The sequence below is a fragment of the Xenorhabdus doucetiae genome, from assembly GCF_000968195.1.
Lineage (GTDB): Bacteria > Pseudomonadota > Gammaproteobacteria > Enterobacterales > Enterobacteriaceae > Xenorhabdus > Xenorhabdus doucetiae.
This window is the reverse complement of record NZ_FO704550.1, coordinates 1,499,455-1,557,125: the sequence shown is the minus strand read 5'-3', so window position 1 is coordinate 1,557,125 and position 57,671 is coordinate 1,499,455. Positions and strand designations below refer to the sequence as shown.

Here is a 57,671-nt window from a genome sequence, read left to right as displayed (position 1 = left end):
ACTTCCTATCGCAGTATCTTTTATGCGCCAGAATCTCAAGAGACAAAATCTCGCTTAATTAGCTAAATATTTTTCGTAGAAATTGATATGTAAAAAGCGCTGTTTCTAGCGCTTTTTTATTACTATTTAATGACATTGCATGTTGGAATGAAAAGATTAAAGTTGAATAAGATCTATTATTAACATAAGGGAAAAATAATGGATAATAAAAATCTTCCTCCTGATTTAGAAAAACCACATAATAACTCAGTTAATGAGCACACTGTCTTTATTCCTGATGGTCAAGCCATTGGAGCAAGTGCAGCTATTGCCTGGATAAGTGATGCCTGGCATTTTATATCTCCCAAACTTGGTATGTGGATATTAATGGGAATTATCTATGGTGTTATCAGTTTAGGTATTTTACTCATTCCTAAATTTGGTTTTCTCCTGTCTGATGTACTGGAGCCGTTATTGCTTGCCGGAATTATTGCCATTTGCGAAACACAAAGAACGACAGGTAAATTTAAATTAGGAAAGTTATTTCCTGGTTTCCGTTATAAATTTAGCACTTTATTGACGGTGGGTATCATTATTTGTGGCATAAGGACACTGGGAGGGGTTATTTCTGCCTTGCTGGACGGTGATGATCTCTACCCGGTTGTTTTCGATGATCTCTATTCATCTTTCTATTATGCTCTAATGGCCATTGATGATCATTCAGAAACATCATTTTTATCGCTTTGTGTTTCCCTGATTTCCTTGTTTTTCTTTACTGCATACTCTTGGTTTTCGCCTGCATTAATTATATTAAAAGATTTTAATGTAGGAAAAGCGCTTTCAATGAGTCTTAATGCTTTCTGGAAAAACTTCTTAGGTGTAATACTATTTATTATTTTTCTCTATCTTTTGTTCGTTATTTCTATGATCCCTCTGTTTTTAGGGGCTCTATTCATCACTCCATTAACTCTGGTAACCTATTATTCCTCTTATCGTCGTGTTTTTTATAAACAAGAATCTCAAAAAGATGAGATAGCGATAACAAATTAATTCATGATTGTGGCCCGTAAAAAAAGCGCCATATTCGGCGCTTTTTGATTAAGAATAAAATGGCATTAACCAATATATTCCAGTCCATTCATATAAGGACGCAATGCTTCCGGGATTTCAATACGACCATCGGCCTGCTGATAGTTTTCCATCACAGCAACCAGAGTACGACCTACCGCCAGACCAGAACCGTTCAGTGTATGCACCAACTGCGTTTTCTTGTCATCTTTACCACGGAAACGCGCCTGCATACGACGAGCCTGAAAATCCCACATATTGGAACAAGAGGAGATTTCGCGATAAGTATTCTGCGCCGGTAACCAGACTTCCAGATCGTAAGTTTTTCTTGCGCTCGCACCCATATCACCCGTACACAACAGCATCTTACGGTAAGGAAGATTCAGTAACTGCAATACCTTCTCAGCATGCCCTGTCAGTTCTTCCAGTGCTTCCATGGATTTTTCAGGATGAACAACCTGAACCAATTCAACTTTATCAAATTGGTGCATACGGATGAGGCCACGAGTATCACGGCCATAAGAGCCTGCTTCAGAGCGGAAGCACGGAGTATGTGCCGTCATTTTCAGCGGCAACATGCTTTCATCCAGAATTTCATCACGAACTAAGTTGGTAACGGGAACTTCCGCCGTTGGGATCAGGGCATAATGGCTGCCAGTTTCTTCTTCCAATGGCCGGGTGTGGAACAGATCTTCACCAAATTTAGGTAACTGACCCGTACCATACAGAGAGTCATGGTTAACTAAGTAAGGAACATAAGTTTCCAGATAACCATGCTGTTCAGTATGCAGATCCAGCATGAACTGCGCGATGGCACGGTGCAAACGAGCAATCTGACCTTTCATGACGACGAAACGTGAACCCGTCAATTTAACCGCTGCCGCAAAATCAAGGCCGCCGGTCAACTCTCCCAGTGAGACATGATCTTTGATTTCAAAATCATACTGGCGAGGTTCACCCCAACGACTTATTTCCAGATTATCACTGTCATCTTTTCCATCCGGAGAAGCATCGTCTGGGATATTCGGCATGCTTAATGCAATATTACGGATCTCAGCCTGCAAAGTTTCCAGTTCAGCTTTTGCTGAATCCAGTTTTTCTCCCAACTGATTCACTTCCTGACGCAGTGGTTCAATATTTTCACCACGGGCTTTCGCTGCACCAATAGCCTTCGATCGGGAATTACGTTCTGCTTGCAGGGTTTCAGTTTCAACTTGTAAAACTTTGCGGCGCTCTTCGAGTTGGCGCAGCGTCTCCACATCAAGGGTATAACCCCTGCGAGCCAGTTTTTCGGCGACTGCGTCTAGCTCATTACGCAGTATATTTGGATCGAGCATGCTAGTCCTGTGCTTGTTGTTATTGAAAAATGGTTATTGAAAAAGTGTTATTGAAAAAGATTGTTAGGTATATCCCTATAAGCTTCAAGTTTCAGCTCGCAAGATAAACGCGGCTTATTATCCCCCCGCGACGCGGGGGGATAATCAATGCATCTTGAAGTACGACGAGTATAAACCTTACCGTATCAAGAAAATTAACGATAGCGTTTTATCGGGCTATTTTGGTCCTGTTCCATTAACCAGTCTAATTTCTCGCCAATCTTACCTTCCAACCCTCTGGCAGCCGGATAATAATAACGGGTTTGCTGCATTTCTGGTGGAAAATAGACTTCGCCAGCCGCATAGGCATTCGCTTCATCATGAGCGTAACGGTACTCTTCCCCAAACCCAATGTCTTTCATCAGCTTAGTCGGGGCATTACGCAAATGGGCAGGCACGTCATAATCGGGTTTGTTCTGCGCATCCGCCATCGCGGCTTTGAATGCAGTATAAACCGCATTACTTTTCGGTGCACAAGCAAGATAGACAATGGCCTGTGCAATCGCTCTTTCCCCTTCGGCCGCCCCGACGCGCGTAAAACAATCCCACGCCGCAATGGCTATCTGCATTCCGCGTGGATCAGCATTGCCCACATCTTCAGAAGCAATGGCCAGTAACCGGCGGGCAACATAAAGGGGATCACCGCCTGCGGTGATAATTCGGGCATACCAGTAAAGCGCCGCATCAGGCGCTGAACCACGGATCGATTTATGCAGGGCAGAAATTAAATCGTAATATCGATCACCTTGATTATCAAACCGGGCACTGCGTTCCCCGCTCACTTCTTTTAACAATTCCGGTGTCAAAACCCGTTGCCCTTGCGCATTGGTTTCCACCATATCCGACATCATTTCCAGCAAATTCAGTGAGCGACGGGCATCTCCCGCCACCAGCTCTGCTATCATCTGACGAGTATTGTCTGGTAATACAATATCTTGCCCACCAATACCTCGCTCTGCATCGTTCATGGCCTGAATCAGCACCTGTTCAATTTCTGCCGTTGAAAGTGATTTCAATAAATAAACACGCGCTCGTGACAACAAGGCTGAATTTAATTCAAAGGAAGGATTTTCGGTCGTTGCACCAATAAATGTGATCGTACCGTCTTCGATATGGGGTAAGAACGCATCCTGCTGGCTTTTGTTAAATCGGTGAACCTCATCGACAAATAAGATGGTTCTGCGCCCTGCATGACGGTTTTGCCGGGCTTTTTCTATAGATTCACGGATCTCTTTTATGCCAGAAGTGACGGCCGAAATACGTTCAATATCCGCTTGCGCGTAATAACCCATAATTTCGGCCAGTGTTGTTTTTCCGGTTCCGGGCGGTCCCCATAAGATCATGGAGTGGAGGAGGCCCGCTCGGATTGCCCGTGGCAGCGGTTTTCCTTCCGCCAACAAGTGTTGCTGGCCGATATAATTTTCTAATGTGACTGGCCGCATTCTTGCGGCCAGTGGCTGAAATTCATTCTGTGAAAAATCGAGAGAAAGATTGTTCACTTAAGACCTCACTGGCGTTGATCATCCAGCGTGACACCTTCTGGCACGATAAATTTGAATTTCGCCGCATCCACGTGGGTATTTTGCTGCCCTTGCAATTGATAAGCACTTTTTTGCCCATCCTGTTCAACGGCAGTAAATTTTTGGATCGTGCCTTCCGGCGTCACGGTAATTGAAAAATGTTTTAAATTGCCATTAGTATTATGTGGCATGAGTTCAAAGTGATTGCCGTTTTGCACAACCTTGTACTGTTTCCAGTCGGCAGGATCGTTACGCGCAATAAGCATAAATGGCGTATTTCCTGTGGCTTCTTTTAACCAATTTGCAGTCACCTGTTCAACAAAAGGATTATAAAACCACAACGTTTTACCATCAGAAACCAAAACACTTTCATCAGGTGAGGTCATGTGCCAGTTAAACAAATTAGGACGTTTGATCCAAAGTTCCCCTGCTCCTTTTTGGATCGTCGAACCATCATTACTCGTCACTGTTTGCGTAAAACTGGCATGAAAGCTATTCACCTTTCCCAAGCGCCCTTGTAGATCCTGCGTCGCATCAGCCCAGGCAGAACCTATGCTCACACCCATTATCAGACAACCAATCAACATCAGTTTTTTCATGTGCGAGATACCTTCATCATTAATGTTCATGCGGCGGAGGTGCCAAAACTTCACGATTGCCATTATGCCCAGGCGCACTGACTATCTGTTGTGCCTCCATTTGTTCGACAATTCGGGCTGCCCGGTTATATCCAATACGGAATTGACGTTGCACACCCGAAATAGAAACACGGCGTTTTTCGACTACAAATTCAACCGCTTGATCAAACAGGGGGTCCAGCTCTTCATCGCTGTCAAACCCCATGCTGCCTTCACCATCTTCTCCCCCTTTGACAATACTGTCTATGTATTGAGGGCGGCCACGGGCTTTCCAGTCATTCACGACTTCATGAACTTCTTGATCGCGCACAAATGCACCATGAACACGGACAGGAATGGAAGAGTTTGGTGCCAAATAAAGCATATCTCCCATGCCAAGCAATGATTCTGCGCCGCCTTGGTCAAGAATGGTACGGGAATCTATTTTACTGGATACCGTAAATGCAATACGTGTCGGAATATTTGCCTTGATCAACCCGGTGATAATATCAACCGAAGGCCGCTGGGTAGCCAATACTAAGTGGATTCCTGCTGCCCGTGCCTTCTGAGCCAAGCGCGCAATGAGTTCTTCCACCTTTTTGCCGACTGTCATCATTAAGTCGGCAAATTCATCCACCATAACCACAATATAAGGCTCTTTTTTCAACATAGGATGCGTTGCATCCATGCTGTCACCCGGTTTCCAGAACGGATCAGGGATCGGGCGCCCCATATTTTCTGCTTGTTTGATCTTGTCGTTATAGCCTGCAAGGTTACGCACACCCAATGCGGACATCAGTTTATAACGTCGTTCCATTTCATTCACACACCAACGCAATGCGTTGGCTGCATCTTTCATATCGGTGACAACTTCAGTCAATAAGTGAGGAATGCCCTCATAAACCGATAATTCCAGCATTTTCGGGTCAATCATAATAAAGCGAACATCTTCGGGTTTCGCTTTGTACAGGATACTGAGGATCATCGCATTGACCCCGACCGATTTACCCGAACCCGTCGTCCCGGCTACCAGTAAGTGAGGCATTTTACCCAAATCAGCCACAACCGGCTGCCCTGCAATGTCCTTCCCTAACACGATAGTGAGTGGTGAAGGATTATCACGGAATTTCTCACAATCCAGAACTTCCCGCAGATAAACGGTTTGGCGTTTTTTATTGGGTAATTCCAAACCCACATACGGTTTCCCCGGAATCACTTCCACGATACGGACGGCTACCGCTGAAAGCGAGCGAGCGAGGTCACGCGATAAATTAGAAATACGGGAGGCTTTCACCCCCGGCGCTAAGTCCAATTCAAATCGTGTGATGACAGGCCCCGGAGAGAACCCTACCACATCCGCTTTGACGCGATAATCATTTAAACGCGCTTCAATTAAACGAGAAATTTGCTCAAGCGCAAGCATATCAACCGGCTCTTCTTCTGCCGGTGGCGCAGCCAAAAGATCCAGCGAAGGCATCGGCGTCGTTGGTTTTGGCAAGGGTTGATCATTGCGTATCAAAAATGGGTGAAACAGGCTATCTTGCTGCGGCTGCTGCACAGGAATAGCTTGTTGAATCGGTGGTTCTGTTGACACAAATTTAGCAAGATCAGGTTGATTAAGATCACTCGCCTGAGGGAGATGATTAGATGCTGGCTTTTCATCCGGTGCTGAAACGGGTTCCGGAGAGGCAGGTTGATTTATCTGATAACGTTCACGTTGTTGCTGTTCAAATGCTATCCGTAACGCTTCTTCCTGCGCTTTCTGGTCATCTGGCTGTTCATCTACTACGCTATTTTTCGTAAGTTCGGCTATCGTTGGTTGCTTATGTAGCAACGTGCCTTCTCCGTGAGTTCCTCTATTCTCTGCTTCAAAATCAGCACCGTAGCGTTCACGCTGCTGTTCGAGGAATTGCTGACGCAATATATCTTGCTGTTGGACATCCATTTGCTGTTCATTAGCTTCGGCAATCAGCTCATCCTGCCTCTCTTTTTCTTTCCGTTGCATGTGTTCTGCCAAACGGTGAGAAGGCACTTTGATACCATATAATTCACGGCGGGTTGGGATCCTGACAGGATTAGGCCGGGGCATTTCAGGACCTATGCCTTGTTTAACCTGTGGATTCCTCACCACAGCAACAGAGCCAGTGACACCCGCTGCCGCATTTTTCACATTGGCATGATGAGTTTCAGGAGAAGTCATTGTATCTGTTACATCATCATCCCTATTTTCCTCTTCCTGATGCTGTAATTCCGGTTGTTCAAATTCAGGTTGATCAAATGCTGGCGAGGAGGTTGCAGTCGTCGATATGACTGACTGCGGTATATGTTCACGCTCAAGTGGATGTTCGGTGGTTTCGGATGATCCATTTTCTTCCATAACCGGAGAAGCCGGTGCAGGCTGCAACACTGGATCAGTGTTAGCCAACTCAACTACCGTTGGAGTTGTTAGTAATACATCATCCTCATCAGCGTCGGGGGTTTCAATCGTCACCGCGGAGTTAACCATTTCATGCTTATCTGCATGCTCCACGCGTTTCTGTTCACTGACTGGGCTTTCGGAAACTAATGCATCCTCTGAATCTTCTTCGTTATATTCAGCATCATTGCGGCCACGATTAACCACAAAACTCAGTGAATCGAGAATAACTGCACCTATTTTTTCTGCAATCGTGAGCCATGACCATCCGGTAAACAGGGTAAATCCAACAGCCCAAATACCCAGCAGCGCCAATGTCGCTCCGAGGATATTAAACCAAGGCAGAATCGCATTGCTAAATAAATTACCAATGACGCCACCGGCAGCAAAATCATTTAAATCATCAATATTGAGTGCAGCCAAGCCGCATGAAGTCAGCACGAGTGCCAAAGCACCAATGATGCGCAATGCCAGTGTGAAGAAATCAATGTACTCTTGCCTATCTCTCTGACGGAAAGCATTCCAACAACCTAACAACATCAACGGCGGGACTGCATAGGCAAGAATACCAAATGCCGAGAACAGCGTGTCAGATAACCAAGCACCAACACTGCCGCCCCAATTGTGGACAGGTTCATGCCATGACGTCTGTGACCAACTGGGATCAGATGGATTGAAACTGATAAGTGCGACCATCAAGTACACAGCACAAATAGCAATAACCAACAAAATGGCTTCCAGAAGCCGGCGGCTACTGCTTATTTTTTTTAACTTAACACGTTTGTCTTCTGTATATTCCTGGTTCAAGAAAGGCTCTCCAGGTTTTCCTGTTGATTAAACGGAACAACGCTGAGGGTGACTCAGCGTTGAAACTGTATGCATACACAGGAGTGTACCTAAGTTTTTCCTGTTTTGCATCTGTACATTTTAGACAAAAGTTTAACGAGTCTTAATCACCAAACGGTTACTCTGTTTCACTTCTTCCATGACAACATAAGTACGGGTGTCGTTAACACCGGGAAGACGTAACAAGGTTTCACCGAGCAATTTACGATAGGCAGACATATCTGGCACACGTGTTTTCAGCAAATAGTCAAAATCACCCGAAACTAAATGGCATTCTTGGATTTCTTCCAGTTTCTGGACAGCAGTATTGAATTGCTCAAATACATCTGCGGCACCGCGGTTCAGGGTAATTTCAACAAATACCAGCAATGAGGCATCCAAATAATGCGGATTCAACAAAGCTGTGTAGCCAGAAATAAAACCCTGACGCTCTAAGCGACGTACACGTTCCAGACAAGGTGTTGGTGACAAACCAACTCTCTTGGATAACTCCACGTTAGAAATACGGCCGTCTTTTTGCAACTCGTTAAGGATATTACGATCTATACGATCAAGATCTTTTCCTGGACGCTTCTTATTATCTATCATCTTATTGCTCTCTCTTTATATTCCTACACCTATAACATTTTCCCTATCTCTTTCAAGCGGTTGAGCTGGAAAAGATGTCTTCAAAGGTTAAAGCTTAATCTGTAACCAAGGTTTGAGGCCTACTACCATTTCCTAAAATACAATTTGCCTAAAATACAATTTGTCTAAAATACAATCTCCCGGAATTCGATTAATTATCCCTTTTACTTTCCAAATTGCTGCTATGTTAGCCGTGCTTATTCACCTCAATCGCTCAGTCACTCATATATCAGCCACTCATAGGATTTCTATGCGTTTGAGGTTTCGTTTCCCTTGCCACCGCACTGCAACTTGAATCTATTAGGTATATTATACGATTTACCAGAACATCGTTTCAGAACATGATTTCCCAAAACACGCGTTTCCAAAGTACCCGATGTTTCAGAAAACAGCTTAACGGCAATTTTTAATATTCTATGAGAAAATCATCCACACTAATTAGTCTATTTTATAGAAACAATTGATTAGCGAGGTAGATAATTATCTCTTACACAGATGTTTTCGCAAATGCACAGCCGATTGTCAAAGTAAATGAACAAAAATCAGAACAACCTACCAAACAAATTTTCAGTAATTCGCCTTAATAGCTTGTTTGATGGCTGACATGTATAAATGATGTTCAATTCAGAAAGTTAAACAATCTCCTCTTACAATCCGATTACATCATAGTTACTATCTATCGGTAAAATCGTTAATAACATGAATATTTTATCTGATAATCGCTTTTTTTAACTTATTATTTCTCCTACAATCCCTAAATCCGCAATATGCGATAATGGAAATGAGGTATTCATGAGCACAGCCAAACACAGTAAACTTATCATTCTTGGCTCAGGCCCTGCTGGTTATACCGCTGCTGTGTACGCAGCCCGCGCTAATCTAAATCCTGTCCTCATTACGGGGGTTGAAAAAGGCGGCCAATTGACCACCACGACTGAGGTTGAAAACTGGCCCGGTGATCCTGAGGGACTAACTGGCCCTGGTTTGATGGAGCGCATGTTCCAACACGCTGAAAAGTTTCAAACAGAAATTATTTCTGACCATATTCAGAAAGTTGATTTCTCAAACAGACCTTTTCGTTTATTGGGTGATGAGCAGGAATACACCTGTGATGCCTTAATCATTGCGACAGGTGCTTCTGCCCGTTATCTCGGATTGCCTTCCGAGGAAGCTTTCAAAGGCCGTGGTGTATCTGCCTGTGCAACATGTGATGGTTTTTTCTATCGCAAACAAAAGGTTGCAGTCGTTGGTGGTGGGAATACGGCTGTTGAAGAAGCGCTGTATTTGGCAAATATTGCTTCTGAAGTCCATTTGATTCACCGCCGTGATACTTTCCGTTCAGAGAAGATCCTGATTGACCGTTTGATGGAGAAAGTGAAGAACGGCAATATCATTCTGCATACTGATCGTACTCTGGATGAAGTACTGGGTGATGATATGGGTGTTACGGGCGTCCGTATTCGTGATACGAAAAGTGATACTACCGAAGAGTTAGATGTGACTGGCGTTTTCATCGCCATCGGCCACAGTCCGAACACCGGTATCTTCGATGGCCAACTGGAATTGGAAAACGGATATATCAAAGTCCAATCAGGATTGCATGGTAATGCTACCCAAACGTCTATTCCGGGTATCTTTGCCGCTGGAGATGTGATGGATCATGTGTATCGCCAAGCCATTACCTCAGCCGGTACAGGCTGTATGGCGGCCTTGGATGCTGAACGTTTCCTTGACGGGTTGGCAACCCAATAATCCATCTTTCCCCAAAGCGCTATTTCGGTAGCGCTTTTTAACAGGTAACATACAGCTTGTTTTGATATCCCGTATCATCACCCGCTAATCAGAAATTTTTCTTATGGACAAAGCAAGACAATCTGAACTTGTTCGATGGCTGAAACAGCAAACAGCGCCTGCCCGTCGGTGGCTTCGTTTATCAATGCTACTTGGCCTCATCAGTGGATTACTGATCATCTCTCAGGCCTGGCTCCTGGCGACAATCCTGCAAGCCCTGATTATGGATAATGTTCCCCGCGAAAATCTTATCAACCCGTTTTTAATGTTGGCAGCTACTTTTACATTACGGGCGATTGTCAATGCCGTTCGGGAGCGTATCGGGTTTATTTGTGGCAAGGTTGTCCGCCAACAAATCCGCAAGATGGTACTGGATAAACTCGAACAGCTAGGCCCTGTGTGGGTGAAGGGAAAACCCGCCGGAAGCTGGGCAACCATTATCCTAGAGCAGATAGAAGACATGCAGGATTTTTACTCTCGCTATCTGCCTCAAATTGCTCTTGCGGCGATGATCCCTGTCTTAATCCTGGTTGCCGTGTTTCCCGTTAATTGGGCCGCCGGGTTGATTTTATTTGTCACCGCACCATTAATTCCGCTGTTTATGGCTTTGGTTGGATTAGGCGCCGCAGATGCCAACCGACGCAATTTTGTGGCTCTCGGTCGATTAAGCGGTAATTTCCTCGATCGATTACGCGGGTTGGAAACTTTGCGCCTGTTCCATAGAGGGGAAGCAGAAGTTGGACAAATCACGCAGTCAACTGAGAACTTTCGCCGCAGGACGATGGAGGTTCTGCGCATGGCATTTTTATCTTCAGCCGTTTTAGAGTTTTTTGCCGCAATTTCCATTGCCGTTGTTGCGGTCTATTTTGGCTTTTCCTATTTGGGAGAATTGCACTTTGGTAGCTATGGCATCGGTGTTACGCTGTTTGCAGGTTTCCTCGCTTTAATCCTCGCACCTGAATTTTTTCAACCTCTGCGTGATTTAGGGACATTTTATCATGCCAAAGCTCAAGCAGTCGGCGCGGCAGAAACGCTTTTTACCTTACTTGGTAGTGATGGAGAACAGGCCGCAAATAGCGGTGAAAAAAAACTATCCGGTAAAGAACCCGTCACCATTGAGGCTCACGAGCTGGAGATTATGTCCCACGATGGGCATCGCCTTGCCGGTCCCTTGAATTTTACGCTGAATAAGCGCCAGCGAATTGCGTTGGTTGGAAAAAGTGGCGCGGGTAAAAGCTCATTAATCAATGTATTACTGGGATTCCTGCCTTATCATGGCTCCTTAAAAATTAATGGCATTGAGTTGCGAGAACTCAATCTCACGCAATGGCGCGAATGTTTGAGTTGGGTTGGGCAAAACCCACATCTGCCAGAACAAACACTGCTCGATAATATTCGTCTTGGTCAATATGACGCACCGCAAGAGCAAATCAATGATGTGATGGAGCGGGCCTATGTCTGTGAGTTTATTAACGACCTTCCAGATGGCATCAATACGGTGGTCGGTGACAACGCGGCTCGTCTGTCTGTCGGACAGGCTCAACGTATTGCGGTGGCACGAGCGTTATTAAACCCTTGCCAATTATTGCTATTGGATGAACCCGCCGCCAGCCTTGATGCTCATAGCGAACAGCGTGTGATGATGGCCTTAAATCAGGCTTCCCATCAACAAACCACATTACTGGTGACTCACTTGCTGGAAGAAACCCTCGCATATGACCAGATTTGGGTCATGGAAAATGGATTACTCATTGAGCAAGGTGATTATCAAACTCTAAGCCAGTCCCAAGGTGTCTTTTCCCGTTTGTTGTCTCACCGTAGTGTGGAGCTTTAATCATGCGTGTATTACTTCCATTTCTCGCACTTTATCGCCGCCATGGGTTTCTCATTAGTTTAGGCCTAGTACTGGCGATTGTGACGCTACTCGCCAGCATCGGGTTATTAACACTATCGGGTTGGTTCCTTGCCGGCACAGCGCTGGCTGGATTTGCAGGATTATATACTTTCAACTATATGCTGCCTGCCGCGGGTGTCCGTGGCGCTGCTATTTTTCGCACGGCTGGCCGTTATGGTGAACGGCTTGTCAGCCATGATGCCACATTCCGGGTATTGGCCCATTTACGTATTTTTGCCTTTCAAAAAATACTGCCACTCTCTCCTGGAGGCATTGCCCGTTTTCGTCAAGGTGAGTTACTAAACCGGCTTGTTGCGGATGTCGAAACACTGGATCACCTGTATTTACGCGTGATTTCTCCTATCCTCGCCGCACTCGCGGTTATTGTGGTGTTGACGTTTGGCTTAGGGTTCCTTGATATGACCCTCGCCTATACTATTGGCGGCATTATGTTAGGGTTACTGCTGATATTACCTTGCGTGTTTTATCACGCAGGAAAACCTTACGGCAGAGACATCACCCTGCAACGCGGTCAGTATCGTACATTACTGACCAGCACCTTACAGGGGCAAGCGGAATTAAGCGTGTTCGGCGCACTTAAACGCTTTCGTCAATCCATGACAGGGATTGAAAATAATTGGTTGAAAAGCCAGCAAAAACAAGCTAACTTAACCGGGCTCTCACAAGCTATCATGATTTTTTCCACAGGTATGACAGTCACGCTGATACTGTGGTTAGCAGCGGCAGGTGTGGGAGAACATGGCGTAGGTGAACATAGTCAGGCAGGTGCATTGATAGCACTGTTTGTATTCTGTACCCTTGCTGCGTTTGAAGCCCTTGGGCCAGTCACCGTTGCTTTCCAGCATATGGGGCAGGTCATTTCATCTGCGACGCGTGTTTCCCAGTTGATGCACCAAAAACCGGAAGTCACTTTTCCTGCGCATGGGCCTCAGGCAAACGGCAAACTCAGTCTGGAAATAAAAAATGTCGATTTCACCTATCCTGGTCAACCCCTGCCGGTATTGAAAAATATTTCTCTGTCCCTGACATCAGGCGAGCATATTGCCCTATTGGGAAAAACCGGATGTGGTAAGTCAACGCTCTTGCAATTATTAACCCGTGCATGGGATATCAATAGCGGTGAGATCCAATTCAATCAACACCCTATCTCCCACTATGATGAGGCAACCCTGCGTTCAATGATGTCTGTCGTCCCGCAACGGATACATGTATTTAGCCAGACCTTACGTGAAAACCTTTTATTGGCAAAGCCAGATGCGAATGACGATGAATTAACAACCGTACTGCAACAAGTCGGTTTAGGCTACTTGCTAGACACTGAAAAAAAGCTAAACTGTTGGATGGGTGAAGGTGGGCGCCAACTTTCTGGCGGAGAACAACGTCGTTTAGGTATTGCCAGAGCATTGTTACATAATGCCCCTTTGATGCTTCTGGATGAACCCACTGAAGGACTCGATGCAGATACAGAACAGCAAATTCTGTCACTGCTACACCATCGTTGTCAGCATAAGACTCTGGTTATCGTTACCCATCGGCTGACAGGCTTGCAATATATGGATAGAATCTGTGTTATGGATGGTGGACGTATTATCGAGCAAGGCAAGCATACTGCGCTACTCGCTCAACAGGGGCGTTACTATCAATTTTATCAACGACAACAATTTCATCAGCAACAGAGCTATCCTAAGCAAGGGTGATTCAATTTATGTCGATAGCTCAACTGGATAACTCATATGAATTCCCCCACCCCACTAATGCGCTCGCTGAACCGAATGGTTTATTGGCATTTGGCGGAGATCTAAGTGCAGAACGTTTACGAGTAGCGTATCATGAGGGTATTTTTCCGTGGTATTCGCCTGATGAGCCGCCGTTATGGTGGTCTCCCGACCCTCGGGCTGTGTTGATTCCGGGAGAATTACATATTGGCCGGACACTACGTCGTTTTATTCGCAAACATATTTACCAAATTACGGTAAACTATGCTTTTGATGAAGTGATATATCATTGCGCCCAACGACAAGAAGGCACCTGGATTGGGCCAGATGTTCAAAAAGGTTATCAAACCTTGCATAAGGAAGGTTTGGCTCATTCCATTGAAGTCTGGCATGACCATCAACTTGTGGGTGGCTTATACGGCGTTTGTGTCGGTACACTATTTTGTGGTGAATCGATGTTTAGCAAAATGGAGAATGCGTCCAAATGTGCTTTTGTCGCATTCTACCACCATTTTTTACGTCATAGCGGCCAATTGTTTGACTGTCAGGTATTGAATCACCATACAGAATCATTGGGTGCTAAAAATATTCCGAGAGAAAAGTTTCTCCAGCATCTTTATCAATTAAGAAAGCAGTCATTGCAATCAGGCTGCTGGTCTGTACAAAAGCTGGATTTATAATTATCTCGTAGAAATAAATGCTGTTCATGGTGGGAATGTCATTAACTGTCATATTATCGTATTAAAATGATGGCTTAAAATACGACATTCCTTTACATAATGATGGTTTTTCGGCATTATCTTGCCGGTTAAAAACTATGGTTGTTACACTTAGAGGATTAGATGGCCAAAGAAGACACTAATTTTGAAATGCAAGGTACTGTGTTAGAAACACTGCCAAATACTGTGTTTCGCGTTGAATTAGACAACGGGCACGTTGTCACTGCTCACATCTCAGGAAAAATGCGTAAGAACTATATCCGCATCCTGACTGGAGACAAGGTTACAGTTGAGCTAACTACATATGATCCGGAAAAAGGACGCATCACCTTCCGTAGCCGCTGATTAAGATACCTTAGCACCACAGGTGATCGTATTTTTCAGTATTCACCTGTGGTGTGGCTATTTGTTTTTACCACCAGTTTCTATCACAGATACCGTTCACCTATAACACGGCATCTTCTGATCTCTTTTTGTTCGATTTTTGCGCACTCTTAAAATCGTATATCAATGCCAGTTTAGCCTTATCAAGTTTAATTTTGACCGAGCCGCCATGCACCAAGGCGCCAAATAACAATTCATTCGCCAGCGGTTTTTTGAGGTTGTCCTGAATGACACGAGCCATAGGACGTGCCCCCATCGCCTTATCATAACCTTTGTCACATAACCACTGGCGAGCATCTGCACTGACTTCCAGAGAGACGCCTTTTTCATCCAGTTGAGCTTGTAACTCGACGATGAATTTATCAACAACTTGCTGAATAACGTCAGAAGAGAGTGCATCAAACCAGATGATGCCATCAAGACGATTGCGGAATTCAGGGGTGAAAATCCGTTTTATCTCTTCCATTCCATCCGTACTGTTATCCTGTTCAGCGAACCCAATAGATTTGCGCTGTATTTCACGTACTCCGGCATTGGTTGTCATCACCAAAATAACATTACGGAAATCCGCCTTACGGCCATTATTGTCGGTCAATGTACCGTTATCCATCACCTGCAACAAAAGATTGAATACATCGGGATGGGCTTTTTCAATCTCATCCAACAACAGTACAGAATGAGGATGTTTGATGATGGCATCGGTTAACAAACCGCCCTGATCATACCCAATATAACCCGGCGGAGCACCAATTAAGCGACTGACAGTATGGCGTTCCATATATTCTGACATATCGAATCGCAATAACTTGACATTCAATACCTTGGCTAGTTGGACGGTGACTTCGGTTTTCCCTACTCCCGTAGGCCCGGCAAACAAGAAAGATCCTACCGGCTTATGATCTTGCCCCAATCCAGCACGGCTCATCTTGATGGCTTCCGTCAAGGCAGCAATCGCTTTGTCCTGACCAAAAACCAACATCTTCAAACGATCATCCAGTGTCCTCAAAACATCTTTATCACTGGCTGACACGGTTTTTTCTGGAATACGGGCGATACGAGCAACAACGGTCTCAATATCAGCAACATTGATCGTCTTCTTGCGGCGACTCACTGGCACTAACCTTGTCCTCGCACCCGCTTCATCAATGACATCAATCGCCTTATCCGGCAAATGCCGATCGGTAATATACTTCACCGATAACTCAACGGCGGCACGAATCGCCTTCGCGGTATAACGGACATCATGGTGAGCTTCATATTTAGCACGCAACCCATTGATAATCTGTACCGTTTCCTCAGAAGAAGGCTCAAGAATGTCAATTTTTTGGAACCGACGCGCTAGAGCGCGGTCTTTTTCAAAAATATTGCTAAATTCGTGATAAGTCGTTGAACCAATGACCCGTATACGCCCACTGGATAACAGCGGTTTAATGAGATTCGCTGCGTCCACCTGCCCGCCTGAAGCAGCACCGGCACCAATAATTGTATGGATCTCATCAATAAAGAGAATACTTTTACTGTCCTGCTCCAACGTTTTTAACAAAGACTTGAAGCGCTTCTCAAAATCACCACGATACTTTGTACCGGCCAACAATGAACCAATATCCAGAGAATAGATGGTACAATCCTGCATCACTTCGGGCACATTCCTTTGGACAATCCGCCAGGCAAGCCCCTCAGCAATGGCTGTCTTACCCACACCGGATTCCCCAACAAACAGAGGATTATTCTTGCGGCGACGGCACAGTACCTGAATCGTTCTTTCCAATTCATCCTGACGGCCGACAAGTGGATCAATCTGCCCTTTCTGCGCCAATTGATTCAGGTTGGTAGTGAAATTTTCCAATCGATCTTCACCCATGACCTGCTCTTCCGGAACCGGATTGATACTGTGGTGGGAATCAGTGTCTGGCTCATCTTTGCGCGTGCCATGAGAGATAAAATTCACCACATCCAAACGACTGACGTCGTGCTTGCGCAGTAAATAAGCTGCCTGAGATTCCTGTTCACTAAAAATGGCAACTAAGACATTCGCCCCAGAGACTTCTGAACGTCCCGAAGATTGAACGTGAAATACCGCACGTTGCAAAACACGCTGAAAACTTAATGTTGGTTGGGTATCCCTGTCATCATTCTCAGATAACAAGGGGGTGGTTTGTGCAATAAAACTTTCCAATTCCTGGCGTAACATCGCCAAATCGACTTTACAAGCCTCCAGTGCTTCTCGCGCTGATGTATTACTTAACAACGCCAGCAACAGGTGCTCTACAGTCATAAATTCATGCCTGTTATCCCTTGCTTTGGCAAAAGCAATGTTGAGACTAAGCTCCAGTTCTTGATTGAGCATAAGCACCTCCTCCTCATTTTAGTAAGCCAGATCAGACCATTTCCAGCGTGCAAAGTAACGGATGCTCGTGCTCCTTAGCATACATGTTCACTTGCGCAGCTTTAGTTTCTGCGACCTCTGCCGTGTAAATTCCGCAAACTGCCTTCCCTTTGTAATGGACATCCAGCATTAGTTGCGTTGCTTGTTCAACATCATAAGAAAAGAACTTTTGCAATACGTCAACCACAAACTCCATAGGGGTATAATCGTCATTGTTAAGAATAACCTTATACATTGATGGTGGTTGTAGTTTTTGTTTTGCATCATCCTCAATAAATTCTTCAACTTTCAAATTGTTATAAAACTCAGTCATTATTTTTCCGCTGGGTATTCACTTTCCGCTGGATTTTAGTATGAACTAATTCATTGTACTGCTATATATTTTATCACTTCATAAAGCACTCTGCTTACCCTCCTTGATGATTAACGGATCAGGATTTTGCCTAAAAATCAGATACCGTTATCTATATCAAACTTTAGTCATTTGAGACAGCTTGACGTTGTTTATGTGCTTGACGATCTAATGAATTTCACTACAGTATATTTTATGAACACCGCTTCCTATCTGGGCGTTTGTTCATATTTCAACATTTTTAGTGACTCCTAAACCCGAAATCGTGATACGAGGGATAGAGAAGTATGGAAACAGGTACTGTGAAATGGTTCAATAATGCAAAGGGCTTTGGATTTATTTGCCCGGCCAGTGGGGGCGAGGATATATTTGCTCACTATTCAACCATTCAGATGGATGGTTATAGGACGCTGAAAGCGGGGCAAAAGGTGAATTTTAGCGTTAATCAAGGCCCTAAGGGTAACCACGCCAGCCTTATTGTGCCTCTGGAAGATGGCTTAAAATCAAAAAATAGTAACTCGATAAACTCGTAATTTCCACGCCACAAATAGATAATCCGTTTATTTGTGGCGTGTTATTTTATTCTCTTGCCAAAGCCTCTATAGGATCGAGGCGAGCTGCATTTCTCGCGGGCAGGAAACCAAAGATGACTCCTATTGCCGTTGAGCAACCAAACGCGATGATAAATGCAATCGGGCTATAAGCGAAATCCCATTTCGGCAGCATCCACTGTGCCATTAGAGAAAGGCTGGACGACAGGGTAATCCCTAGTATCCCCCCAATCAAACAAACCAAAACGGCTTCGATAAGAAATTGCTGTAAAATGTCACTGGTTCTGGCACCTACTGCCATACGAATACCAATCTCCCGAGTCCGTTCGGTAACGGATACCAGCATGATATTCATGACACCAATTCCCCCAACCACCAAGGATATGACTGCAACTAATGTTAAGAATATTTGCATTGTCTGTGTGGTTTTATCCATTATTTCAATGGTCTTATTAATACTATAAATGTGAAAATTCTTTTTACCATGACGGAATATTAACAAATTGCTCAATTTTTCTTCGGCTTCATTGGAATCATAGCCATCTCTCAGCCTGACAACAATCGAACTCAGGTAGCTTTGTTTTATCAAACGATTATTCATCGTACTGTAGGGCAGCCAAATTTGTAATGAATCACCACCATAAAAACTTTGCCCGTTGGCAATCACACCAATCACGGTCAAAGGAATATTTGCCAACAGCAACTCTTTGCCTATCACATTATTCTGATAAGGAAAGAATTTCTTACGGGTATTATCATCAATGATGACCACTTGAGACTGGCGCTCAACCATTTCTGAAGTAAAAGGAATACCTTGAGCAAATTTCATGGCATATACCTGAAAAAAATCACTGCCAACACCCGATACCTGTGCATTGGCATCTATATTGCCTTGACGCAGACGCCCACTGCCCATGAATTGGGGGGAAACAGCCTGAATATAGGGCTGAGACTGTATTGCCGGAATATCGGCCAGTTTCATTGCCTGCGTATCCAAAGAATTATCACTGCCAAAGTCTTTTCCTGGATAAATTGATATAGAGTTAGTGGCAATAGATTTAATATGTGATAACACCATTGATTTTGCCGCATCACCAATCACGATAATGGTGACGACAGAAGCGATGCCTATGATAATCCCAAGCATTGTCAGCAAGGTGCGCAGCTTATTCACATTCATGGCACGCCATGCCATCAATAAGGCTTCATTAAAACGTCCCCAGGCTTGTTGAACGAAAGACGTTTTTACATTGACAGTTTTTGCATTTACAGAGGAAGTATGAGGCAAAGTGTGATGTTCAGAAGTGCGTGAGTCACTCATAATACGCCCATCTTTAATTTCAATCACTCTTTGAGCCTGTGCCGCAATATGGGGATCATGAGTCACAATAACGACGGTATGCCCCCGCTGACAGAGTTCCTTCAAGATCTCCATCATTTCCTGACCGGAAGTACTATCCAATGCTCCCGTCGGTTCATCCGCAAGAATGACTTGCCCACCATTCATCAGTGCCCTGGCAATGCTGACCCGCTGTTGTTGTCCGCCTGAGAGCTGGCTTGGCCGATAGTTAATCCGGTTTTCCAATCCAAGACGCCCCAGTAATTCAAGCGCCCGCTCACGACGTTGTATTTTGGAAGCACCGGAATAAATTGCCGGGATCTCAACATTTTGTTCGGCGGTTAAATGCGTCAATAAATGATAACGCTGAAAAATGAACCCAAAATACTCTCTGCGCAGCTCGGCCAATTGATCACTATCCAAGTCAGCAATATTTCTCCCTGCAACCCAATACTCTCCACTACTGGGTTTATCCAAACAGCCCAATATATTCATTAAAGTCGATTTACCAGAACCGGAAGCACCAACAATCGCCACCATTTCTCCAGCCTGTATGGATAATGAGATATCTTCCAGAACAGTCACTTGACCTTCCCCGGCCTGATAACAACGACTAACTCCTTTTAATTCCAGTAACGTACTCATTATTCTTCCTCTACGCTACTATCACTGCGACTGGTGACCACACGTTCGTTTTCCTTCAACCCAGAGAGTACCTGAACATTAATATTATCAAAGGCGCCTATCGTGACCTTACGTTTCTCTGCTTTGCCATTACGCAAGACACTGACTTCATATTGCGGTGAAGATGAAGGTGAAATTGAAGTTGAAGACTGAGAAGTTGAAGACTGATTGGAAGATACCTCTAAGGATGAAATCGGGATCATCAATACATTATGCAGGGTCTGAAGCTCTATTTTTACTTGCGCAGTCATCTGTAAACGCAAAATATGTTGGGGATTAGGGACTTCAAAGCGGGCAGAGTAGAAATTAACATTATTCACAACTTGCGGTGTGGGTAGAATATCTTTCAAAATGCTGTGAAATTGTTTCCCTGGTGCCCCTAAGATAGTAAATGAGACTTTCTGCCCGGGTTTTAAACTGACAACATCCGCCTCCGATATTTGGGTGTTAACAATCATGGTATCGAGATTAGCAAGTGTCAGGATAGTGGGCGCTTGCTGTGCCGCAATCACAGTTTGCCCCTGGAATGTTTTAATATCTGCCACAATACCCTCAATTGGGGCAGTAATTCTGGTGTATTGCAAATTCGTTTTTGCCGAATCCAGTTTGGCCTTGTTTTGTTTAATTTGCGCCATTAAGTCATCAATTTTAGCGGTCTTAGCCTGCATATCTGTGATGTCGGAATCCAAGTCTTGATGGGAAATTAAATGTGATTTAAACAAATACTTCTGACGCTTCACTTTAAGCTGCGCAAGTTTTAATTCAGCCTGCGCCCCACGGAGATTGGCCTCCAGTGATTTTGCTGTTTCCTGAATTTCTTCCACCGTATTTTTTGCTGTTTGTGGATCAATCAATGCCAGCAATTGTCCCTGACTAACCTTATCCCCCAATTTCACATAAAGCTCTTTTAACTGACCACTCACCTGAGCGCCCACATCAACTTTACTGACTGCATCCAACTGACCTACCGCTGAGACACTTCTTGCGAAATCCCCTCTTACCACGGGGCTTGTCTGATAGGTAATGGGTTTTGGGCGATAAAAGAAATAGAGCAATGCAGAAGCAATAGCTATGAAAATCATCCCTGTTGCAAGCCAACGATATTTGATAGAAAGAAGATTCATTAATAAATACCCACCATGAATATGCCATCTAAATTACTTCACTCGCACTTTACTGTAGAAGACATAAACAAATCCTATCAACGGGATATTTTTGATAAGAAAACTTTCTGATATATCTTCCTTTTATCCTGAAAAGAACCAAACAGAAGCGAGTAAAATCCCATAGAGATTGAAAATTCTTTGCATTTCAGTATGTTTACTTTTACCCTTTTGTTGTTTTAATGTAAAACCTTTGTTTTTGTGCACTTGTTGCCTATTTGACTGGTTTTTGTTATTGGAACCAGATAAAGAAGACGTTTTTTATTAAATAAGGATATGGATCATGTATTCAGGATTATTAATTATTCTCCTGCCTTTAACTCTGGGCTACCTTATTCATCTGAATAATAAATCGATACTGACCTTCGTGCATCAGCTACTCAGTGTCATGGTTTATATCATTCTCATTTTGATGGGCATCAGCCTCGCCATGCTGGAAAACCTGAGCAATAATTTACTTTCTATCTTGCTGTATGCGACAACGTTTTTTCTGTGCATTTTTGTGGTTAATATTATAGCGCTTTTCCTTTTGGATAAACGAAAACCGTGGATTATTAATGCACATAAACAAGAAAAACCGCCCTCACGATTACATATGGCATTAGACTCTGTCAAATTATGCGGCGCATTAGTATTGGGATTTCTGCTTGGGTTAACAAACTGGTCATGGTTTCAGTTTTCCGGCCGTGCCAGTGAAATTGTCTTGATTTTTTTGCTATTTCTCGTTGGAATTCAACTACGCAATAACGGTATGAGCTTAAAGCAAACACTGTTGAATCGCCGTGGTACGATTATTGCCATCACCGTTGCCATAAGTTCTCTGCTGGGCGGCGTGTTGGCGGCATTTTTGTTGGGATTACCGATCAAAACAGGCCTTGCTATTGCATCAGGATACGGTTGGTATTCCCTTTCCGGCATTTTAATTTCCGACGCTTACGAGCCAGTGCTTGGTAGTGCTGCATTCTTCAATGACTTAGCTCGTGAATTAGTCTCAATCATGCTCATTCCCATGTTAATAAATCGCTACCGTTCAACCGCACTAGGTTTAACAGGTGCAACTTCAATCGACTTTTCTTTACCGATCTTACAACGCTGCGGTGGTGTAAGCATCGTGCCAGTCGCTATCGTTCATGGTTTTATATTGAGTTTACTGACCCCTTTGTTCATCGCCTTTTTTACTCAATAAAAAATAATCTAAAAAATGCCGGCAAATTGATTAGTTAACTGACTAATTTGATTAAAATAATAATTTTATGCAGACAGCATTGCATAGTTATGCTTATGGGATTAATATCGCATCAATCAATTAACTATTCATATTTTTCGCATGAGCATTCAATTAAAAAACATAAATTGTTTCTATGGTTCACAACAAGCTCTGTTCGATATCAATTTTGAATGTACATCGGGCGAAACTGTCGTGTTACTGGGACCCAGCGGGGCCGGCAAGAGTTCTTTGCTGCGTGTCTTGAATTTATTGGAGATGCCGCGTGCTGGGCTACTCAATGTGGCTATGCACCAATTTGATTTCAAACAACAGCCTAACCACAAAGAAATTTTGGCGTTGCGCCAAAACGTTGGCATGGTCTTCCAACAATACAATCTGTGGCCCCACCTAACCGTGATGGATAATTTGATTGAGGCGCCTTGCCGGGTATTGAAGCAATCGAAACAACAAGCGCGAGAAAAAGCAGCAAAACTACTTTCCCGACTCCGCTTAGGCGAATTCGCCAACCGTTTTCCGCTGCATCTTTCCGGTGGGCAGCAACAGCGGGTTGCCATTGCACGTGCATTAATGATGGAGCCTCAGGTTTTATTGTTTGATGAACCCACGGCTGCACTCGATCCTGAAATCACTTCTCAAGTCATTGACATTATCAAAGAACTGGCTGAAACCGGTATCACTCAGGTTATAGTGACGCATGAAGTGGAATTAGCGCGCAAAACAGCAAGCCAGGTTGTATACATGGAACAAGGGCACATTATCGAAAAAGGTGACATCACTCATTTTATGTCTCCTCAAACAGAAGCCTTTGCGCATTATTTGTCACACTGAATCCAAACATTAACGCAGTTATCAAGCATAAAACTCATAAACAACAGGATATTGCTATGAAAAAATTATTGTTTGCAGCCTTGTTAAGTGCCGTGACCTTATCCGCAACCGCAGCAGAGAAAGCCGCTCTCCGTTTCGCGACAGAAGCAACTTATCCGCCATTTGAATTTATTGATGCAAACAATAAGATTCAAGGATTCGACGTCGATTTAGCAGATGCGATATGTGCAAAACTCAACACAGAGTGTACATTTACCAATCAGGCTTTCGACAGCCTCATTCCCAGCCTAAAATTTCGCCGTTTTGATGCCTTGATGGCAGGCATTGACATTACTCCAGACCGCCAAAAACAAGTTGATTTCACCCAAGCCTATTATGATAACTCGGCTATTTTCATTGCCATCAAAGGGAAATTTGCTCACATTGCCGATCTCAAAGGTAAACAAGTGGGTATCCAGAATGGCACAACACACCAGAAGTATTTGATGGAGCAACATAAAGAGCTTAAAACCGTACCTTATGACAGCTACCAAAATGCCATCCTTGATTTAAAAAATGGTCGTATTGATGCGGTGTTTGGTGATACTGCCGTTGTCAATGAATGGCTGAAAAAGAATAAAGAATTAAGCACGGTGGGTGATAAAGTGACAGACAAAAACTACTTTGGCATCGGTTTAGGCATTGCCGTTCGCAAAGGCAATACTGAGTTACTGGATAAATTAAACAAAACACTGGCGGAAATTAAACAAGACGGCACTTACGACACCATCTACAAAAAATGGTTTAAACAATAAATTCAATCCTAATGAATGAACTTCAATCTTTAATCAGTGCCGCCGGAATGACCGTCGGCCTTGCCATCTCTTCGCTTGTCATCGGTTTAGTTTTGGCAATGCTTTTTGCTGCCTGGGAATCTATTCGCTGGAAACCCATCGCTTTTTTAGGCTCCTGCTGGGTTACCTTGATCCGAGGATTACCTGAAATTTTAGTTGTTCTCTTCATCTATTTTGGCAGTTCACAACTGCTGATTACGCTGTCAGAAGGTTTTGATATCAATCTTATCGTCTGGCATCTTAGGATACAGATGGAAATTGACAACTTTGATGTCAGCCCTTTTCTGTGTGGCGTGATTGCCTTGTCTTTGCTCTATTCTGCTTATGCTTCACAAACGCTGCGGGGAGCATTAAAAGCGGTTCCAATCGGGCAGTGGGAAGCGGGTCAGGCGCTGGGGTTAAGTCAACGCCGCATCTTTTTTCGCCTGATCATGCCGCAAATGTGGCGCCATGCCCTGCCGGGGCTGGGTAATCAATGGCTGGTTTTACTGAAAGATACTGCCTTGGTTTCATTAATCAGCGTGAATGATCTGATGTTACAAACAAAAAGTATCGCAACCCGAACTCAGGAACCGTTCACATGGTATATGATTGTTGCTGTAATCTATTTGATCATTACCCTGATCAGCCAGTTTATTCTCAAACAGATTGAAATGCGCACCACCCATTTTGAACGGAGTGCTTCATGATGTTTGAATATATCAAGGAAATTTTACCCGGCTTGCAAACCAGCCTTAGTTTGACTTTCTCAGCACTGCTGATTGCATTCTTACTATCCATTGTCTTGAGCATGATCCTGGCAATGAGATTACCGGTGCTTTCTCAGTTAGTAAGAGGCTATATCACGCTATTTACCGGAACCCCGCTCCTTGTCCAGTTTTTTTTAATTTACTATGGGCCGGGTCAATTTCCGTCGCTCAAAGAATATCCGTGGATTTGGCAACTGATGTCAGAGCCGTGGCTATGTGCAATGGTGACATTGGCATTGAATAGTGCCGCTTACTCAACCCAGCTATTTTTCGGGGCTGTCAAAGCCATTCCGGCGGGGCAATGGCAATCCTGCCAGGCTCTCGGTATGTCCAACGCGCATTCTATGCGCATTCTGTTACCTTACGCTTTTAAGCGAGCACTCTCTTCCTACTCCAATGAAGTTGTGCTGATTTTCAAGAGTACGTCACTGGCCAGTACCATCACCTTATTAGACATCATGGGATATAGCCAACTCCAATTCGGGCGCAGTTATGATGTCACCGTATTTGTTGCCGCGGGTATTATTTATCTCTGCATTAATGGCCTGTTGACACTGCTGATGCGTATAATTGAACGGCGAGCCTTATTATTTGAACATCGCAATTAATGACCTGACTTTATATTACCCAACCCCGTGTTAGCTTATCGTTATCACGGGGTACACAGGATAATTGTATAAAACCGGGTTATTAATTTACGTCAAGAACTAACAGTGCCAATGTTTCATAATGTTCGGTATGAGGGAACATATCGAATAACTGCACTTTTTCTATTCGATATTGTTTAAGCATCGTGATATCTTTCGCCATCGTCTGAGCATTGCAACTCGAATAGAGAACAAATTTAGGCGCCATCCGGCTAAGGTATTCACAAAGCGCTTTACCAATCCCTCTACGAGGAGGATTGACCAGGACTAACTCCGGTATTTGTGATTTATCAAGGGCAAAATGGGTAGAATCCAGCGCCTGAAAGTCTACCTGCTCCAACCCAAGGCTTTTGGCAGAATTTTTCGCACAGCTAATCGCTTCTGCACAGATCTCAATCCCTGTTAATCGGGTCTTTTTATCGGCACAATGCAGACCAAAACCACCCGCACCACAAAACAGATCCCACATACTGCTAATATTCAATTCCCTGACCCAACGCCCTGCGGTTGCATACAACGCTGAGGCAACATTCGGATTCGTCTGGAAAAAACTACGCGGACGAATATACAGTGGAATGCCGTTAAAAATTTCCTTCAACATCAGACGGTCAGTAAAAATGATTTCCTTCTCACCTTCCAGAATCGCCATATGGATTGGTTGAATATTAGCGGAAATCACGGTTGCTTGTGGTAACTGTTCCTTTAACCAAGGCAAAGCCCGCTCCAGTTGAGCCAGTTTTGTTTCTGAACGCAAGACAAAGCGCAGCATGATTTCACCATTAGCACGACTTTCTGTCAGAAGAATATGTTTTAATTCTCCTCTCTTGCGTTCCACGTTGTACGGAACTAAGCCAGCTTTGGCGATAAATGTTTTGATGACGGCAAATACTGCCTGAAAATATTCTGGATACAGCGGACAATCGCAAAGATCCACCGTTCTGCCATCACGATGCAACATACCAAGCAATGGACGCTCAACACTGCCACTGACGACCATCTTGGCTTTATTACGAAACTCACTTGTTTCGCTGGTAACTGGCGACAGCCAATGTACTACTGATTCTTCCTGTAAAAGTTGCTTTAAATGTTGTTGTTTATCAGATAATTGCTGTGAATAGGACTTATCGAGCCACTGACAGGAGTGACAATGCCCCGCGGTATACTGCGCACATTGCATCGTAAAAAAACCGTATCAAAAAATATTAGTGCAAGGTAAATGTTGATGTTTTCGTCGAAGCCAATGATTCTTCATCCTCAACGTCCACTTCCATCTCACTTTCCATATCATGATTGACATAGAGAAGATTATTGCTGTGAATTTCAAAAATCACATTGGCAATTTGTTCTTCACCCTGCTGCATAAAATTGGAAAATTGTTCGAAAGTCATTCCAGCAGCGACAGGGAATGCCTGACAAACAATCAACTTAGGCAAGTTTTCATCCTGAACATCAAGAAATGCCTTCACAGTAAGGGAACAGGCATTAATCTGACTCAAATTAGCAACTAATGGAATTATTGCTGTTGGCCTGACTTCGGCTAAAGCAGAAAACAAGACTACATCACCCAATAGATCAATCTTGGCATCAAACAGGCCATCAATATTCTGCATATGAGGCAAATGCAAGACTGAGCCTGAATCATTCTCAAAATAAGAGATCTTAAGCCGTTCAAGCCACGTGCACAAAATTGACAAATCGGGAATAACCATAGAATCCATCGAATTAACCTCATATGACCGAGAAGTTACACATGCTACCTAAGGGAACTTCCCCAGCGAGTAGCCTAATGTACAATAATTAACCTATTTTGTTTTTTTCATCATCAGTGACAATCTGATGGTTTTTATCCGCTTTCTTATGATCAATACCCAAAAAGGAAAGATTATAGACCGCACGCCAGATAATATGGATAGCTGCCGGTATCAAGCAACCTATGCCCAATAAAATCATAGCAATGTGTGCTTCTGCCGTCATTAGTAAAGGTGATAGAATTATGCTATCGGTTATCGACAGGTAAGCCAGAATCAACAGACCTATTCCCAATATTTCCAATAAAATAACTAACTTAGGCATGTCAGCCAATGAGCGCATCTCTTTTGATGGGTTCATTTTCATTCTTTAACCCGCTCCAGCCTGAAAAACAGGCTTTCCGTTACTGATGGTAGCCTATCATACCTGAATCCCGCTTATTGGCAGGACTAATTACAATAAAAGGTAATTCCTGCTTTTTTTTATTAATACTTACAGGCATAGTAACCCCAGATGACATTCCATGAAGTTCATGATCATTACCACTAAGGAGTTTGTATGTACACTGTCATTTTTGGTCGCCCAGGTTGCCCATACTGCGTTCGCGCCAAAGAACTCGCTGAAAAATTAAAAGCAGAGCGCGACGATTTTGACTATCGTTATGTCGATATCTGGGCTGAAAACATCACCAAAAACGACTTATCAAAAACGGTGGGCAAGCCTGTTGAAACCGTTCCTCAAATCTTCATTGACGAGAAACATATCGGTGGCTGCACAGATTTTGAAGCTTATGCTAAAGAAAATCTGGGACTCTACAAATAATCGAACTCAATAATTAGCCAGAAAATCAGTCGTCAAAAAAATCGCTATCCGGCCAGAAACCTTCTCTTTGCTGGATAGCAGGTGCTTTAACCATACTGCCCTTCGGTAAAAATTCCACCCTCTTGAAAAAATTTTGCAATTTTTTTCCCAAGAATGAGAACTTTCACATCATCATGCAGTCTTAATTATTGCCACTGCTTTTCTTTGATGTCCCCATATTGAGGAGCCCGATAGTCACCCACTTTGGTTAAAGACTATCGGGTTTTTTGTTAGTCATGACACCAGTTACGAATTATTTGCAAGATAGAGGTTATCTTTCATTACTATCACATTGCCTATATTATTTACTCATGCAACATCAACAGGCATTAAATAAAATTATTAATCAATGTAATTCTCTTTTTTATGTGAAATTATTATTGTTAACAACAAGTTGATAAAATAAAATCACCCTGTTTACGTAAATATCTCGCTTGTGAGGCTCACCTTGCTAGAACAACTTAACCACAATCTGTTTACCTTTATCAATGCAACCCCAGATTCCCCGCCAGCAATGATCTCGCTTGCCATCTTTATAGCGAAATATTGCGTATTTATTTACCCTGTTACTCTGGCTATCTGCTGGCTTTGGGGAAGGGAAAAAGCCATCACATCACAACGCAGGGTTGTCAGTAAATCTTGCATTGCTTTTGCCTTTGGCATAGCGACATCCTATATCATCGGCGTCATTGTTCCACATGCCCGACCATTTGTTGAAGGTTTTGGCCATAACTTTCTTTATCACTCTCCCACGGAATCTTTTCCCAGTAACCACGGTACGGCAGTCTTTACTTTCGCTCTGGCATTTATATTTTGGCACCGGATTTGGTCAGGTTTATGCCTAATGGCTATCGCCTGTGCCATTGCCTGGTCCCGTGTCTATGTGGGCGTTCACTGGCCAATCGATATGGTTGGTGCATTTTTAGTCAGCCTGTTAGCATGTGCTTTTTCCCAAATATTTTGGAGCCAATATGGAGAGTATTTGCAAAGCAAACTAACCCGGCTTTACCAATTCTGCTGCGCGTTTTTTATCAAAAAAGGGTGGGTAAAAAATTAACCAAACAACGCCAAATTGCCGCTCGCAAGACGAAATCCACTTATTATCTCCCCGCGCCACGGGGAGATAATAAATGCACCTTGAAGTACGACGAGTATAAATATCGGAGTAAAATCATTCGTTATATTTAACAATACATCACCCTAAAATGATTAGCATTTATTCATAAACACAGCGCTAACGAACAAACTTCACACACACAAATTGACTATCCTTAAAATCCTCATTAATTCATAATCAATACAAAACACATATTCATTCAAAGAATAAATATCACTGCCAATGGAGAAGGATGTTTATTTTTTACAATTTATCAATGCGTTATACTGATTTAACTTATAGGCAAAAATACATCAAGACAAAAATCTTAGCCCTTATAATACAATTTCAAGCTATTCCAATACCAAGTAAGAAAAAATTATTAATATGTAAATATCATTAAGTAATAAACCAGATAGATATTGGAATTTAAAATAAAAATAATGATATATTTTTAACAAAACTCGCATTTTATTTTATTTAATATTTAATTAACATCTCGATAAACATTTGTAACAGTTTTCATTTTCTATATAAATCTTGCAATTGCGAGAGTGATCACGGTACATTTCACTGAAAATAACTATATTTCCCCCATCAAAAATCTGGGGTTAAGTTTTTGGATTTAGACAAAGCAGGTGAGTTGAAGATCCTTTGCTTTAAATGAATGGTTTTAGGTGAATGATTTTAAGTGAACAGCTTTAAGTGAACATATTTCAGGCAACTTATTAATGTAGTAAATAATGTAGCGATAATGTAGTAATAAAAACGTTTAGATAAACACCAACGCAATATCTGACAACTTATTATTCATATAAAAATCCAACTCGCGCATTTAATTAATGTGCGGGTTTAGTAGTCTTTAAATTTTACTTTACCGCGTTATTTCGGAGATACCTATGGACACATCTCAAGCAGGTTCGATCGCATCCTCTGCTTCCAGCAAAAGCGATTACACTACCTGGCGTAAATCAGACACTGTATGGATGCTGGGGTTATACGGCACAGCGATTGGGGCCGGTGTTTTATTTCTTCCCATCAATGCCGGTATTGGTGGTTTAATTCCACTGATTATCATGGCAATCCTTGCTCTTCCGATGACATTTTTTGCCCATCGTGGAATGTGCCGTTTTGTTTTATCCGGTAAAGGCAACGGTGAAGATATCACCGGCGTGGTAGAAGAACATTTTGGTAAATTTGCAGGTTTTCTGATCACCATCCTCTACTTCTTTGCCATTTATCCTATCCTGCTCGTGTACAGCGTTGCGCTGACCAATACGGTAGAGAGTTTTATTGTCCACCAGCTACAAATAGATGCCCCACCACGCGCATTGCTGGCGCTGGTATTGCTGCTTGGTGTGATGAGCATTATCCGTTTCGGCGAGAAAGCCATTGTTAAGGCCATGAGTGTATTGGTGTTCCCATTCGTCACCGTTTTGATGCTGTTGGCTCTGTATTTAATCCCTCACTGGAACACCACCATTTTTGATACCCTGTCGCAGGACAGTACCCTATCTTCTACAAGCAATAGCGGCCTGCTATTTACCCTGTGGCTGGCGATCCCTGTGATGGTTTTCTCTTTTAACCATTCTCCAATCATCTCAGCCTTCGCCGTTGCAAAACGTGAAGAATACGGTGAGCACGCAGAGAAAAAATGTTCACGCATTTTGGCTTATGCCCACATTATGATGGTGCTGACAGTCATGTTCTTTGTTTTCAGTTGCGTACTGAGCTTGTCACCGGAAAACCTGGCAGAAGCCAAAGCGCAGAACATCACTATCCTGTCCTATCTGGCTAACCACTTCCGTGTACCCACTATTGAGTATATTGCTCCCTTCATCGCTTTTATTGCGATTACCAAATCTTTCCTCGGCCACTATCTTGGCGCCCGTGAAGGCTTCAACGGCATTATCAACAAGGCAATGATGAACACCAAGGGAAAAACCATTCAGCATAAAACGCTGAATCGTATCACTAGCCTCTTTATGCTGATCAGTGCCTGGATCGTTGCGACGCTTAACCCAAGTATCCTGAATATCATTGAATCACTGGGTGGACCAATTATTGCGATGATCTTGTTTATCATGCCAATGTACGCCATCAAAAAAGTGCCGGCTATGCGCAAATATGCAGGTAAACCAAGCAATATTTTTGTTGTGATAACCGGATCAATTGCTATTTCAGCGGCGATTTACTCCGTCATGTAATCAGCAGCTTTCTCCGGCAGTAGCCCATAAAAAAATGCCAGTCCCCAAAAGGTCGACTGGCATTTTCTGTTTATAGACTAACCAAAAATCGCGTTAAACCAACCGATAACCGTCTTTACAACGAAATCCCATGTACGCCCAAAGAAACCACTTTCTTCTACTGCCTCTTTAACAACCAACGGGCGCTGATCAATAATTTTATCATTCAGCAGAAAATTCACCGTGCCCACCACTTGGTTCTGAGTCAATGGTGCTTCAAGTGAGGTATTATCCAGCGTAAAGCTCGCTTTCAAATTTCCTGCTTGCCCACGGGGAACGATCACCGCCGCATCTTTTTCTACCCCCAATGCGACTTCTGGACGCGTTCCGTACCAGACTTTTTCCGTCACCAACGTATCACTGGCCTGCAATGGTGTCGCCAATTCATAAAAACGAAATCCCCATGACAACAGTTTTTCACTGTCAGAAAAACGTACACGATCACTGGGAGCGCCCAATACCACGGAAATCAGACGCATTGGCCCCTCAGTTGCTGATGCAACAAGGTTGTAGCCGGCACCACTGGTATGTCCGGTTTTGACACCATCCACATTCATGTTTTGATTCCATAACAAGCGGTTGCGATTAGGCTGGCGGATGTTGTTAAAGGTGAATTCTTTTTCTTTATTCAGCGCATATTCTTCCGGCACATCACGGATCATAGCCTGACTCAAAAGAGCCATATCATAGGCGGTACTGTACTGCCCTGCCGCATCCAAACCATGCACGGTTTTGAAATGAGTGTTGGTTAATTTTAGCGTTTCCGAATACTTGTTCATCAAATCAACGAAGGCATCCTGACTGCCTGCAACATAATCTGCCAGTGCGATACTGGCGTCATTACCGGATTGAATGACAATACCGCGGTTCAGATCAATCACCTTAACTCGGTCACCGGGTTTCAAAAACATCAGAGATGACCCCTTAAGTACGGGATTCCCTGTCGCCCAGGCATCTTTGCCAACGGTGACCATATCTTCTGTGGATATTTTCCCTGACTTGATCGCTTGCCCAATGACATAACTGGTCATCATTTTCGTCAAGCTGGCAGGGTCTAACCGCTCATCTGCGTTATTTGAGGCCAGAATTTTTCCACTGGCATAATCCATCAATACATAGGCTCTTGCATCAATTTCAGGTGCTGCGGGTTGCTCCATTGCATATACACTGACGCTCGCCAACCAGAAAACACTCAAGCCAAAAGTAAAAGATTTAATTATTGCTATCTGCCGTCTGTTTTTCATCTTCGCTCGCCCTTTCTCAATAAAAACTTTATTAATATAGGATGTTATGAGAGAAGACTCCAACCCCATAACGTAAAGATTTTTCTGTTATTCAACCCACTTTATTGTCATATTATCAATGAATAAATTTTCATAATGGTGAACGTTTGTCATCTTGAAACGCTATTTTAGATATGTTCTGAATTAAGGAGAAAATGATGTTAACAATCTGGGGCCGTAAAAACTCATCAAACGTGAAAAAAGTGCTTTGGTGTCTGGAAGAGCTCAATGTGCCCTATCAACAAGTTGATATTGGTGGCAAATTTGGCCAACTCAACGATCCTGAATACCTGCGCATGAACCCCAATGCGGTCATTCCTTGTTTGCAAGAAGACGATTTTATTTTATGGGAATCCAACACCATTGTTCGTTATCTTGCGGCGAAATTTGGCAAAGACAGCCTTTACCCGGCTGATCTCCAAGAAAGAGCCAGCGTTGAAAAGTGGATGGATTGGGTCGGTTGCAACCTCTTCCCGCCGATTAAACAATTTATGATTAGCTTTGTCAGAACACCGGAAGATCAGCGTGACCCTCAAGTTATCACCCAATCTTTAGCAGAGATTGAAAAGTTGCTGAAAATTGTCGATGGCACCCTAACCAATCAACAATATCTCTCCGGCGACAAATTGGGTATGGCAGATATCGCCCTGGCTCCGCTGGCCTATTTATGGTTAGGCGTAGAGATAGAGCGCCCGTCTCTGCCAAACCTGGAGCGCTGGTATCAATTATTGACCGAAAGACCGGCTTTCCAAAAAATTGTTATGATAGAAATAAATTAAGCCCTTGCTGGTGAGTTTATTAACTCATTGGCATTCTGCCGGGATCGGGGAACTGATACTCAAATCCCAGTTCCCGACAGATACGACTGCCATCCACTACTTTGCCGTCAATTTTCAGCTTACTTTCAATTTCTGCGCTTTCTGACAGCAAGAATTCTGGCGGGGTCAGATCAAGCTGGTGACTGGCTGACGGATAAAACTCCGCTCTTTTCGGGTGTACTGGTGCACATAAATTAAAAAGATGCCCCCCTTCCGGTTGTTGAATAAGCAATTTAATGGCAGAAATGACATCATCTTGATGCACCAAATTGACCGCACTTTCTCCCCCTTTAAGTGCTTTTTTTCCTGCAAGAAAACGCCCTGCATGACGCCCATTACCGACCAAGCCAGCCAAACGTAAGACATCAACCGACGTATTAGGCAGTTGATGCAGCCAGTTTTCCAACTCAATTAATGCCTTGGCGGATTCTGTTTCGGGGTACAGTGGATCATCTTCATTAAGACAACCCACGGACGAACCATAAACTGAAGTCGAACTGGTAAAAATAATCCGTGGAACTGAATACGAAAGTGCCGTATCAACAATCAGTTGCACTGCTTTGACATATTCCTTCCCACCGCCAGCAACCCCACTCACAGGCAATGCTAAAACCAGCACATCAACCAACATCAGTTGATCAAGATCATCTGCATCGCAAATAATCTGAGGCACCAGGTTCAATAGGTAACAATCCACCCCGCACAGACAAGCCGCTTCAACACCATCGGATGTTGTTTTACTGCCAACAACCTGCATTCCTGCACGTTGTAGCGCTTGCGCTAATGGCATTCCTAACCAACCCAATCCAATAATGGAAACTTTTTTCACCATGATCCCCTTAAGCACGATGCGACTTAAAAACAATACATTAATATAAAATAAACATCTTTTTTTAAAAAAGAGTTTGCTTTTTATACACAAAATCGTATAGGTTAAACAACAAGCAGCCAATCCTTAGTCATAAATATATCGTTTATTATAAAGTTACGTATAGTCATTATTCAGTACATACATCCTTGTATAAAACAGCCTGAAATACAGATAGAGAACGCGCATATGAACCGTATTCAATTTAACCATCATCATCACCATCATCCTGACTAGTCTTTCAGGCTGCTGTGTGCTGGAAGACATTTAACCCGTCTTCCGGTGGCATGAATACGATAAAAAACCCTCGGAAGATTTTCCGGGGGTTTTTTGTTTCTGATTTCTACGAATGAATTACTGACTGAATCTTAAGATAAGGTAAAACACAACATGCTAGATAAGACACGCTTACGCATCGCTATTCAAAAATCAGGCCGTCTGAGTGATGACTCCAGAACGTTACTGGCCCGTTGCGGTATCAAAATTAATTTACAGCAACAGCGCCTGATCGCATTTGCTGAAAATATGCCTATCGATATTCTGCGTGTCCGCGACGATGATATTCCGGGCCTTGTGATGGATGGTGTGGTCGATCTGGGCATTATTGGGGAAAACGTCCTTGAGGAAGAATTACTGACTCGTCGGGCACAGGGAGAAGATCCTCGCTATCTGGCATTGCGCCGCCTCGATTTTGGTGATTGCCGGCTTTCCCTGGCAACGCCTTTAGATTGCGATTATACCGGCGTGGAATGCCTGCAAGATTCCCGCATCGCAACCTCATATCCGCATTTATTGAAACGTTATTTCGATCAAAAAGGCATCCACTTCAAATCTTGTCTTCTCAATGGATCAGTTGAAGTTGCTCCCCGTGCTGGGCTTGCAGACGCTATCTGTGATTTAGTGTCAACCGGCGCCACGTTGGAAGCCAATGGCTTGCGGGAAGTTGAAGTGATTTATCGCTCAAAGGCCTGTTTAATCCAACGCGATGGCGAAATGCCGGAAGCCAAGCAACAGCTTATTGACAAATTGATGCTCCGCATCCAAGGCGTTATTCAGGCGCGGGAATCCAAATACATCATGCTACATGCTCCCAGCGACAAACTGGAAGAGATTATATCCCTGCTGCCGGGCGCAGAACGCCCCACTATCTTGCCACTGGCGGGGGCACAAAACCGCGTCGCCATGCACATGGTCAGTAGTGAAACCCTGTTCTGGGAAACCATGGAAAAGCTCAAGGTATTAGGTGCCAGTTCCATTCTGGTTCTGCCCATTGAAAAAATGATGGAGTGACCGTAGATGAACCCTAATTTTAAAACCCTCATTCGCTGGCAAGCATGTACGCCGGAACAACAAAAAATATTACTGACACGTCCGGCTATCGCCGCATCCGGCGATATTGCCGCAACGGTTAAACAGATTCTGGAAACCGTAAAAACAGGGGGTGATCAAGCATTACAGGAGTTCTGCCAACGCTTCGACAAAACGACCGTTGAAACCATCCAGCTCTCTGCCGATAAAGTCAACGCAGCGGTCGCCCGCCTAAGTCCAGAAATCAAACAGGCCATGCAACTGGCCATGAACAATATCCGCCGATTCCACGAGGCGCAAAAACCCGCAGAGGTTGATATTGAAACAGTGCCAGGCGTTCGTTGCCAACAGATTACGCGCCCAATCGATTCCGTTGGGCTTTATATCCCCGGCGGCTCTGCTCCCCTGCCTTCCACAGTATTAATGCTGGGTACACCCGCCAATATTGCAGGTTGCCGTAAAGTCATCCTGTGTTCTCCCCCCCCGATTGCTGATGAAATACTCTATGCCGCCCAACTCTGTGGGATCAGCGAGATATTTCAAATCGGCGGGGCTCAAGCCATTGCCGCAATGGCATTCGGGACAGAATCCGTTCCCAAAGTAGACAAAATTTTTGGCCCCGGCAATGCGTGGGTGACCGAAGCCAAACGTCAGGTAAGCCAACAGATCAACGGTGCCGCGATCGATATGCCCGCAGGCCCATCCGAAGTGCTGGTGATCGCTGACAGCGGAGCCAATCCCGCATTTACGGCAGCAGACTTACTTTCACAAGCAGAGCACGGCCCTGATTCCCAAGCCATATTGGTCACTCCTGATGAAAATCTGGCCGGAAAAGTGATCCGTGAAATTGAAACCCAGCTCGCCGTTTTGCCACGCCAGCCCATCGCAATTCAAGCCCTGCAAGCCAGCCGGATTATTGTCACCGAAGATCTCGCCCAGTGTGTGGCGATCAGCAACCAATACGGCCCGGAGCATTTGATTATTCAGACTCGTCAGCCTGAACAACTGGTCGAGCAGATTATCAGCGCCGGTTCTATTTTTCTCGGTGACTGGTCGCCTGAATCCGCCGGCGATTACGCTTCCGGCACCAATCACGTTCTGCCTACCTATGGCTATACTTCAACCTATTCCAGCCTCGGTTTGGCTGATTTCCTGAAAAGAATGACCGTCCAGCGGCTCACTCCCCAAGGATTAAAAAACCTCGCACCCACTATCGAAACACTGGCACAGGCAGAACAACTTATCGCGCATAAAAATGCCGTCACGTTACGTATGACTGCTTTGAACAAGGAACAATCATGAGTACGGTTTTTGATATCAATTTATTGGCAAGAGAAAACGTTCGCAAATTAGTCCCTTATTTGTCTGCCCGCCGTCTGGGCGGTTGTGGTGATGTTTGGTTAAATGCGAATGAATACCCCATCGCACCCGATTTCCAACTCAGCGAAAACACGCTCAATCGCTATCCTGAATGCCAACCCGCCACCGTCATTCAACGTTATGCCGATTACGCGGGCCTGCAACCAGAGCAAGTCCTTGTCAGCCGTGGCGCTGATGAATCTATCGAATTACTGATCCGCGTTTTTTGCGAGCCGGGACGCGACGCTGTGCTGTTTTGCCCACCCACCTATGGGATGTACGGCGTGAGTGCCGAAACCTTTGGTGTAGAGCAGAAAAAAATCCCCGTCAGCGCCGACTGGCAACCCGATATCACCGCCATCAAAAATAATCTAGATCGCGTCAAGCTGATCTATATCTGTAGTCCCAACAACCCGACCGGTAACCTCATTGATCCTGCGGCATTACGCCAGATCCTTGAATTGGCCCGCAACCGCGCCATTGTTGCCATTGATGAAGCCTACATCGAATTTTGCCCACAACATACCGCGACCCATGATACCACCCGTTGGCTGTCAGACTATCCTCACTTAGTGATTTTGCGAACCCTCTCGAAAGCTTTTGCTTTGGCTGGATTGCGTTGTGGATTTACGCTGGCTTCTGCCGATATCATCACGCTGATGCTGAAAGTGATTGCGCCTTATCCACTGGCGACACCAGTTGCGGATATCGCAGCACAAGCGCTCACGGCAACGGGTATTCAAACCGTGCGAAACCGGGTGGCAGAAAACGCTTGCAATCGGGCTTATCTCCAACAAGCACTCAGCCAATTGACGTGGGTTGAAAAGGTGTTTCCAAGTGAAACCAACTATATTTTGGTGAAATTTACCCATGCAGAGCTGGTATTTAAGACGCTATGGCAACAAGGGATCATCCTGCGTGATCAGCGTAAACAGCCGGGATTAGAGAATTGTCTGCGCATTACCATCGGCAGCCGGAATGAATGTGAACAGTTGGTGCGTGCCATTAGCGCTCTTGCCGACCAACCGCAACAAACCAAGGAAACTGAGAACCCATGAGCCAGAAAATGCTTTTCATTGACCGCGATGGCACATTGATCACCGAGCCGCCCAGTGATTATCAAGTTGATCGCCTTGATAAATTGGCGTTTGAGGCAGGTGTTATCCCGGCCTTACTCGCCCTGCAACAAGCCGGCTATAAATTCGTGATGATCACGAATCAGGACGGTTTAGGTACGCCCAGTTTTCCACAAGCGGATTTTGAGCCACCCCATGCCTTGATGATGCAAGTTTTCACCTCACAGGGTATTCATTTTGAAGAAGTGCTGATCTGCCCACACAAACCCGAAGATAACTGCCACTGCCGTAAGCCCAAACTGGGATTGGTACAAAAATATCTGGCAGAAAATATTATCGATATGGAAAACAGTTGCGTCATCGGTGATCGGGAAACCGATCTGCAATTAGCCCAAAACATGGGGATCAAGGGCATTCGCTACCAACCCGAATCACGGGGATGGCCAGCCATTTGTGACCAATTGATCCGCAAGAAGTTGACCCGTAACGATCGCCATGCCCACGTTGAACGAAAAACCAAAGAAACCACAATTGATATTGAAATCTGGCTCGATCGTGAAGGAGAAAGTCGCATCAATACGGGTGTTGGTTTCTTCGACCATATGCTGGATCAAATCGCGACTCACGGTGGCTTCCGCATGAATATACAAGTCAAGGGTGACCTCCATATTGACGATCATCACACCGTTGAAGATACCGGGCTCGCGCTGGGGGAAGCCTTAAAACAGGCCTTGGGGGATAAACGCGGGATTGCCCGGTTTGGCTTTATGCTGCCAATGGATGAATGCCTTGCCCGCTGTGCTCTGGATATTTCCGGTCGTCCACATCTCGAATATAAAGCTGAATTCAAACATCAGCGTGTTGGCGATTTAAGTACTGAGATGATCGAACACTTTTTCCATTCGCTCTCTTACACCATGGGATGCACTTTACACCTGAAAACCAAAGGCAAAAACGATCACCATCGGGCAGAAAGCCTGTTTAAAGTTTTTGGCCGGACATTGCGCCAAGCCATTCGCGTAGAAGGCGATACCTTACCGAGTTCCAAAGGTGTTTTATAAAGGCATAAAGGAAGTCATGATGAACGTTGTTATTTTAGATACAGGCTGCGCCAACCTTGCTTCTGTGACTTATGCCATCCGTCGGTTAGGCTATGAACCCACCGTGAGTTTGGACGCGGAGGTTGTGCAAGCCGCCGATAAACTCTTTCTGCCGGGCGTAGGTACGGCGACCGCCGCAATGAAACAGCTCGAACAACGGCAATTAATTCCCCTGATTCATTCTCTGACACAACCTGTATTGGGTATTTGCCTCGGTATGCAATTACTGGCGCGTGTCAGTGCGGAAGGGGATAACATCCCACTACTGAAATTCATTGACGCGCCTGTCGAAAAAATGGTGACCGCGGGTCTGCCATTGCCCCATATGGGCTGGAATCAAGTGAAAGTGCAGGCAGGCAATCCCCTGTTTCGCCATATTGCAGACAATTCCCGTTTCTATTTCGTCCATAGTTATGCGCTGCCGGTGGGTGAATACACGATTGCCCAAACAGAGTATGGCCATCCATTTAGCAGTGCTATCGCAAAGGGCAATTTCTTTGGTGTGCAATTCCACCCTGAACGCTCAGGTGCCGCAGGTGCACAATTACTCAAAAACTTTCTGGAGATGTAAGCGCATGATTATCCCTGCATTAGATTTAATTGATGGCAATGTGGTGCGTTTGCATCAAGGCGATTATGCCCAGCAGCGGGATTATGGCCGTTCGCCACTTGCTCGCTTGCAGCAATATGAGCAGGCAGGCGCTAAGTTACTGCATTTAGTGGATTTGACCGGGGCAAAAGATCCGGCCAAACGCCAAATTGCCCTTCTGCAAGCGCTACTGGCAAGCGTGACTATTCCCGTTCAGATCGGCGGAGGAATTCGTTCAGAAGCAGATATAAAAGCCTTGCTTGCCGCAGGTGCCAGCCGGGTTGTTATTGGTTCTGCGGCAATTACCCAGCCGGAATTCGTCAAGCAAGGGTTTCAGCGTTACGGGGCAGAGGCCATTGTGCTGGCACTGGACGTCCGCATCAATACAGATGGGGTGAAACACGTCGCGATAAGCGGTTGGCAGGAAAACAGCCGCGCTACCCTTGAAGATATCATCGAACAATACCTCCCCGTTGGGCTAAAACATGTTTTATGTACCGATATTTCCCGTGATGGCACATTAAGCGGCGCTAATATTGCCCTCTATCGGGAAATCAGCCAACGCTATCCGCAAATCCAATTTCAAGCCTCCGGCGGTATTGGCAGCCTTGCCGATATCTCTCCCCTGCCGGCATCCGGTGTGGCTGGTGTCATTGTCGGGCGGGCATTACTGGAAGAAAAATTTACTTTGACGGAGGCCATCCAATGTTGGCAAAACGCATAATCCCCTGTCTGGATGTCCGTGATGGGCAAGTGGTCAAAGGCGTCCAATTCCGTCACCACGAAATTATTGGTGATATCGTTCCTCTCGCGCAGCGCTATGCCCAAGAAGGTGCGGATGAGTTAGTGTTCTATGATATTACTGCCTCTTCCGACGGCCGCGTCGTCGATAAAAGTTGGGTGGCAAAAGTGGCAGAAGTTATCAATATCCCTTTCTGCGTGGCGGGTGGGATTAAAACGGTCGAAGAAGCCGGACAAATTTTAGCCTTCGGGGCAGATAAAATTTCCATCAACTCTCCGGCCTTGGCGGATCCCGATTTGATTAACCGTCTGGCGGATCGCTACGGTGTCCAATGTGTCGTCGTCGGTATTGATACGTGGTTTGATAAAAGCACCAACAGTTATCAGGTTTACCAATTTACCGGGGATGAAAGACGTACAACTGCAACTCATTGGCAAACACTGGATTGGATCGAAGAAGTCCAACAACGCGGCGCGGGTGAGATCGTCCTGAATATGATGAATCAGGATGGCGTGCGTAATGGCTATGATTTGACTCAACTGAAACTAGTGCGTGATGTCTGTTCTGTACCACTGATTGCGTCTGGCGGAGCCGGGGCACCAGAACATTTCTTGGACGCTTTTCAGGTTGCCAATGTTGATGGTGCCTTGGCAGCCTCTGTATTCCACAAACAGATCATTAATATCAGTGAGCTCAAACAATATCTGGTTACACAGGGTGTCGAGGTGAGAACATGTTAACAGCACAGAAATTAACCGCTCAAGAAATTGAGCAACTGGATTGGGAAAAAGTGGCTAACCTGATGCCTGTTATCGTCCAACATGCGACCTCCGGCAGCGTGTTAATGATGGGTTACATGGATCAGGAAGCACTGAATATCACGCTCAATTCCGGCAAAGTGACCTTTTTCTCCCGCACTCAACAGCGGTTATGGACAAAAGGCGAAAGTTCAAGCCACTTCCTGAATCTGGTCGGTCTCTATCCCGACTGTGATAACGATACCCTACTGGCCTTAGTGGAGCCGATTGGCCCAACCTGTCACAAAGGCACCGAGAGCTGTTTTGCCCCTGCACAAACTGAGTGGGGGTTTCTCTATGAATTGGAACAATTACTGGCCAGCCGAAAAAGTGCCTCGCCGGACAGTTCCTATACCGCTCGCTTATATGCCAGCGGAACAAAACGTATTGCCCAAAAAGTGGGTGAAGAAGGCGTAGAAACCGCATTGGCCGCGACAGTCAATGACCGGGAAGAGTTGACCAACGAATCCGCGGATTTGATCTATCACCTGCTGGTTTTACTGCAAGATCAAGACCTCGATTTGAGTCGTATCATCCGGCGGTTGCAGGAAAGGCATTCAACGTGAAAATAATTTTCGCTGCGGGTAAGATTTATTAAAAAAACAGCCACTTCGCTGATTAGTACATAAACGAAGTGGCTTTCTTCACTGGATCTTGCCACAAAAGTAGCAAAATTATTGGATAACTTTACCGTTTGTTACATTGCCTCTTCAAAGATAGCAACGATTTCTTCATGTGACGCCTGAATCGGATTGGTGAATCCACAGGCATCTTTCAACGCATTGGTCGCCAAAGTTGGCAAATCTTCTTCTTTGACCTTCAACTCAGACAACCCTGCCGGAATATTGACATCTTTCGCCAATTTACTGATTGCCTGAATACAGGCTTCCGCACCTTGTACATCGTTCAAAGCACCGACCTCAACGCCCATTGCCGCCGCTATCTCTTTCAGGCGCGCGGCAGCAACTTTTGTATTGAACCGCTGGACATGTGGCAGTAAAACCGCATTGCAGACACCATGTGGCAAATCATAAAACCCACCTAACTGATGTGCCATCGCATGGACATATCCCAAAGATGCGTTATTAAATGCCATCCCTGCCAAGAACTGGGCATAAGCCATATTCTCACGCGCTTCCATGTCATTGCCATCGGCAACGGCACGGCGTAAATAATGGCTAATCATGGTCACGGCTTTCAACGCACAAGCATCAGTGATAGGATTTGCCGCCGTGGAAACATAAGCCTCGATAGCATGAGTCAGTGCATCCATTCCCGTCGCCGCAGTCAATCCTTTTGGCATCCCGGCCATAAATACAGGATCATTGACGGACAAAATAGGCGTCACATTTTTATCCACAATGGCCATTTTGATATGACGTTCAATATCCGTAATAATACAGAAGCGTGTCATTTCAGAAGCGGTTCCCGCCGTAGTATTGATGGCAATCAAAGGTAGCTGCGGTTTAGCTGAACGATCAACACCTTCATAATCACGAATATCCCCGCCATTAGCGGCAACCAGCGCAATTCCTTTCGCACAGTCATGTGGTGAACCGCCCCCTAAAGAGATCACACAGTCACAATGATGCTGACGCAGGATTACCAAACCTTCCTCAACATTTACCGTCGTAGGATTCGGATTTGTGCCAGCATAAATGGCACTTTTTATCCCAACATCCGCCAGTAACGCCTGAACTTGTCCAACAACACCAATCTCGTTTAACACGCGATCAGTGACAATCAAAGCTTGCCTGTAACCATAATTTTTGATTAACTCTACGGCTTCAGTCATGCATCCCATGCCAATTTTATTCACTGGTGGGATAAAGAAAGTTGATGCTGCCATTTGAAACCCCTTAGATTTTACTGAAGTATTCCAAATCTCAATGTCATAAATTGAATGACAATGTGACACTTATCTAACCCAGCAAATTTGACCAAAATCAATAATTACCGATGTAAACAGGAAAAAATAGGCGGAAGCCGGACATTTCTGGCAAGCCCAAAAGAAGTTTCTAAATCGACTCACTGTGTTTTGGCACAATGCAGGGATCAGTCGCATTTCGGAAAATAACCAGTTGAATATAACCCAAATAACTTAAACAAAACTTATATTTTGCTATAGTTTAATCAGACAGAAATGAGTGATTATTCTATGAATAATATTTTTGTTCTGGTAATACTCGGTCTTATTATCCTCAGCCTCGCGGTATTCCTTTATTTCCACGATGCCGAGATAGCACACTGGCTGGAGGGATTTGCCCAACGCTTGCTTAAATGACAACCATCGCCTTGATATTTACTTCTATTTCACGAGGCTTTTATTTCACAAAAAAGGTGCTGAAAATTCAGCACCTTATTTTGAGAATATTTATATCTTATTAAGCTATCTGATGATTACTCTAACCATTCAGTGTGGAAAACGCCTTCTTTATCAGTGCGCTTGTAAGTGTGCGCACCAAAGTAATCACGCTGTGCCTGAATCAAGTTGGCAGGCAATACTGCGGAACGGTAGCTATCGTAATAAGAGATGGCCGCAGAGAATGTTGGCGTTGGGATACCATTTTGCACACCATAAGAAATAACATCACGCAGGGCTTGCTGATATTCGTCGGCGATTTGTTTGAAATAAGGGGCTAAAAGCAGGTTAGCGATAGCCGGATTTTCATTGTAGGCATCCGTGATTTTTTGCAGGAATTGCGCGCGAATAATACAACCTGCTCGGAAGATCTTGGCAATTTCGCCATAGTTCAGATCCCAATGATACTCATCCGATGCGGCTTTCAACTGTTGGAAACCTTGCGCGTAAGAAACAATTTTACCCAGATACAGAGCACGGCGAACTTTCTCAATAAATTCAGCTTGATCCCCGTTAAATGGCTGAACCTCAGGGCCGGACAGAACCTTGGATGCCGCGACGCGCTGATCTTTCAGGGAAGAGAGATAGCGTGCAAACACAGATTCTGTGATCAATGTGACGGGAATACCCAGATCCAGTGAGCTTTGGCTCGTCCACTTACCGGTGCCTTTGTTAGCGGCTTCATCCAGGATCACGTCAACCAGATATTTTCCTTCTTCATCTTGTTTACGGAAAATATCAGCAGTAATTTCGATCAAATAGCTACTCAGTTCGCCTTGGTTCCAATCACTGAACACTTCAGCCAATGCCTGATTGCTCAGGTTCAATGCGTTTTTCAGCAGTGAATAGGCCTCTGCAATCAACTGCATATCACCATATTCAATGCCATTGTGAACCATCTTCACATAATGGCCGGCACCATCTGCCCCGATATAAGTCACACAAGGTTCGCCATCAACCTGAGCGGCAATCTCTTTCAGAATAGGGGCGACCAACTCATAAGCCTCTTTCTGACCACCAGGCATAATGGAAGGCCCTTTCAATGCCCCTTCTTCACCACCAGAAACACCCGTACCGATAAAGTTAAAACCCTGAGCAGATAATTCACGATTACGGCGAATGGTATCCTGAAAATAGGTGTTGCCACCATCGATCAGAATGTCACCCTTATCCAAATGTGGTGTCAGTGAGGCAATGGTTTTATCCGTCGCTTCCCCCGCCTTAACCATCAACAGAATACGACGTGGCTTTTCCAGCGAATCGACAAACTCTTCAATGGAATAACTTGGAACTAATTTTTTCCCTGGATTTTCAGCAATAACTTCATCAGTTTTATCGCTGGAGCGGTTAAAAATAGATACAGAGTAACCACGGCTTTCAATATTCAACGCCAGGTTGCGCCCCATTACCGCCATACCGACAACACCGATCTGTTGTTTGGACATGAATAACTCCCGTCTAATAATGACTGCGGCCCACCCAAGATGCTTTACGTCATGCCGTATGCAACAAAACAGAGCGGGCAATTTGTTAATGAAGTCACATGTTAACTCAGGAAAGGGCGTCGGGGGTAGTTATTGATGCAACCGATACCGTCATAACGTTTTTTTGCTGAAAAAATTTCCAACTGAGATAAATCCCCTATTGATATTTCGCATTTCAATACGCATTATTGAATAGTCGGCAAGTGCCGTCCCAATAACAGGTAAAACAAACTATATGGAATGGATCGCTGATCCGACGATATGGGCAGGTCTGGCCACACTTATCGTTTTAGAAATTGTTCTCGGAATAGACAACTTAATATTCATCGCCATTCTGGCAGATAAACTTCCTGAAAAAGAGAGAGACAAAGCTCGCCTGACAGGGCTTTCCTTCGCTCTTGTCATGAGAATATTACTGCTATTCAGCCTATCCTGGCTCATTTCCCTGACGAATCCCTTGGTGACTTTATGGGAACACCCTTTCAGCGCCCGTGATTTAATTATGCTGATAGGAGGGATATTCCTACTGTTCAAAGCCACAATGGAATTGAATGAACGGTTAGAAGGCAAAACCCTGCATACCAGCCAACAACGCAAAGGTGCCAGCTTCTGGGCGGTGGTTGTGCAAATTATCGTTTTGGATGCGGTATTCTCTCTGGATTCTGTTATCACTGCCGTGGGAATGGTCAATCACATTGGAATTATGATTGCTGCTGTGACCATCGCTATGATCCTGATGATATGGGCCAGTAAGCCGCTGACAAAATTCGTCAATGCGCATCCTACCATCGTTATCCTGTGTCTCAGTTTCTTGCTGATGATCGGCTTTAGCCTGGTTGCAGAAGGCTTTGGCTATCATATTCCGAAAGGCTATCTCTACGCGGCCATCGGCTTCTCCATCATGATTGAAGCGCTGAACCAGTTCGCCCAATTTAATCGTCGCAAGTTCTTGAACGCTTCCCGCTCCCTGCGCGAAAGAACCGCAGAGGCTGTTCTTCACATTCTAAATGGCAAACGTGAAAATGCTGCGCTGGATAATCATACTTCCGACCTGATTGCAGATCATACTGATAGCAAAGAAATCTTTGAGCCACAGGAACGCCAGATGATTGCCCGTGTTCTTAGCATGGCACAACGTACCGTCAGCAGTATTATGACCTCACGCCACGATGTAGTTTATCTTGATGTCCATTCCCCTACGGAAAAATTGACAACGTTACTGGAACAAAAACCCCATACGCGTATTGTGGTCACCGACGAACAGAGCAGTGATGAGCCCCTTGGCGTTGTGCACGTGATTGATATCCTTAATCAACAGCTCACTCACAACACTTTCGATTTAAGGAAATTAGTCCAGCAGCCATTGATTTTCCCTGAATCCCTCTCCTTACTACAGGCGTTAGAACAATTCCGTCAGGCACAAACCCACTTTGCCTTTGTCGTCGATGAATTCGGTTCTGTCGAAGGCGTGGTCACGGTCACCGATGTGATGGAAACCATTACAGGCAACCTCCCTGCCAGTAGCGGAGAGCTTGATGCCCGCCATGATATTCAGGTCACGGAAGAGGGATATTGGATCGCCAATGGGTTTATGCCACTGGAAGATTTAGTACTTTACGTGCCACTGCCATTGGATGAAAAACGAGAATATCAGACACTGGCAGGTTTGCTGATGGAACATCTGCAACATATTCCACAACAAGGTGAGCAATTGAAGATTGGTGACTATCTGTTTGAAGCGCTGGAAATCACCAGCCACCGCATCAATAAAGTGAAAATTACCCCACTCACGGTGGAAGAAGAGATGGAAGTATAATCCACGCTCTGCCATCGACGATATCCCTCCTAAGAAAAAACCGGCATAAGTCCGGTTTTTTTATTCCTATAAGTTTTATCAGTTTGATTTAATTTTTAGGGTATTGACCCACGATTACCCTAAGTACAATGAACCCGTTTTAATGGTAGCAATCCCCGACTATTGGATTTTGCCAATGGCATTGTCAGGCTAACGTGTTAAATAAAAGTTTTCAATAATATAATCAAATAGATGTGATGTAGTTATTCACGTAAAAATATTATGAGAAAGGAAAAACAAGACTGTGACAAAGCATCCGACTTTTAGGTGGCTTCACTAGGTAAAATTTCTCAGGAAAACAACCAGACCAAACTTTACAGACATTTTTTTAACGGCGTCACTTGGTAAAAAATCCAAGTAACGCCAATATATTACCCGTTTTCACTAGTTATATTATAATAAGCTACTTCCGTTAACGAACACTCTTCCGCTGAAATAATTGACGATGCAATAAAAACAACGGGTTTTTTGTTTTTATCAACATACGGAATAGTGACTTCTAATGTTTGCGTATATAACTGACCCGACTCTTTAAGAACAATTGGCCTACCTTCTTTTACTAATTTGGTTCTTTCCAATAGAGAAGATGTTGCGCTCATTCTATCAAGTTGATTATTTTTCCGATAAGCGTCATTTATAACAATTTGTGCAGCCCAGGATTGAACAGTTGCACAATAATCTAAATCTTTTTTAGTCTCATCTTTTGTTGAAGAAAAAGCAATATAGGGAATAAATAGCATTCCAAATAAAATATTTTTTTTCATAAACTATTCCACTATTAATTCTCTATCCATAGAATCGATAATCTCTCTTCTTGCTTCCTTTCCAACAATTATACACCCTTCCGACGCTTCTCCGGGCCTTGATCTGCTATCACCATGAATTCTAAAAAGATCTCTTCCATACATATTATTACTCTGACTCGGTTCTAAATGGATAGTCATTGCACCTTTGCTATTGGTATAACCTCCTATTGTATATCGTCCTCTTGGGATTGGTCCTTTTCCACGTATAGATTCTGATGCAGGATTATTTTTATGTATTCCATTACCACTATAACCATTACGAAAAACTAATTTGTCGTTATGATATAACTCACCTGAGTACTGATGATAAATCCAAGCCATTTAAAGATCCTTTTTCTTTAAAGTAAATTTAAGTTAAATAAAAATTAACCATTTCACTTTATATACTTTATCACACTTGTTGTTTATGATTTAAATAATTTTATAAGTTTATTTGTTAAAAAATATTACATTTTGTTTTTTTGATTTAATCCAGATAAATAAAAGTTCCTTTCTAAATAGGTTTTCAAAATAGTAGATCACTTGAAGGGAACTCAGTCCGATTTTCGCGATCTGATTAATCGCCCAAATCAAAACAATTCCCAAAAGGGACTGAGTCATGCCAATCATAACATCAATACCCCGAAATGAACGACGTCAAATGAAAAAAGCTATCCAGAAAACCCGGGATAAGAACTATGCACGTCGCCTCACCGCGCTCTTGATGTTGCATGAAGGGAGTACGGTTTCTCACGTTTCCAGAACGCTTCACTGTTCACGTTCTTCAGTTAATCGTTGGGTAAATTGGTTAACATTATACGGGTTGGAAGGGCTTAAAAGCCTCCCTGCGGGAAGGCCTGCCATCTGGAATTTAGCCCCGCTTCTCTCCGTCATTTCTTTCTTATTACAGCACTCTCCACAACATCTTGGCTATCTCCGTTCACGATGGAGCCTTGAACTGATTACACTTAAAATCAATGAGATACTGAATATATCGCTCTCTCAAAGTACACTCTATCGCTACTTTTGTCGGGCGGGCATCGTTTGGCGAAGGGCGGCGCCAACCTTAAAATTACCTGACCCTGAGTATGATGAACCAATGGCCAAAATCAGCGAGGCGTTATCCAATGCCTCAGGGAAACATCCTGTCTTATATGAGGATGAAGTGGACATCAACCTTAACCCGAAAATCGGTGCAGACTGGTGCTTCAAAGGACAGCAAAAGCGTGTTGTTACCCCCGGAAAGAACCAAAAACACTACCTTGCGGGTTGCCTCAATGCGAAAACGAAAGAAATCACGTATGTCGGTGGCTTGAGAAAGAACTCAGATTTATTTATCAAATTGTTAGATGAAATTAATCATCAATATACCAGTGCCAAGACAATCACGTTAATTTTAGATAACTATTGCATTCAGAAGAGCCGGAAAGGCAGGGTTTGGCTGGAAAAAAATCCCCATTTTAACCTTCTCTTTTTACCGTCCTAATCCCCGTGGGTGAAATAAAATTGAACGTCTATGGCAATCCTTGCATGAAACCGTGACACGAAACCACTGCTGCCAATTTATGTGGCAGTTGCTTCACCATGTCAAAATCTTCATGGAAACCGCTTCCTTACAACAGCAGAAACCGGGGATGAGAAAAATGGGTGTATCACAATTATGAAAACCTATTTACTATTTGTTTTTCAATTTCCATCTATTATTTTTGCAATTGAGAAAAGAATTAAATACAGTGCTTTTTCCACTTTTTAGGCATGTTACCATTTCCACTATCAATGAAAAGAGTAACATGCCTGTGTATCCTCAAGTTCATTTACTTCTGCCAGGGAAAATAAACTGCTTTGTTATCAGCTTATTGTGTCTGTTATTTAGTCTTAATGGTTATGCAGCTTCAGAACCTAACAATCGGAACGATACTACAATCCAGTTTGCGGAGATCACCTCCCAATGGGGCCAATTAACCCGCTCACACTCACCCGGTGAAGCCGCAAAAACACTGGCCGCTCAGCAGCTCTCGTCCGCAGTGACATCCACACTGACTCCTTGGTTTAACCAATACGGCAATACCCGCCTCACCGTACCTTTCGACAGCCGTTTTTCGTTAAAAGGCCTCTCATTTGACTGGCTGTTACCCTGGTATCAGACTGCTTCGGGTGCCCCTGGTGACGCTGGGCGCGGATTTTCGGCAGGGTAAACAGGGTGTCAGAGAAAACCGTTTTACCCTGGGCATGAATTATCGATTGGGTATTCCGTTTAGCCAACAGCTTGACCCGAGCGAAGTCGCACCGCTGCGCAGCCTGAAAGCCAGTCAGTTTGATTTTGTCAACCGGCGCAATGATATGGTATTGGATTATCAAAAGCAGACGCTAATAACACTGGCCTTTCCGGCCTCCCTCAACGGGTATGAAGGAAAGGAAATCACCTTTGTACCGACTATTCAATCCAAATACCCGCTTGCGCGTTTGGAACTGGATACGGGGGAATTACAACAGGCAGGCGGCAAAATGCTTCAGCAGCAGCCAGATAAAGTCACCTTGCTGTTGCCAAAAAACACAGAAAAACCGGTCCGGCTTTCCGGGATTGCTGTTGACAGCCGGGGGAATCGCTCCAACCGGGCTGCCATGATGATTATCAGTTTGCCGACTGAAAAACAGCTACAGGTGACAACAAATAAACTTAAGGCACAAGCGGAGGGTAATGGCAGTGTGATCTATACCGTGGTGGTGACCGATCAGGAGGGGCTACCTATCCCCAATCAAACGGTTACCTGGTCCAGTGACAAAGGGAAATTGTCACACATCACACAGAAAACCGATGCGCAGGGAGAGGCATTTGTGTCGTTGAGCAGTCGTCAGCAGGGGCTGCATACGGTACGTGTTGCCGTGGATAAGGATATGGCGATTGCGCCAGCGGTCTATTTTGATGCCGTGTTGATACCGGAGATCACCGTGGATAAACACAGCCTCAAAGCCGACGGAAAAGCGGTGGCAACGCTGACTGTAACCGTCAAAAACGCATCCGGTGAACCCGTGCCCAATCAGGCCATTGGCTGGCAGACGCATCTCGGTCAGCTTTCATCATCTGCATTAACAACCGATGCGAACGGTCAGGCCACCGCTTATTTAACCAGCCTGACAGCAGGAACAACCGCAGTCACGGTGGCGGCAGGCAGCAGAACCGTGGTTTCTTCACCGATTACCTTTACTGCATCGTTCACTCACATCCTTCAGTTGGATAAGCAAACTGCCATTGCGGATGGTCAGGACAGTGTCCTTTATACCGTCACCGTGCGTGATGCGGCCAACCAGCCTGTTGCCAACGCCGAAGTACAATGGTCAGTGGATAACGGGCAATGGCTGGATAAGCAGGATCAGACAAACAGTGCGGGTGAAGCCACCGCGCGGTTAATCAGCCGTACCGCAGGAACGGCAACGGCTAACGTGGCTGTGGCAGAAAAAAACCTCGATGCTCCTGTGGTGACATTTAAACGTCTGCTGAAACCCATGATCACGGTTGATAAGGTTCAGGCGAAAGGTGATGGACAGGATGCGATTGTATTGACGACGATGGTGAAAGATTCACTGGGGGTTCCGGTGGTAAATCAGCCGGTGATTTGGCAAACCGATCACGGTGTGTTGTCCTCGGGGCGGACACAATCGGATCATCAGGGGCAGACGCAAGTCCGGCTGACCAGCACATTTGCGGGGCCGCATCAGGTCCGGGTCCAGGTTGGCGATACTCAGGTCGCAGCCCCGGTAGTGACGTTTGATGAAGTGTTGTTATCAACCCTGCGGGTCAATAAAACCCGTGCAGTCGCGGATGGCGAAGATCGTGTCACTTTTACGGTGACGGTCACCGATATTGATGGTCAGGGCGTGCCGGATAAAGCGGTTGTCTGGTCTGGCGATGTTGGCGAGATGATTGCTGCGGAAGAATGGACTGACCGTCAGGGAAATGCAACCGCCACCGTTGTCAGTCACCAGGCAGGATGGGTCTCAGTCACGGCTAAAATCGGGGATCAGCAGGTTGTATCGCCGGTGGTGGAATTTATCCCCCTGCTACGTATCATTGATACTGTTGCTGTTGACCGTCAGGGCGGCAATGCCAACCAGAAATCCTTTGGCACCCGTGGACCTTCGGTATTCTGGCGGGGCGCGAAATTTCGCATTATCACAGCCGACAATACAGGCCGGGTAAACTGGCAGAGTGATTCATCGTCGGTCACGGTATCGGGGGATACGGTGATAGTGCAGCAACGCCCCGATGGCGTAAGACTGACGGGCACCGATGAGACAGGGCAACAGGTGGTACTGACCTTAAGGAGTGATACCTGGTTTGCGCGCTCAGGGCTGACAAAAGCGTTTTATTTTAAGGCGAATCAACTTTGCCAATCACTCGGCAGCCAGATTGCCTCCAAATATGCTTTTGAACGGCTTTATGCGCAGTGGGGTAATTTTTACCGTTACGAGGGCTGGGTGCGGGAGTTTTATGTGACATCAACGGATTATCTGGCAGGCCGTTCTGGCTCAACCGAAGGGCTGGCAAAATGGACATTCTGGGCAGAAACAGACCGGTGGATGCGAAATGCCTGGGCCAGTACCGGGTTTGCGTGTGGGCAGTAGCCGCATTGGACAGGGTGCCCCGTTATCAGTGAAGTCAGTGGCTGTTTTAACAGCCACTGAGGGGAGTTTTAATCTCGTCTTACTCGATTCAATATAAAATCAGTATGAGTTGTTACGATTACCGGTATGTTTTATTGATAAAATTAAAACATAGATAACCATAAGCACACAATAAAAAACATTTTGGTGATATTAATAGAGATAATGAAACAGAGGCGATACTATAATAAAAAATATCATTTAAATACAAAAAGCATTACTTAACAATAACCCGTGAAATTATATTGAGAGTTTGTAAAAGTGTGTTTGTTATCACGTTTTGATGAAATCAAAAATATTCATTTCATTTGAAGAATTAAATTAAAACAGAATAAAAGACAAATGTTTAAAATAATGAAACTCTAGTATAAACATTTGTTTTTTATTGTAAATCCCCAGTATAAAATATGGTTATCAGGCTAATTGTTTTAAAATCCCGCGCATTGGTTATTTTTCAGGACAAAATTCAAGATTAAAATCACATTATTAACGGTAAATCTTATATCATGAAGTTTACGATCGCTTTCTCACTACCGGCACAATAGATAAAAATAAACTTTACTGTCATTAATCAATGGAATAAAAACAACCATGTTCAACGATAATAAAGGGCATCATATGAGGAAAATGGATAATCTGGAGTTCAGAATATTACAACTGCTCAGGAAAAATCCTTTTCTTGCCCAAAAAGAAATCGCGGATGCAATTGGGATTAGCCGTTCAAGCGTTGCAGGGCATATCCTGAATCTGCAAAAAAAAGGACACATACAAGGCAAAGGGTATATTTTTTCCAGTGGAAATTATGCCGTTACAGTGGGCGCGTCCAATATGGATATTACCAGCTTTGCCTCTGCTGAATTATTAAAGAAAGATTCCAACCCAGGGAAAACAAAATATACGTTAGGCGGTGTTGCCCGCAATATTGCACATAACATTGCCGCGTTAAAAAATGACAGTTATTTAATTTCTGTTTTTGGTGATGACGCCTATGGAAAACGACTTTTTAGTGAAACCCGGTTAGCGGGTGTCGATGTCAGCCATTCCCATAAACTCAACGATGAAAGAACATCGAGTTATAATTCAATCGTCGGTGGCAATGGGGAATTACAGACGGCCGTCAGTGATATGGATATTTTGAAAAAACTCACGCCTGAGTTATTAAATCAATCTAAATCACTCATTGAACGGGCAGGGGTATTGGTTATCGACTGTAATTTAACTGAGGATGCCCTGGCATGGTTATTTAAAAACGCCGGTAATGTCCCGGTATTTGTGAATCCGGTTTCTTCCCATAAGGCTGGAATAGTCCGTAACTGGTTATCTTATATTCATACTATCCGGCCCAACCGATTGGAAGCGGAGACAATCAGCGGCATGAAAATTAACTCAATAAAAGCGGCCCAATCCGTCACATCCTGGTTTCATGAACAAGGTGTGCAGCGGGTCGTTTTGAGTATGGGAGCCGAGGGCGTTTACTATAGTGAACTCGATTATGTCTCAGGCCATGCGCCGGCACTGCCAGTTGATGTTGTCACCATCACCGGTTCCGGGGACGCCATGATGGCGGGATTGGTTCATTGTGCGTTAGCCGGCATGGATTTTCAGGACAGTGTCCATTTTGCCCAACGTTGCGCCGCGCTTGTCGTGTCTACCGAATTAACGTATTCATTAACCCTGTCGCCTTTCGCGGTTGGAAAATTGTTGGCATTGGATACCTATTCAATAACCAATGATGCAATAACAGGGTATACCCGACAAATATAATAAAAGTCGTCAGTGTATTGTGGCTAGAGCCGGGCTGAAAACCCGGCAATTTTTTTCATGTTCACGCATCGAAAACGACAGGCATGATTAATGTCCGGCAGAATGACATATCACCCTCAATGCAGAGAGCATGAGCGGTGAGCTTAAAACTGACAAACAAGCCCGGTGTGAATGCAATTTTGCAGATAAATATCCCAAAAACCGGCAGGGTAACGTGTTAAATCGTTTTCTAAGACCGTGGGTTTTTGCCAGGTGATATGCTGAAAACCGGCTTTTTTAATGGCGTTTTCATAGCTCTCCTGACTCCAGCGATAAAATGTAAACGGGCTGGGAGGGGTTGTCAGAAATTCGGCCTGATGCCGGAAGCCATTCTGCCAGGGTTCTTCACTTAAAATGGTGAAACCATAATTATTACAGTTTCCGTTTTTTAATTGGTAATCCGGTGAAGCCATGTAAGCAACTAATTTGCCGGCGGGTTTTAAATGATTTGCCACGGCCTGAAACATCGTTTCGAGCTCGTCAGTGGATTGCGCATAGTGGAATAAAAAAGCGGCAACGATGATATCAAATTTTTCCTCTAATTGCATTTCACTGACATTTTGGACGTGAAACTCAATATCATCACCGTACAGTTTAGATTTGGCTTTGGCGAGTTCAATCATTTTTTCAGAGATATCAATGCCGACAACTTTTTCCGCCCCGCGGCGGTGTAATTCCCGCCCAAAATAACCATACCCGCAAGCTAAATCCAGGACTGATTTTCCCCGGATATCTCCGACCATATTGAGTATATCCCGAAGCTCAGATTGCCGTTGAGCGACCGTATTGGAAAATTTTTCATAATACTCGCCAATAGCATCATAGCTTGCTTGCTCGTCCATTATTATAACTCCTGATAAAGAATATATTTATTTTTATAAAAAAATAGAATGAGGATGAAATTGTAGAAAGATAAAGTATTACGAAATCATTCGATATAATTATTTTTGTAACACGGGTAATCTTCCGCGATAAATCAGGATTAAATGAAATAAAACATAACCCGGCGGACTGTAGTCAAAACGACGGTTCAGTTTAAATTGAGAGGCACCTGCCCGTTATAAGAATCAGATATCAGGACCCTGTATCTGAATTTGTGTAATTGCCCGCTTAAGGTATGCCCATACCCACAAAAGTAAAAAATGTCATCACAAGCCGTCGCGAATGGCCTATCGCTGAAGCGGTTTGGCTTTGCCTATCAACCCGTTTTTTCCTTTTCTGGAAAAACAATTATTCGCTGACTTTTGTCAGGGCTTTCTTCACGCTATCCCGATGTTTAGTGACACGGGAAAGGCATGATGAGAACGCTCTGTTTATTACTCTTTGCAGGATTGATGGCGTCACACTTTGCCAACGCAAAAACGGTGGTCTATACCGATAGCCAGGATCTTCCCGCGAATCTTTCTCCTGACAGTAAAGTTATCTGGCTGGATGCCCCGGAACAACTTTATCAGCAGCGCTTTGGTCAGCTTCCCGCAGACCCCCGACAAGCCACTGTGCAGGCCCAGGCTATTTTGCAATCCCCCCAATGGCGGGAGCAGGAACAACAACTTATCGGGGCTTACCGTGCCGTGGTGGGTGCCTGGCAATTAGGGGTGCGTAAGTATCCGGCCGTGGTATTTGATGACCGCGAAGTGGTATATGGCACGGCAGATGTGGCCAACGCGACCGCACTCAGGGAGCAAAATCGGTCATGAATACGCCACGCTTTACTTTACCGGTTGTTATCACCCTGATAGCGGCATTTGCGCCGGTTACCCAGGCCGCCATCAATACAGCCCAAATCGTGGCCAGCAGTATCTCGCCTGCCTGTATTCAGTGGCGGGTCAGCGGTATTTGCTACTGGCTGTTTTGTTCCTGGCATGGTTGCACGGTAAAAACCTCTGTTAAGGTGACGCATTACCTGCCCGAAGCTGTGGTGTCCACCTATCACGCCCCCGGCGGTAATCCGTGGTCAGAAATGGCAGGGTTTAGCCCCTTATCCGGTGGTGTGGAAAATACCGTTACCGGTGTGTTATCTCACTTGACGTCGGGAGGAGGTGATCATCTGGTTAAAATCGCGGGACAACGCCGTACCAGCCTGCGTTTCAAATACGCTGATGCCATCGGCCATCCCGCTACCCAGCTGATTGGCGGGCAAATTCCCGGCTATTCCTGCCGCAGTGCCGCCACGCCCTTGGTACCCTATTTTCTGAGTACCCTGGATACGCTCGCGTGGCGTACCGGCTTGCCGGAATCATTCTACCCCGAAGCGCTTATTCCGGGTCAGCGGGAGCTGGGAAGTCAGATGACCGGCAATGTGTGGGGAAATATTTACCCCCGCTCTGGCTTTGTGAATCAGGCCGATGATAACAAAGCCTCTGCCGTAGTGGCACAACGGGTGGCCGATATTATCACCCGTGCCGGGCAGCCCCATGTTTATCAGGTCCTGAAAGGTCAGCGTACTGACGGTTATTGGCCGCCTGAAGTCGTGAAAGAAAATACCGGCACGAAAAACCATCAATGGCAGCGGTTATCACCGCAGTTAAGTCAATCCTGTGCGGTGTTTCCTGATGGGGAACACCCGGCTGCCAGCAAGGGCAATCAGGCGTATGCCCTGTGGCAACCCTACAGTTGCTGTCAGCGCCGGGGACAGCGTTTTCTTGGCAGTACGGCTATCTGAATAAGGGTGAATAATGACCAGAATAAGCGCTTTGTTGTTGATATTAAGCGGGCTGGCAACAGCTTCTGCACAAGGCAATACAGTATCCCTTTCATTACCGCAGGTAAATCACAGTGCACTGGGTTATGGGGCGGATGTCAGCGGTGCCGTCTCCGATACGCTGTTTTATACCCTGGGCGGCGGCTCAGTGATCTCACAACCGGCAACCCGCCGTTCCCCGGCCAAACTGGGCGGACTGGAAATCGGCTGGAGTTCGGATTTTATGTGCGGCAACTTCGATTTAAAAACCACGGTCGGCAATCAGCTGAACGGCATTACCGAGGGGTTGAAGAACCTGATGAGTGAGGTGATCCAGGGTGCCACCGGCGCGGTAGCCAGTCTGCCCGCGATGGTTATTCAGCGTGCCAATCCCGGTCTGTATGACATGCTGACC

The 57,671-nt window shown here is 44.7% G+C and carries 52 protein-coding genes, 1 pseudogene and 1 other annotated feature (2 of these 54 only partly in view); of the genes and pseudogenes, 34 read left to right on the top strand and 19 right to left on the bottom strand.

Annotated elements, in window-relative coordinates; translation table 11 throughout:
* A protein-coding gene (locus XDD1_RS19875) for a hypothetical protein (RefSeq protein ID WP_231854475.1) crosses the window boundary here: on the top strand, positions 1–66 show its end. 306 nt of this gene lie to the left of the window's left edge; 66 of the gene's 372 nt are visible here — the last part of the coding sequence; the start codon falls outside the window, past its left edge; the stop codon is at positions 64–66.
* A gap of 132 nt (positions 67–198) precedes the next feature.
* A complete protein-coding gene (locus XDD1_RS07220) occupies positions 199–1,029 on the top strand; it encodes a BPSS1780 family membrane protein (protein WP_045969955.1) in 831 nt (276 codons plus the stop codon).
* A 65-nt stretch (positions 1,030–1,094) separates the two neighbouring features.
* On the opposite strand, the gene serS is transcribed toward XDD1_RS07220, so the two are convergent.
* The 5 genes from serS to lrp form a co-directional block, all read right to left on the bottom strand.
* Entirely contained in the window at positions 1,095–2,384 is a 1,290-nt protein-coding gene (serS, locus tag XDD1_RS07215; protein ID WP_045969953.1) for a serine--tRNA ligase, read from the bottom strand.
* Positions 2,385–2,578: 194 nt separating this feature from the next.
* The gene (locus XDD1_RS07210; protein WP_045969951.1) at positions 2,579–3,922 is read right to left on the bottom strand and encodes a replication-associated recombination protein A; all 1,344 of its coding nucleotides are present in this window, start codon (positions 3,920–3,922) and stop codon (positions 2,579–2,581) included.
* 8 nt (positions 3,923–3,930) lie between these two features.
* On the bottom strand, positions 3,931–4,542 hold the full coding sequence (gene lolA, locus XDD1_RS07205; RefSeq protein WP_045973379.1) for an outer membrane lipoprotein chaperone LolA: 612 nt from the start codon (positions 4,540–4,542) through the stop codon (positions 3,931–3,933).
* A 19-nt stretch (positions 4,543–4,561) separates the two neighbouring features.
* Complete coding sequence (locus tag XDD1_RS07200) at positions 4,562–7,672, bottom strand: DNA translocase FtsK 4TM domain-containing protein (RefSeq protein WP_408068291.1); 3,111 nt, start codon at positions 7,670–7,672, stop codon at positions 4,562–4,564.
* A 243-nt stretch (positions 7,673–7,915) separates the two neighbouring features.
* The gene (gene lrp, locus XDD1_RS07195) at positions 7,916–8,410 is read right to left on the bottom strand and encodes a leucine-responsive transcriptional regulator Lrp (RefSeq protein WP_004256338.1); all 495 of its coding nucleotides are present in this window, start codon (positions 8,408–8,410) and stop codon (positions 7,916–7,918) included.
* A gap of 831 nt (positions 8,411–9,241) precedes the next feature.
* Here lrp and trxB point away from each other — a divergent pair.
* From trxB to infA, 5 genes are all read left to right on the top strand, one after another.
* Positions 9,242–10,201 carry a thioredoxin-disulfide reductase gene (trxB, locus tag XDD1_RS07190; RefSeq protein ID WP_045969945.1) on the top strand — a complete coding sequence of 320 codons (960 nt, stop codon included), beginning with the start codon at positions 9,242–9,244 and terminating at the stop codon, positions 10,199–10,201.
* A 103-nt stretch (positions 10,202–10,304) separates the two neighbouring features.
* A complete protein-coding gene (gene cydD, locus XDD1_RS07185; protein ID WP_045969943.1) occupies positions 10,305–12,074 on the top strand; it encodes a heme ABC transporter permease/ATP-binding protein CydD in 1,770 nt (589 codons plus the stop codon).
* Between the two features lie 2 nt (positions 12,075–12,076).
* Positions 12,077–13,852, top strand: a complete 1,776-nt coding sequence (cydC, locus tag XDD1_RS07180) for a heme ABC transporter ATP-binding protein/permease CydC (RefSeq protein ID WP_045969941.1) — start codon at positions 12,077–12,079, stop codon at positions 13,850–13,852.
* An 8-nt stretch (positions 13,853–13,860) separates the two neighbouring features.
* Positions 13,861–14,550 carry a leucyl/phenylalanyl-tRNA--protein transferase gene (gene aat, locus XDD1_RS07175; protein ID WP_045969939.1) on the top strand — a complete coding sequence of 230 codons (690 nt, stop codon included), beginning with the start codon at positions 13,861–13,863 and terminating at the stop codon, positions 14,548–14,550.
* Positions 14,551–14,712: 162 nt separating this feature from the next.
* Entirely contained in the window at positions 14,713–14,934 is a 222-nt protein-coding gene (infA, locus tag XDD1_RS07170; RefSeq protein ID WP_045969938.1) for a translation initiation factor IF-1, read from the top strand.
* A 100-nt stretch (positions 14,935–15,034) separates the two neighbouring features.
* Here infA and clpA read toward each other — a convergent pair whose 3' ends face one another.
* Complete coding sequence (gene clpA, locus XDD1_RS07165; RefSeq protein WP_045969936.1) at positions 15,035–17,320, bottom strand: ATP-dependent Clp protease ATP-binding subunit ClpA; 2,286 nt, start codon at positions 17,318–17,320, stop codon at positions 15,035–15,037.
* Between the two features lie 31 nt (positions 17,321–17,351).
* Complete coding sequence (gene clpS / locus XDD1_RS07160) at positions 17,352–17,672, bottom strand: ATP-dependent Clp protease adapter ClpS (RefSeq protein WP_045969934.1); 321 nt, start codon at positions 17,670–17,672, stop codon at positions 17,352–17,354.
* Between the two features lie 326 nt (positions 17,673–17,998).
* On the opposite strand from clpS, the gene cspD reads away from it, so the two are divergent.
* A complete protein-coding gene (gene cspD, locus XDD1_RS07155; RefSeq protein WP_045969932.1) occupies positions 17,999–18,244 on the top strand; it encodes a cold shock-like protein CspD in 246 nt (81 codons plus the stop codon).
* A 46-nt stretch (positions 18,245–18,290) separates the two neighbouring features.
* Here the strand turns inward: cspD and macB are convergent, their stop codons facing one another.
* Positions 18,291–20,246 (bottom strand): macrolide ABC transporter ATP-binding protein/permease MacB, encoded by a 1,956-nt coding sequence (gene macB, locus XDD1_RS07150; RefSeq protein ID WP_045969930.1) that lies wholly within the window; start codon positions 20,244–20,246, stop codon positions 18,291–18,293.
* Positions 20,246–21,409 carry a macrolide transporter subunit MacA gene (gene macA / locus XDD1_RS07145; protein ID WP_045969929.1) on the bottom strand — a complete coding sequence of 388 codons (1,164 nt, stop codon included), beginning with the start codon at positions 21,407–21,409 and terminating at the stop codon, positions 20,246–20,248. Before macA ends, macB begins: the two co-directional genes overlap by 1 nt.
* Before the next feature lie 322 nt (positions 21,410–21,731).
* Between macA and XDD1_RS07140 the strand changes: the two genes are divergently transcribed.
* The 5 genes from XDD1_RS07140 to artM all read left to right on the top strand — a co-directional run bounded on the left by XDD1_RS07140 (position 21,732) and on the right by artM (position 25,694).
* The gene (locus XDD1_RS07140; RefSeq protein ID WP_045969927.1) at positions 21,732–22,634 is read left to right on the top strand and encodes a lysine exporter LysO family protein; all 903 of its coding nucleotides are present in this window, start codon (positions 21,732–21,734) and stop codon (positions 22,632–22,634) included.
* Positions 22,635–22,775: 141 nt separating this feature from the next.
* Positions 22,776–23,504 carry an arginine ABC transporter ATP-binding protein ArtP gene (gene artP / locus XDD1_RS07135; RefSeq protein ID WP_045969925.1) on the top strand — a complete coding sequence of 243 codons (729 nt, stop codon included), beginning with the start codon at positions 22,776–22,778 and terminating at the stop codon, positions 23,502–23,504.
* A gap of 56 nt (positions 23,505–23,560) precedes the next feature.
* Entirely contained in the window at positions 23,561–24,298 is a 738-nt protein-coding gene (gene artJ / locus XDD1_RS07130) for an arginine ABC transporter substrate-binding protein (RefSeq protein WP_045969923.1), read from the top strand.
* A gap of 11 nt (positions 24,299–24,309) precedes the next feature.
* Positions 24,310–25,026: an arginine ABC transporter permease ArtQ gene (gene artQ, locus XDD1_RS07125; RefSeq protein WP_045969921.1), complete on the top strand. Its 717-nt coding sequence runs from the start codon at positions 24,310–24,312 to the stop codon at positions 25,024–25,026.
* On the top strand, positions 25,026–25,694 hold the full coding sequence (gene artM, locus XDD1_RS07120) for an arginine ABC transporter permease ArtM (protein ID WP_045973378.1): 669 nt from the start codon (positions 25,026–25,028) through the stop codon (positions 25,692–25,694). The genes artQ and artM overlap by 1 nt, the downstream gene beginning before the upstream one ends.
* 82 nt (positions 25,695–25,776) lie before the next feature.
* On the opposite strand, the gene rlmC is transcribed toward artM, so the two are convergent.
* From rlmC to XDD1_RS07105, 3 genes are all read right to left on the bottom strand, one after another.
* Complete coding sequence (gene rlmC / locus XDD1_RS07115) at positions 25,777–26,910, bottom strand: 23S rRNA (uracil(747)-C(5))-methyltransferase RlmC (protein WP_045969919.1); 1,134 nt, start codon at positions 26,908–26,910, stop codon at positions 25,777–25,779.
* A gap of 25 nt (positions 26,911–26,935) precedes the next feature.
* Complete coding sequence (locus XDD1_RS07110; protein WP_045969917.1) at positions 26,936–27,451, bottom strand: type III secretion system chaperone family protein; 516 nt, start codon at positions 27,449–27,451, stop codon at positions 26,936–26,938.
* A 79-nt stretch (positions 27,452–27,530) separates the two neighbouring features.
* Positions 27,531–27,848: a YbjC family protein gene (locus XDD1_RS07105; protein WP_045969915.1), complete on the bottom strand. Its 318-nt coding sequence runs from the start codon at positions 27,846–27,848 to the stop codon at positions 27,531–27,533.
* Between the two features lie 192 nt (positions 27,849–28,040).
* Between XDD1_RS07105 and XDD1_RS07100 the strand changes: the two genes are divergently transcribed.
* The 3 genes from XDD1_RS07100 to XDD1_RS07090 all read left to right on the top strand — a co-directional run bounded on the left by XDD1_RS07100 (position 28,041) and on the right by XDD1_RS07090 (position 31,646).
* Entirely contained in the window at positions 28,041–28,304 is a 264-nt protein-coding gene (locus XDD1_RS07100) for a GrxA family glutaredoxin (RefSeq protein ID WP_045969913.1), read from the top strand.
* 487 nt (positions 28,305–28,791) lie between these two features.
* The gene (gene ybjG / locus XDD1_RS07095) at positions 28,792–29,400 is read left to right on the top strand and encodes an undecaprenyl-diphosphate phosphatase (RefSeq protein ID WP_045969911.1); all 609 of its coding nucleotides are present in this window, start codon (positions 28,792–28,794) and stop codon (positions 29,398–29,400) included.
* Between the two features lie 938 nt (positions 29,401–30,338).
* Complete coding sequence (locus tag XDD1_RS07090; protein WP_045969909.1) at positions 30,339–31,646, top strand: HAAAP family serine/threonine permease; 1,308 nt, start codon at positions 30,339–30,341, stop codon at positions 31,644–31,646.
* A gap of 77 nt (positions 31,647–31,723) precedes the next feature.
* Here XDD1_RS07090 and XDD1_RS07085 read toward each other — a convergent pair whose 3' ends face one another.
* Positions 31,724–32,929: a serine hydrolase gene (locus XDD1_RS07085; protein WP_045969907.1), complete on the bottom strand. Its 1,206-nt coding sequence runs from the start codon at positions 32,927–32,929 to the stop codon at positions 31,724–31,726.
* A 197-nt stretch (positions 32,930–33,126) separates the two neighbouring features.
* Between XDD1_RS07085 and XDD1_RS07080 the strand changes: the two genes are divergently transcribed.
* Positions 33,127–33,747: a glutathione S-transferase family protein gene (locus tag XDD1_RS07080; protein ID WP_045969905.1), complete on the top strand. Its 621-nt coding sequence runs from the start codon at positions 33,127–33,129 to the stop codon at positions 33,745–33,747.
* Between the two features lie 19 nt (positions 33,748–33,766).
* On the opposite strand, the gene XDD1_RS07075 is transcribed toward XDD1_RS07080, so the two are convergent.
* A complete protein-coding gene (locus XDD1_RS07075; protein WP_045973377.1) occupies positions 33,767–34,615 on the bottom strand; it encodes an SDR family oxidoreductase in 849 nt (282 codons plus the stop codon).
* Positions 34,616–34,843: 228 nt separating this feature from the next.
* Here XDD1_RS07075 and hisL point away from each other — a divergent pair, with 228 nt between their 5' ends.
* From hisL to hisIE, 9 genes are all read left to right on the top strand, one after another.
* On the top strand, positions 34,844–34,891 hold the full coding sequence (gene hisL, locus XDD1_RS19380; protein ID WP_113967449.1) for a his operon leader peptide: 48 nt from the start codon (positions 34,844–34,846) through the stop codon (positions 34,889–34,891).
* Positions 34,867–34,989, top strand: a sequence feature (His leader region). Its footprint overlaps the gene before it by 25 nt.
* A 55-nt stretch (positions 34,990–35,044) precedes the next feature.
* Positions 35,045–35,944 carry an ATP phosphoribosyltransferase gene (gene hisG, locus XDD1_RS07070; RefSeq protein WP_045969903.1) on the top strand — a complete coding sequence of 300 codons (900 nt, stop codon included), beginning with the start codon at positions 35,045–35,047 and terminating at the stop codon, positions 35,942–35,944.
* 6 nt (positions 35,945–35,950) lie between these two features.
* Positions 35,951–37,264, top strand: a complete 1,314-nt coding sequence (gene hisD / locus XDD1_RS07065) for a histidinol dehydrogenase (protein ID WP_045969901.1) — start codon at positions 35,951–35,953, stop codon at positions 37,262–37,264.
* Positions 37,261–38,379, top strand: a complete 1,119-nt coding sequence (hisC, locus tag XDD1_RS07060; RefSeq protein ID WP_045969899.1) for a histidinol-phosphate transaminase — start codon at positions 37,261–37,263, stop codon at positions 38,377–38,379. Before hisD ends, hisC begins: the two co-directional genes overlap by 4 nt.
* Positions 38,376–39,458 (top strand): bifunctional histidinol-phosphatase/imidazoleglycerol-phosphate dehydratase HisB, encoded by a 1,083-nt coding sequence (gene hisB / locus XDD1_RS07055; protein WP_045969897.1) that lies wholly within the window; start codon positions 38,376–38,378, stop codon positions 39,456–39,458. The genes hisC and hisB overlap by 4 nt, the downstream gene beginning before the upstream one ends.
* 19 nt (positions 39,459–39,477) lie before the next feature.
* Positions 39,478–40,068, top strand: a complete 591-nt coding sequence (hisH, locus tag XDD1_RS07050) for an imidazole glycerol phosphate synthase subunit HisH (protein WP_045969896.1) — start codon at positions 39,478–39,480, stop codon at positions 40,066–40,068.
* A 4-nt stretch (positions 40,069–40,072) separates the two neighbouring features.
* Entirely contained in the window at positions 40,073–40,810 is a 738-nt protein-coding gene (gene hisA, locus XDD1_RS07045; protein WP_045969894.1) for a 1-(5-phosphoribosyl)-5-[(5-phosphoribosylamino)methylideneamino]imidazole-4-carboxamide isomerase, read from the top strand.
* A complete protein-coding gene (gene hisF / locus XDD1_RS07040; RefSeq protein ID WP_045969892.1) occupies positions 40,792–41,568 on the top strand; it encodes an imidazole glycerol phosphate synthase subunit HisF in 777 nt (258 codons plus the stop codon). Before hisA ends, hisF begins: the two co-directional genes overlap by 19 nt.
* Complete coding sequence (gene hisIE / locus XDD1_RS07035) at positions 41,562–42,191, top strand: bifunctional phosphoribosyl-AMP cyclohydrolase/phosphoribosyl-ATP diphosphatase HisIE (protein WP_045969890.1); 630 nt, start codon at positions 41,562–41,564, stop codon at positions 42,189–42,191. Before hisF ends, hisIE begins: the two co-directional genes overlap by 7 nt.
* A 131-nt stretch (positions 42,192–42,322) precedes the next feature.
* Here hisIE and yiaY read toward each other — a convergent pair whose 3' ends face one another.
* Positions 42,323–43,474: an L-threonine dehydrogenase gene (gene yiaY / locus XDD1_RS07030; protein ID WP_045969888.1), complete on the bottom strand. Its 1,152-nt coding sequence runs from the start codon at positions 43,472–43,474 to the stop codon at positions 42,323–42,325.
* Positions 43,475–44,025: 551 nt separating this feature from the next.
* Positions 44,026–45,432 (bottom strand): NADP-dependent phosphogluconate dehydrogenase, encoded by a 1,407-nt coding sequence (gndA, locus tag XDD1_RS07025; protein WP_045969886.1) that lies wholly within the window; start codon positions 45,430–45,432, stop codon positions 44,026–44,028.
* A gap of 274 nt (positions 45,433–45,706) precedes the next feature.
* Between gndA and XDD1_RS07020 the strand changes: the two genes are divergently transcribed.
* A complete protein-coding gene (locus XDD1_RS07020) occupies positions 45,707–47,287 on the top strand; it encodes a TerC family protein (RefSeq protein WP_045969884.1) in 1,581 nt (526 codons plus the stop codon).
* 410 nt (positions 47,288–47,697) lie between these two features.
* Here XDD1_RS07020 and XDD1_RS07015 read toward each other — a convergent pair whose 3' ends face one another.
* Together XDD1_RS07015 and XDD1_RS07010 are read right to left on the bottom strand one after the other, a co-directional pair.
* Positions 47,698–48,090: a hypothetical protein gene (locus XDD1_RS07015; RefSeq protein ID WP_045969882.1), complete on the bottom strand. Its 393-nt coding sequence runs from the start codon at positions 48,088–48,090 to the stop codon at positions 47,698–47,700.
* Between the two features lie 3 nt (positions 48,091–48,093).
* On the bottom strand, positions 48,094–48,453 hold the full coding sequence (locus tag XDD1_RS07010) for a tlde1 domain-containing protein (RefSeq protein ID WP_045969880.1): 360 nt from the start codon (positions 48,451–48,453) through the stop codon (positions 48,094–48,096).
* A 277-nt stretch (positions 48,454–48,730) separates the two neighbouring features.
* On the opposite strand from XDD1_RS07010, the pseudogene XDD1_RS07000 reads away from it, so the two are divergent.
* The 4 genes and pseudogenes from XDD1_RS07000 to XDD1_RS06990 all read left to right on the top strand — a co-directional run bounded on the left by XDD1_RS07000 (position 48,731) and on the right by XDD1_RS06990 (position 54,537).
* Positions 48,731–49,775, top strand: a pseudogene (locus XDD1_RS07000) (IS630 family transposase).
* Between the two features lie 126 nt (positions 49,776–49,901).
* Positions 49,902–50,306, top strand: coding sequence for an inverse autotransporter beta domain-containing protein (locus tag XDD1_RS19870; RefSeq protein ID WP_231854474.1), 405 nt, complete (start codon positions 49,902–49,904; stop codon positions 50,304–50,306).
* Positions 50,275–52,734, top strand: coding sequence for an Ig-like domain-containing protein (locus XDD1_RS06995; RefSeq protein WP_231854473.1), 2,460 nt, complete (start codon positions 50,275–50,277; stop codon positions 52,732–52,734). Before XDD1_RS19870 ends, XDD1_RS06995 begins: the two co-directional genes overlap by 32 nt.
* A gap of 666 nt (positions 52,735–53,400) precedes the next feature.
* Positions 53,401–54,537 (top strand): PfkB family carbohydrate kinase, encoded by a 1,137-nt coding sequence (locus XDD1_RS06990; RefSeq protein WP_084721123.1) that lies wholly within the window; start codon positions 53,401–53,403, stop codon positions 54,535–54,537.
* Positions 54,538–54,680: 143 nt separating this feature from the next.
* On the opposite strand, the gene XDD1_RS06985 is transcribed toward XDD1_RS06990, so the two are convergent.
* The gene (locus XDD1_RS06985) at positions 54,681–55,418 is read right to left on the bottom strand and encodes a class I SAM-dependent DNA methyltransferase (RefSeq protein ID WP_045969875.1); all 738 of its coding nucleotides are present in this window, start codon (positions 55,416–55,418) and stop codon (positions 54,681–54,683) included.
* A 453-nt stretch (positions 55,419–55,871) separates the two neighbouring features.
* Here XDD1_RS06985 and XDD1_RS06980 point away from each other — a divergent pair, with 453 nt between their 5' ends.
* The 3 genes in view from XDD1_RS06980 to XDD1_RS06970 are tightly spaced (at most 13 nt apart) and all read left to right on the top strand, a layout consistent with a single transcriptional unit that may run on beyond the window.
* Positions 55,872–56,273, top strand: coding sequence for a TIGR03757 family integrating conjugative element protein (locus tag XDD1_RS06980; RefSeq protein WP_408068282.1), 402 nt, complete (start codon positions 55,872–55,874; stop codon positions 56,271–56,273).
* A complete protein-coding gene (locus XDD1_RS06975; protein ID WP_045969871.1) occupies positions 56,270–57,238 on the top strand; it encodes a TIGR03756 family integrating conjugative element protein in 969 nt (322 codons plus the stop codon). The genes XDD1_RS06980 and XDD1_RS06975 overlap by 4 nt, the downstream gene beginning before the upstream one ends.
* A 13-nt stretch (positions 57,239–57,251) precedes the next feature.
* A protein-coding gene (locus XDD1_RS06970) for an integrating conjugative element protein (RefSeq protein ID WP_045969869.1) crosses the window boundary here: on the top strand, positions 57,252–57,671 show its beginning. Its footprint extends 1,020 nt past the window's final position; 420 of the gene's 1,440 nt are visible here — the first part of the coding sequence; the start codon lies at positions 57,252–57,254; the stop codon falls past the right edge of the window.

Excerpts from the sequence above, each read along its gene's own strand:
- XDD1_RS07220 (WP_045969955.1), top strand. The coding sequence starts at position 199 with ATGGATAATAAAAATCTTCCTCCTGATTTAGAAAAACCACATAATAAC.
- serS (WP_045969953.1), bottom strand. The coding sequence starts at position 2,384 with ATGCTCGATCCAAATATACTGCGTAATGAGCTAGACGCAGTCGCCGAA.
- lolA (WP_045973379.1), bottom strand. The coding sequence starts at position 4,542 with ATGAAAAAACTGATGTTGATTGGTTGTCTGATAATGGGTGTGAGCATA.
- XDD1_RS07200 (WP_408068291.1), bottom strand. The coding sequence starts at position 7,672 with ATGGTCGCACTTATCAGTTTCAATCCATCTGATCCCAGTTGGTCACAG.
- lrp (WP_004256338.1), bottom strand. The coding sequence starts at position 8,410 with ATGATAGATAATAAGAAGCGTCCAGGAAAAGATCTTGATCGTATAGAT.
- trxB (WP_045969945.1), top strand. The coding sequence starts at position 9,242 with ATGAGCACAGCCAAACACAGTAAACTTATCATTCTTGGCTCAGGCCCT.
- cydD (WP_045969943.1), top strand. The coding sequence starts at position 10,305 with ATGGACAAAGCAAGACAATCTGAACTTGTTCGATGGCTGAAACAGCAA.
- cydC (WP_045969941.1), top strand. The coding sequence starts at position 12,077 with ATGCGTGTATTACTTCCATTTCTCGCACTTTATCGCCGCCATGGGTTT.
- aat (WP_045969939.1), top strand. The coding sequence starts at position 13,861 with ATGTCGATAGCTCAACTGGATAACTCATATGAATTCCCCCACCCCACT.
- infA (WP_045969938.1), top strand. The coding sequence starts at position 14,713 with ATGGCCAAAGAAGACACTAATTTTGAAATGCAAGGTACTGTGTTAGAA.
- clpA (WP_045969936.1), bottom strand. The coding sequence starts at position 17,320 with ATGCTCAATCAAGAACTGGAGCTTAGTCTCAACATTGCTTTTGCCAAA.
- clpS (WP_045969934.1), bottom strand. The coding sequence starts at position 17,672 with ATGACTGAGTTTTATAACAATTTGAAAGTTGAAGAATTTATTGAGGAT.
- cspD (WP_045969932.1), top strand. The coding sequence starts at position 17,999 with ATGGAAACAGGTACTGTGAAATGGTTCAATAATGCAAAGGGCTTTGGA.
- macB (WP_045969930.1), bottom strand. The coding sequence starts at position 20,246 with ATGAGTACGTTACTGGAATTAAAAGGAGTTAGTCGTTGTTATCAGGCC.
- macA (WP_045969929.1), bottom strand. The coding sequence starts at position 21,409 with ATGAATCTTCTTTCTATCAAATATCGTTGGCTTGCAACAGGGATGATT.
- XDD1_RS07140 (WP_045969927.1), top strand. The coding sequence starts at position 21,732 with ATGTATTCAGGATTATTAATTATTCTCCTGCCTTTAACTCTGGGCTAC.
- artP (WP_045969925.1), top strand. The coding sequence starts at position 22,776 with ATGAGCATTCAATTAAAAAACATAAATTGTTTCTATGGTTCACAACAA.
- artJ (WP_045969923.1), top strand. The coding sequence starts at position 23,561 with ATGAAAAAATTATTGTTTGCAGCCTTGTTAAGTGCCGTGACCTTATCC.
- artQ (WP_045969921.1), top strand. The coding sequence starts at position 24,310 with ATGAATGAACTTCAATCTTTAATCAGTGCCGCCGGAATGACCGTCGGC.
- artM (WP_045973378.1), top strand. The coding sequence starts at position 25,026 with ATGTTTGAATATATCAAGGAAATTTTACCCGGCTTGCAAACCAGCCTT.
- rlmC (WP_045969919.1), bottom strand. The coding sequence starts at position 26,910 with ATGCAATGTGCGCAGTATACCGCGGGGCATTGTCACTCCTGTCAGTGG.
- XDD1_RS07110 (WP_045969917.1), bottom strand. The coding sequence starts at position 27,451 with ATGGATTCTATGGTTATTCCCGATTTGTCAATTTTGTGCACGTGGCTT.
- XDD1_RS07105 (WP_045969915.1), bottom strand. The coding sequence starts at position 27,848 with ATGAAAATGAACCCATCAAAAGAGATGCGCTCATTGGCTGACATGCCT.
- XDD1_RS07100 (WP_045969913.1), top strand. The coding sequence starts at position 28,041 with ATGTACACTGTCATTTTTGGTCGCCCAGGTTGCCCATACTGCGTTCGC.
- XDD1_RS07090 (WP_045969909.1), top strand. The coding sequence starts at position 30,339 with ATGGACACATCTCAAGCAGGTTCGATCGCATCCTCTGCTTCCAGCAAA.
- XDD1_RS07085 (WP_045969907.1), bottom strand. The coding sequence starts at position 32,929 with ATGAAAAACAGACGGCAGATAGCAATAATTAAATCTTTTACTTTTGGC.
- XDD1_RS07080 (WP_045969905.1), top strand. The coding sequence starts at position 33,127 with ATGTTAACAATCTGGGGCCGTAAAAACTCATCAAACGTGAAAAAAGTG.
- hisG (WP_045969903.1), top strand. The coding sequence starts at position 35,045 with ATGCTAGATAAGACACGCTTACGCATCGCTATTCAAAAATCAGGCCGT.
- hisD (WP_045969901.1), top strand. The coding sequence starts at position 35,951 with ATGAACCCTAATTTTAAAACCCTCATTCGCTGGCAAGCATGTACGCCG.
- hisC (WP_045969899.1), top strand. The coding sequence starts at position 37,261 with ATGAGTACGGTTTTTGATATCAATTTATTGGCAAGAGAAAACGTTCGC.
- hisB (WP_045969897.1), top strand. The coding sequence starts at position 38,376 with ATGAGCCAGAAAATGCTTTTCATTGACCGCGATGGCACATTGATCACC.
- hisH (WP_045969896.1), top strand. The coding sequence starts at position 39,478 with ATGAACGTTGTTATTTTAGATACAGGCTGCGCCAACCTTGCTTCTGTG.
- hisA (WP_045969894.1), top strand. The coding sequence starts at position 40,073 with ATGATTATCCCTGCATTAGATTTAATTGATGGCAATGTGGTGCGTTTG.
- hisF (WP_045969892.1), top strand. The coding sequence starts at position 40,792 with ATGTTGGCAAAACGCATAATCCCCTGTCTGGATGTCCGTGATGGGCAA.
- hisIE (WP_045969890.1), top strand. The coding sequence starts at position 41,562 with ATGTTAACAGCACAGAAATTAACCGCTCAAGAAATTGAGCAACTGGAT.
- yiaY (WP_045969888.1), bottom strand. The coding sequence starts at position 43,474 with ATGGCAGCATCAACTTTCTTTATCCCACCAGTGAATAAAATTGGCATG.
- gndA (WP_045969886.1), bottom strand. The coding sequence starts at position 45,432 with ATGTCCAAACAACAGATCGGTGTTGTCGGTATGGCGGTAATGGGGCGC.
- XDD1_RS07020 (WP_045969884.1), top strand. The coding sequence starts at position 45,707 with ATGGAATGGATCGCTGATCCGACGATATGGGCAGGTCTGGCCACACTT.
- XDD1_RS07015 (WP_045969882.1), bottom strand. The coding sequence starts at position 48,090 with ATGAAAAAAAATATTTTATTTGGAATGCTATTTATTCCCTATATTGCT.
- XDD1_RS07010 (WP_045969880.1), bottom strand. The coding sequence starts at position 48,453 with ATGGCTTGGATTTATCATCAGTACTCAGGTGAGTTATATCATAACGAC.
- XDD1_RS19870 (WP_231854474.1), top strand. The coding sequence starts at position 49,902 with ATGCCTGTGTATCCTCAAGTTCATTTACTTCTGCCAGGGAAAATAAAC.
- XDD1_RS06990 (WP_084721123.1), top strand. The coding sequence starts at position 53,401 with ATGGATAATCTGGAGTTCAGAATATTACAACTGCTCAGGAAAAATCCT.
- XDD1_RS06985 (WP_045969875.1), bottom strand. The coding sequence starts at position 55,418 with ATGGACGAGCAAGCAAGCTATGATGCTATTGGCGAGTATTATGAAAAA.
- XDD1_RS06980 (WP_408068282.1), top strand. The coding sequence starts at position 55,872 with ATGATGAGAACGCTCTGTTTATTACTCTTTGCAGGATTGATGGCGTCA.
- XDD1_RS06975 (WP_045969871.1), top strand. The coding sequence starts at position 56,270 with ATGAATACGCCACGCTTTACTTTACCGGTTGTTATCACCCTGATAGCG.